This window comes from Kitasatospora sp. NPDC089509 (genome assembly GCF_044749365.1).
GTDB lineage: Bacteria > Actinomycetota > Actinomycetes > Streptomycetales > Streptomycetaceae > Kitasatospora.
The window spans coordinates 288,358-346,028 of sequence record NZ_JBIVHS010000009.1 but is presented as its reverse complement, the minus strand read 5'-3'; the positions used below and the strand labels follow the sequence as shown (position 1 = coordinate 346,028).

Sequence of the window (57,671 nt, the reverse complement as noted above, 5' to 3'; positions counted from 1 at the left end):
GGCACGGCCTGGCGATCCCGGCCGGCGGGCCGTACCGGGTCGCCTTCGTGCTCAGCGGGCTGCTGGTGCTGGCCGGCTGGGTCTCGCTCGCCCACCGGCCGGACCTGCTCACCCTGCTCGGTGGCGCCGCCCTGGTCGCGGTGGTCGCCGCGCTGGCGGCCACCCGTAGCCCGGTGCCCGCCTCCACCTGGGTGCTGCTGGGCGTCGGCGGCGCCGTGCTGGCGGCCGCGCTCCGGGTGCTGGACCGGCGGCACACCGACCGCCGGGCGACCGCCCTGGCCACCTGGGTGGTCGGCGGCGCGGTGCTCGGCAACGCGGTCTGGTCCGGGTACGCGGCGTTCGGCGCGGCCCCCGACGACAGCGTCCCGCCCTCGGCGGTGCGGGCCGGGCACGCCGCCGTCCGGGACGGCACCGACTGGCCGGAGGGGCGCAGCGACCCCGGCCCGCACGCCTACACCCCCAACGACCCGCTGCTGCTGAACGGCCAGGGCGGCGGCTACTTCAGCGGCTACCTGCCGACCGTCACCGCCCTGCTGCTGCACGACCTCGGCGCGGGCTGGACGGCCGGCGGGCGGCAGATCGGGAGCGTCACCGACCCGGTCGGCCAGGCCCTGTTCGGGATCGGCGCCCACCTGGACGACGGGCCGCCGCCGGAGGGCTTCACCCCGGTCCGGGCGCCCGCGCCGCCGCTGGTCACCGTGCTGCCGCCGGGCGCCCGGCCGGGCACCTCCTCGGTCTGGGCCCGCCAGGAGTCGCTGCTCGGCAGCCAGGTGTACGACGTCCCGCTGCCCGTCCCGGCCGGCGGCCCGGCACCCACCCTGCACGGCACCAGCGGCTGGTCGGTGCCGGGCGGCGGGGACGGCACGGTGTTCACCGCCGCCTGCACCCCGGGCTCGACGGCGTACTTCCACGGGGTCTGGTACTCCGGCACGGTCTCCGGGCTGGGCACCAGCTACCGCAGTGCCGGCGAGCAGCCCACCACGGCGGTGGCCGTCCACCGGCTGGGGACCGTCCCGGCCGACGGGGTGGTCCGGGTGACGCTGCGCTCGGACGTGGTCAGCCAGGTCCCGGCCCGTCCGATCGGCTGTCTGCGGGCCGACGCCCTGACCGCCGCCGTCGCCCGGCTGAAGGCCACCGGCGCCACCCGGGTCGAGGCCGGCGGGCACACCGTCACCGCCACCCTCCCGCCGGGCTCCACCGGCACCGCGCTGGTCTCCGTCCCCGCCGCCGAGGGCTGGACCTGCGCGGTCGACGGCGGCGGCGACACCGCCCCCACCCCGGTCCTCGGCATGATCGGCGTCCCGCTCGGCGGCGGCGCCGACCGGGTGTCCTGCGCCTTCCGCCCGCCCGGCCTCACCGAGGGCCTCACCGTCACCTCCGGCACCGCCGCCGTGCTCCTCCTGGTCGGGCTCTTCGCCCGCCTGTCCCGCCGCCGCCCCGCCCACACGCCCCGCCGTGACCGCCGGGTGGCCGCCGCGACCGGGCGGTGAGGCGCACCCGGGCCGGTCAACGTGGACGGCCCGGCGCACGCTAACGGCCCGGTGAACGCGAACGGGCGGCCCGCCGGAGCTCCGGCGGGCCGCCCGTACCCGGTGGTTACGGCAGGTCGAGCACCTCGGCCCGGCGGTCGGCCGGGTTGAGGTGGTGGAGCAGCAGCAGCCGGGAGGTGTCGCCCGGGGTCCGGTGGATGTCCAGGACGCTGCCGGGACCGGCCGGGGCGACCACCGCGACCGGGCCGGTGAGGCCGGTCCGGACGGCGAGGGCCGGCTGCAGGACGTCGATCGGGACGGTCGGCCGGGCGCCGCGCAGGCCGATGGTGGCGTAGGAGTCGGCCGGGTCGGGCTTGCCGGAGCCGGTGACGCCGGTCCAGACGCCGTAGTGGACGGTGCTGTGGCCGGGGGTGATGCCGGGCAGGGCGCTCAGCCGGACCGGGAGCACCAGCACGTCGCTGTCCAGCAGCCCGGTGTCGGTGTCGCCCCAGTGGGCGTTCAGCGGCTGGACGTCCAGTTCGGCGCCGGTGCGGGCGTCGACGGCCCGGGAGACCAGGACGTCGCTGCCGCGCAGCCGGTCGGCCTTGAGGATCACGTCGGCGACGCCGTCCCCGTCGGTGTCCAGCGCGACCCGCACCCCGTACAGCCCGACCGGGGTGGCCGCCGGGGCCCACAGCCGGGCGCCCACGTACAGCTTGTCGGCGTCGACGGCCGCGCCCACGGCCCGCAGGTTGGCGACCCGGTCCGCGGCGTGCTCGACGCAGAGGTCCTGGGGCGGGTCGGCCGGCTCCTGGGCGTCCTCGGGGCGGACGCCGGCACCGGGGCCGACGGCCTTGCCGCCGCCGGGCGGGCAGTCGGGCCAGCGGGCCGCCTCGCCGCCCAGCGCGAGGGCGGTGACCAGGCCGGGCACCTCGCCGGGCGCGGCGCCGCCGCCGAGGGTGACCAGGGTGCCGTCCCGGGCGGTCCGGGCGGAGGCGGTGGCGCGGAGGTCGCCGGTGGGACGCGGTGCGGCGAACACCGGGACGCGCAGCTGCGGCGGACCGGCGTCGCCGACCGGGGTGAACAGCAACCGCCCGGAGAGTTCGCCGCGGTAGCTGCGGGCCCGGCCGCCCTGCACGGTGTCGATGGTCGGGTCCGGTGCCCGCCCCAGCGCCCCGGGGACGGACAGTGTCACCCGCACCTGCGCGGTGCCGCCCGCCGGGACCTCCACCTGGGCCGGTGCCACCTCGAAGGCGGCGCCCGGAAGTTCGGTGGCCGCCGCGTAGCCGGTCCGGTAACTCAGCGGCGTGGAGCCGTAGTTGCGCAGTTCGACGGTGCGGTCGAGGGCGGTCGGCCCGCTGACCTCGACCGGCCCGAAGGAGACCCCGACGCTGCCCGGCCGGGCGCCCTCCCCCGCCGCGTAGGCGACCACCGGGGTGCGGACGGCCTGGTCGACCCGGGCCCGGCCGGCGCCGGTGCGCTCGGGCCCGTAGACCGGCCCGCCGTGGTCGTCGCCGAGGTAGGTGTCGGTGCTGGTGTTCATCAGCGCGGCCTTGACCTGCTCGACCGGCCAGTCCGGGTGGGCGGCGCGGACCAGCGCCGCCAGCCCGGCGACGTGCGGGGTGGCCATCGAGGTGCCGTTCTCGCGCTGGCCGCCGGTGCCGCTGCCGACCAGGGCGGACCAGATGCCCTCCCCGGGGGCGGCCAGGTCGGGCTTGACCACTCCGGGCAGCCCGACGCCCCGGGAGGTGAAGTCGGTGAGGGTGTCGACCCGGGCGGGCTGGTTCTGCGCGACCGAGCCGTGCAGCGGGTTGCCGGGGGCGGCCAGCCGGACCCGGACGTCACCGTCGACGGCGGCCTCCAGCAGCCGTTCACCGTCGGCGTGGCCGAGCAGCACGGCCGGGATCCGCTCGTTGCCGGAGATCTCGGCCAGGTGGTCGGTGTCGGCGGCGTAGAGCGCGCCGATCGCCCCGGCGTCGGCGGCGTGGTCGGCGCGCGGACCGGAGTTGCACGGCCGGTCGGCGTCCCGGGTGCGCCAGGTTAGCACCGCGATCCGCCCCTTGAGCCGCTGCTTGTCGGCCTCGCTGAAGTCGACGCAGCCGTCCGCCTGGTCGCGGGGCACCGCGAGCGAGCCGCTCACCTCGGTGCCGGCCCAGCCCCGGTAGAGCTCGCTCCAGTGGCCCGGGACGACCCCGGCCATGGCGTCGGGGGCGAGCACGGTGATGCCGTCCACGTCGGCGTGGCCGTGCACGGAGGCGGCGACGGTGATCGCCCGGACGGCGGTGCCGGGGCTGCCTCCGACGCCGTACACGTCGCCCTCGTTCCCGGCGGCCGCGATCACCACGGTGCCCAGTTCGGCGAGCCGGTCGACGGCCAGCGAGTCGGCGTCGTCGGGACTGCCGAAGCGGCTGCCGAGCGACAGGTTGACCACGTCGAGCCGGTCGCCGAGGTCGCCGTCGCCGTTCGGGTCGGCGGCCAGGTCGAGGGCCTGGGCGAGCCGGTCGGTGGAGCCGTCGCAGCCGAACACCCGGATCGCGTACAGCTGGGCGTCGGGGGCGGCGCCGGGGCCGACCCGGAACGCGGCCGGGTCGAGTCCGGGCCGGTACGGGCCGGTGTACGGGCGGCCGTCGGCGGTGACGCCGTACCCGGCGGCGGTGCCGGCGACGTGGGTGCCGTGCCCGTTGCGCACGCAGTCGAGCGGGTTGTCGCTGGGGTGCGGCACCGGCTGGTGGTTCGGGGCGCTCGGGTCGGGGTTGTAGTCGTCGCCGACCAGGTCCTTGCCGCCGACCACCTTGGCGTTGGGGAACAGCCCGGCCGGGGCGGGCTTGCCGCGCTCGACCGAGCGGAAGGCCTCCTCGGTGCCGGGGCCGCCGAAGTCGGCGTGGGTGTAGTCGATGCCGCTGTCGATGATGCCGATCCGCACCCCCCGGCCGGTGTTCCCCTCGCTTCCCTCCCAGACCCGCGGGGCGCCGGTCAGCGGGACGGAGTAGGCGTTGTCACGCTGCTTGTTCACGATCGGGTGGACGGCCCGGACGCCGGGCAGCGCCCGCAGCGCGGGCAGCTGTTCGGCGGGGCCGCTGACCGCCAGCGCGGTGAGCAGGGTGCGGGTGCGGTAGAGCTCGCGGGCGGCGGGCACCGACCGGTGGACGGCCCCGGCCAGCCGGTCGAGCACCTCGTCGGCCCGGGAGCGCTGGTGGGCTCCGGCCTCGGCGGCCTCCCGGTGGACGGCCTCCGGCGAGCGCTGCGCCCGGCGGGCGCTCTCACCGGCCCGGCGCCAGGCGGGGCCGGCCGCCTCGGTGTCGAGTTCGAGCAGGACGGACGTCCGGCGACCGGACGGCGGCCCGGCGCTCGGCGGACCGCCGGACGCCGGGGTCGCGGCGAGCACCGCGGTCCCGACGAGCAGGGTCAGGGTGAGGCCGATCCGGACGAGCGGTCGGCGGACGGGTGGCAGGCGCACGAGGGACCCTCTCCCCGGCAAGGGGGAATGATCCGCATACCGAGGAGGTCGCTGACGCCCGCCCGCGCGGACGTCGATCACCCTTCCGGGGGCCCCAAATTAGGATGATCGCGCCGAGCTGGGCGAGCAACTTCCCTCGGATGGCCGTCAGTTGCACTCTACGGGGTGATACGTGGTCGACCTGATCGGCCCAGTAGGCCGATGAACGCCGCCGGTGGCGCCGCTCAGCTGTGGCCGGTGGCACCGCCGTTGTCGCGGCGGTCCAGCGAGCGCTGCAGCGCGGCGGCGGCGAAGGTGTTCCGCTCGGTGGCCCGGCGGCGGCGCGGGGCGCGGGGCGGGGTGGCGACGGGGGCGGCGACGTGGCGGTCGGCGGTGGTGGGCATACCGGGCTCCTTGGAAGCGGCGCTGCGGCGAGCGCGGAGGGGGGAGAGGTACGCGCGGGAGCAGGGATCGCCTGCCCGTGAAGGCGCACGCACACACGGGCCGCACACCCTGGCTACAGGGGCGGCACACCGTATGGCCCTTCCACGGTACGACCCCGCACCGGCCGTGTCTGCACGAATACTTGGATTTCCTAGTATCTGAGACGGCTGTCACCCGGGGGGACGCAGCAGGGCCCGGACCACCGCGGGAGCGGCGGTCCGGGCCCTGCTCGGGGCGGTGGGGCTCAGCCCAGGTCGACCGAGCGCGCGAAGCGGGCGCCGATCTCGGCGGCGATCGCGGTCAGCACGTCCTGCGGGATCTCGCTGTCCACGGTGATGGAGGCGAGGGCGCTGCCGCCGTCCCGGGCGACCTGCATGCCCGCGATGTTGATGCCCGCGTCGCCGAGGTGGCGGCCGAGCACGCCGACCACGCCGGGGCGGTCCTCGTACTTGAAGAAGGCCATGTGGTCGGTGAGCGCGACGTCCACGTCGAAGGCGTCCACGCCGACGATCTTCTGGGTCTGCTTCGGGCCGGCCAGCGTGCCGGAGATGGCGATCTCCTCGCCGTCCGCGAGGGTGCCGCGCACGGTGATCACGTTGCGGTGCTCGGCGCTCTCGCTGGAGGTGGTCAGCCGGACCTCGACGCCGCGCTCCTGGGCGAACAGCGGGGCGTTGACGTAGGACACCGTCTCCGCCACCACGTCCTCGAACACGCCCTTCAGCGCGGACAGTTCGAGCACCTTCACGTCGTGCTGGGTGATCTCGCCGCGGACCTCGACGTCCAGTCGGACGGCCACCTCGCCGGCCAGCGCGGTGAAGATCCGGCCGAGCTTCTCGGCCAGCGGCAGCCCCGGGCGGACGTCCTCGGCGATCACACCGCCCTGGACGTTGACGGCGTCCGGGACCAGCTCGCCGGCCAGCGCCAGGCGTACCGACCGGGCGACCGCGATGCCTGCCTTCTCCTGCGCCTCGTCGGTGGAGGCGCCCAGGTGCGGGGTGGCGACCACGTTGTCGAAGGCGAACAGCGGGGAGTCGGTGCACGGCTCCTTGGCGTACACGTCCAGGCCGGCGCCGGCCACCCGGCCCTCGCTCAGGGCGGCGGCGAGCGCCTCCTCGTCCACGATCCCGCCGCGGGCGGCGTTGACGATCCGCACGCTCGGCTTGACCTTGTGCAGCGCCTCGTCGCCGATCAGGCCGATGGTCTCCGGGGTCTTGGGGAGGTGGACGGTGATGAAGTCCGAGACCTCCAGCAGCTCCTCCAGCGAGACCAGCTTGACGCCCATCTGCGCGGCGCGGGCGGCCTGGATGTAGGGGTCGTACGCGACGATCTTCATCCCGAACGCGGACATCCGCTGGGCGACCAGGACGCCGATCCGGCCGAGGCCGACCACGCCGAGGACCTTCTCGCTCAGCTCGACGCCGGTGTACTTGTTGCGCTTCCACTCGCCCTGCTTGAGCGCCGAGTTGGCCGGGGCGATGTTGCGGGCGACGGAGATCAGCAGGCCGCAGGCGAGCTCGGCGGCCGTGACGATGTTGGAGGTCGGCGCGTTGACCACCATGACGCCGGCCTTGGTGGCGGCGGCGACGTCCACGTTGTCCAGGCCGACGCCGGCCCGGGCGACCACCTTGAGCCGACGGGCGGCGGCCAGCGCCTCGGCGTCGACCTTGGTGGCGGAGCGGATCAGGATCGCGTCCACGTCGGCGATCGCGGCGAGCAGCTCGGTGCGGTCGGCGCCGTTGCAGTGGCGGATCTCGAAGTCGGGTCCGAGGGCGTCGACGGTGGCGGGCGAAAGCTCTTCGGCGATCAGGACGACGCCAGATTTCACAGTGGTCGCAGTGCTCACGACAGTGGGTCCTTAACTGTCCGGTTCCCCGACGCACGTAGGTGGCGTGTTCGGGCGGGGAAGGTGGCATGCCGCGTAGGTAGACGCACGACGCTGTGGGCCTGACGCGCACTCGGAGTGTATCGACGGGCTGGAAGGCGGGCTGCTCCCGTCCGGCGAAATCACCCGGACGAGAGCAGCCTACTTGTACAAGGCCGGGACAAAAGAGCCTTGCGGAAAGCGGGGTCAGGCCTTCTCGTTGACCCAGCTCATCAGCGAGCGCAGCTTCTTGCCGGTGGTCTCCAGCAGGTGGTCCTCGTCGGCCTTCTTGTACTCGTTGTACTTGGGCAGACCCGCCTTGTACTCGGCGATCCAGGTGTTGGCGAAGGTGCCGTCCTGGATCTCGGTGAGGACCTTCTTCATCTCGGCCTTGGTGTCGGCGGTGATGATCCGCGGGCCGGTGACGTAGTCGCCCCACTCGGCGGTCTCGGAGACCGACCAGCGCATCTTCTCCAGGCCGCCCTCGTACATCAGGTCGACGATCAGCTTCAGCTCGTGCAGGCACTCGAAGTAGGCGATCTCCGGCTGGTAGCCGGCCTCGACCAGGGTCTCGAACCCGGCCTTCACCAGGGCGGCGGTGCCACCGCAGAGGACGGCCTGCTCACCGAACAGGTCGGTCTCGGTCTCCTCGGTGAAGGTGGTCTTGATGACGCCGGCCTTGGTGGCGCCCAGGCCCTTGGCGTACGACAGCGCCAGCGCGAAGCCGTTGCCGGTGGCGTCCTGCTCGACCGCGACGATCGCCGGGACGCCGCGACCCTCCTCGTACTGGCGGCGGACCAGGTGGCCCGGGCCCTTCGGGGCGACCATGCAGACGTCGACGTCCGCCGGGGGCTTGATGAAGCCGAAGCGGATGTTCAGGCCGTGGCCGAAGAACAGGGCGTCGCCGGCCTTCAGGTGCGGGGCGATGTCCGCCTCGTAGACGTCGGCCTGGATCGGGTCCGGCACCAGGATCATGATGACGTCGGCCTCGGCGGCGGCCTCGGCCGGGGTGACCACGCGCAGGCCGGCCTCCTCGGCCTTGGCGCGGGACTTGGACTCGGGCTTCAGACCGACCCGGACGTCGGCGCCGGAGTCGCGCAGGGACAGCGCGTGGGCGTGGCCCTGGCTGCCGTAGCCGATCACCGCGACCTTGCGGCCCTGGATGATGGACAGGTCGGCGTCGTCTTCGTAGAACAGCTCGGCCACGGGGGCACATCTCCTTGCGTATGGGTGCCGGGTGCGCGGTTTCCTACCGTATGCGCACGGCGGCGTGGGTGCGGTCTCTGCTACTTGAGAAGCGCTGGTCAGGCGCTGCGGTCGAGGGCGCGCAGCGAGCGGTCCGTGATGGAGCGCGCGCCGCGGCCGATGGCGACCAGGCCGGACTGGACCAACTCCTTGATGCCGTAAGGCTCCAGCATCCGGAGCATGGCCTCCAGCTTGTCCGAGCTGCCGGTGGCCTCGATGGTCACCGCCTCCGGCGACACGTCGACGGTCTTGGCACGGAACAGCTGGACGATCTCGACGATCTGCGACCGGGTCTCGTTGTCGGCGCGGACCTTCACCAGGACCAGTTCCCGCTGGATCGCAGCGGACTGGTCGAGTTCGACGATCTTTATCACGTTCACGAGCTTGTTGAGCTGCTTGGTGACCTGTTCCAGCGGGAGGTCCTCGACGTTGACCACGATCGTCATCCGGGACACGTCCGGATGCTCGGTCGGGCCGACGGCGAGGGAGTCGATGTTGAAGCCCCGACGGGAGAACAGCGCGGCGATGCGGGCGAGCACGCCGGGCTTGTTCTCGACCAGGACGGAGAGGGTGTGCTTTGACATGTGGTTCCTCAGTCGTTCTGGATAACTGGCAGGGCCGTCAGTCGAGATCGTCGCCGAAGTCGGGCCGGACGCCCTTGGCGAACTGGATCTCGTCGTTGCTGGTGCCGGCCGCGACCATCGGCCACACCATCGCGTCCTGGTGGACGATGAAGTCGATGACCACCGGACGGTCGTCGATCGCCATCGCCTGCTCGATGACCGCGTCCAGGTCCTCGGGGCGCTCGCAGCGCAGACCGACGCAGCCCATCGCCTCGGACAGCTTGACGAAGTCGGGGATCCGGGTGCCCTGGGCCGGCGGCGCGATGCCGTCGTGCTCGGGGCCGGCGTGCAGCACGGTGTTGGAGTAGCGCTGGTTGTAGAACAGCGTCTGCCACTGCCGGACCATGCCCAGCGAGCCGTTGTTGATGACCGCGACCTTGATCGGGATGTCGTTCAGGGCGCAGGTGACCAGCTCCTGGTTGGTCATCTGGAAGCAGCCGTCGCCGTCGATGGCCCAGACCGCGGCCTCCGGGCGGCCCGCCTTGGCCCCCATCGCCGCCGGGACGGCGTAGCCCATGGTGCCGGCGCCGCCGGAGTTGAGCCAGGTGCCGGGCTTCTCGAAGCGGATGAACTGCGAGCTCCACATCTGGTGCTGGCCGACGCCCGCGGCGTAGATCGCCTCCGGGCCGACCAGCCGACCGATCCGCTCGATGACCTGCTGCGGGGACAGCCGACCGTCCGGGGCCGGCTCGAAGCCCAGCGGGTAGGTCCGCTTCCACTCGTCGAGCTTCTCCCACCACTCGGTGTAGTCGCCCTTGTGGCCGGCGTCGAACTCGGCCTGGACGGCGACGATCAGATCGGCCAGCACCTCGCGGGCGTCGCCGACGATCGGCACGTCGGCCGGGCGGTTCTTGCCGATCTCGGCCGGGTCGATGTCCGCGTGCACGATCTTGGCGTACGGGGCGAAGCTGTCCAGCTTGCCGGTGACCCGGTCGTCGAAGCGGGCGCCGAGGGTGAACAGCAGGTCCGACTTCTGCAGGGCGGTGACGGCGGGGACGGAACCGTGCATGCCGGGCATGCCCAGGTGCTGGGGGTGGCTGTCCGGGAAGGCGCCGAGCGCCATCAGGGTGGTGACGACCGGGGCGCCGGTCAGCTCGGCGAGGATCCGCAGCTCGGCGGTGGCCTGCGCCTTGAGCACGCCGCCGCCGACGTACAGCACCGGGCGCTTGCTGCCGACCAGCATCTTCGCGGCTTCGCGGATCTGCTTGGCGTGCGGCTTGGTGACCGGGCGGTAGCCCGGCAGCGCGGTCTCGACCGGCCAGCGGAAGGTGGTGGTGGCCTGCAGGGCGTCCTTGGCGATGTCGACCAGAACCGGGCCGGGGCGGCCGGTGGCGGCGATGTGGAAGGCCTCGGCGATCACCCGGGGGATCTCGGCCGGGTCGGTGACCAGGTAGTTGTGCTTGGTGATCGGCATCGTGATGCCGCAGATGTCCGCCTCCTGGAAGGCGTCGGTGCCGATCGCGTGGGAGGAGACCTGGCCGGTGATCGCGACGACCGGCACCGAGTCCATGTACGCGTCGGCGATCGGGGTGACCAGGTTGGTGGCACCGGGACCGGAGGTGGCCATGCAGACCCCGACCCGGCCGGTCGCCTGGGCGTAGCCGGTGGCGGCGTGGCCGGCGCCCTGCTCGTGCCGGACCAGGATGTGGCGCACCTTGACGGAGTCCATCAGCGGGTCGTACGCGGGAAGGATGGCCCCGCCCGGGATGCCGAAGACGGTGTCCGCGCCGACGGCCTCCAGCGAGCGGATGAGCGACTGGGCGCCGGTCATGGTCTCGACGACGTGCTGGGGAGCGGGAGCGTGGGCGGCCGGGTTGTCCCCGCGGCGGGGGGAAGCGGCGTGCTCGGTCATCTGCCTGTCTCTTCTCGGTTCTTGCCGACCCGGTGCTGCGGGCCCCGGTGCTGCGAGGGTGGGGTCCCGGTCCGGGTCGATCGCCGGCTCTGCCTCAATCGTCCCGCTCGATCCGACAAGTCGGACTCTTCGGGCCGGTCGGGGCCAGGGGTCTTGCGGTGGGAACAGCGTCAGTGCAACAAAAAACCCCTCGTGCCCAAGGGCATGCGAGGGGTGGCGCGTCGGTCTGTCACGAGCGGGGCGTGCGAGCCCACTCAGCCGACGCGCCCGCCAAGTACGAGAATTCGGGTGCGCATGGCAACGACCTTCCTCCCGTCCGGGGTGGCGTGTCAAGCAGGTGGGATGACCGTCTCGCCATGCGGACCGGTCACCGGACCGCTGACGGCCCGGTGTTCGGGCAGGTCGGAGGCCCCGTGGTGAGCTGCGCCACGTCCGCCCGGACCGTCCGGACGGCCACTCGTCCGGGTGTCCGCGGCCAGTTGGGCACGACGGGCGGAGAGCGCGCCGAGCGGCTTGGGCAGCGGGTAGCCGCGGCGGGCCAGCGCCCGGCGCAGCCGGGCCTCGTCCAGCGGCGGGGCGAAGGCCGAGCCCTGGGCCAGCCGGCAGCCCAGCTCCTGGAGCACGGCGACCTGCCGGGGCAGGTCCACCCCCTCGGCGGCGGTGGCCATCCCGAGGTCCCGGCCGAGCCGCACCGCGTGCCCGGCCAGGGTGCGGCTGAGCGTGGACTCGCCCAGGCCCTGGACCAGCGTGCGGTCCAGCTTGAGCCCGTCCAGCGGCAGCCGGGCGAACGCCGCCAGCGAGCCGCCGCCGGCGCCGTAGCCGGCCAGCCAGGTGGAGACCCCGAGTCCGCGCAACGCGGCCAGTCGGCGGCCGAGTTCGTCGGCGAGCGGGTCCGGGCCCATCCGGGCCACCTCGATCACCAGCTCGCCGGCCGGCAGCCCGCTGTCGCGCAGCGCGGCGGCCACCGTCTCGTACAGGCCGGGCGAGCAGAGCCGCTCGACGGAGAGCCGGACGGCCACCGGGACGGGTACCGGCGCGCCGCGGCCCCGCCCGCACAGGTCGCGGCGGTCGGCGGCGGCGGTGACCGCCTCGTGGACCAGCCAGCGGGAGAACCGGGTTGCCGCGTCACCGTGCTCGGCCGAGCGCAGGAACTCGGCCGGGGTGAGCAGCAGGCCGCCCGCCGAGCGCCAGCGGGCCTGGGCCTCGATCCCGGTCACCGCGCCACTGGCGAGGTCCACCACGGGCTGGTGGAGCAGGGTGAAGCCGCCCTCCCGGACGGCCACCCGCAGCCGCTCCTCCAGTTCGGTGCGGCGCTCCAGGTCGGCCCGCATCGCGGGGGCGTAGAGCACCACCCGGCCCTTGCCCTCGGACTTGGCCCGGTACATCGCCAGGTCGGCGTTGCGCATCAGCTCGTCGGCGGCGGCTCTGGGGTCGGCGGCCGGGCCGCGTTCGGGGGTGCCGAAGGCGATGCCGATGCTGGCGGCGACGCCCAGTTCGACCCCGCCGATCCAGTACGGCTCGGAGAGCGCGAGCCGCAGCCGGTCGGCCAGCTCCTGGACCTGCAGCTTGCCGAGCGGGCCGCAGACCAGCGCGGCGAACTCGTCGCCGCCGAACCGGGCGACGGTGTCCCCGCAGCGGACGGCGCCCTGCAGCCGGCGGGCGGCCTGCACCAGCAGTTCGTCGCCGACCTGGTGGCCGGCGCTGTCGTTGACCGCCTTGAAGCCGTCCAGATCGAGGAAGAGCACCGCGATGCCGGCGCCCGTCCCGCCCTGCTGGCCGCGGGTGCCGAGGGCGCCGCGCAGCCGCTGGGTGAACAGCGCCCGGTTGGGCAGGTCGGTGAGCGGGTCGTGGAACGCGTTGTGCTGCAACTGGGCCTGGAGCATGACGCGTTCGGTGACGTCCCGGCTGTTCAGCAGCAGCCCGTCGCGGTGCCGGCTGACGGTCGACTCGACGTGCAGCCACTCGCCGACGCCGGAGCCGATCCGGCACTCGACCCGGGCCGAGGGTTCGACGGTGCCCGGGGTGCGGTGGGCGGCCAGCCGCACCCGCGCGAGGTAGCGGCGGACCTCGGCGAGCACCCGGTCCACGTCCTCGGGGTGGACCAGGTCCAGCAGGTTGCCGCCGACCAGCTCCTCCGGGTCCCGCCCGTAGACGCCGAGCGCCGCCGGGGAGACGTACGAGAGCACCCCGTTCGCCCCGGCGATCATGATCACGTCGCTGGAGCCCTGCACCAGGGAGCGGAAGTGCGCCTCCTTGTGGGCGAGTTCCTGGGCCAGCGACAGGTTGTCGAGCAGCATCACGCCCTGACGGAGGATCAGGGCCAGTCCGACGGTGCACGCCGCCGCGGCCACCACGCGGTCCAACTCGCGCCCGCCGACGGCGTTGTAGAGGATCCCGGCGGTGCACACCGCAGCGGCCGCGTACGGGGTGAGCGCGCTGAAGGTGGTGGCCACCCGGCGGCGCGGCAGGCCGCCGGCCGAGGGGTGCTCGCGCAGCGGGCGGCGCCAGCGCGCGGACCACGGCGCCCAGGCGAGCAGCAGACTGCCGGCGAACCAGCCGGCGTCCAACAGCTCGCCGGAGTGGTAGTTGCTGTGCAGCTCCGGGGAGGTGAACAGGGCGTCGCAGGTGACCGTGACGGCGAGCGCGAGCATCGCGGTGTGCACCGCCGCCCGGTTGCCGTCCCGGCCGCCGAAGCGCAGCCCCACCACCAGGCTGACCAGCAGGATGTCCAGCACCGGGTAGGCCAGGTTGAGGGCCAGCCGCAGCGGGGAGCCGTGCTCGCCGGCCGCGATCCGGCCGAGCGCCAGGCTCCAGCTGAGGGTGAACAGCGAGCCGGCGATCAGCCAGCCGTCCAGCAGCAGGCACAGCCAGCCGGCCGCCGAGCGCGGGTGCTGGGCGAGCACCAGCACGCCGGTGATGGAGAGCGGGGCGAACAGCAGGAAGGCGTACTGGGCGAGCGAGCCCTGCGGCAGCGGGATCCGCGCCACCAGCTCGTACCAGCCCCAGGTGCCGTTGCCGAGGGCCACCGTGAGCGAGGAGAGGCCGAACAGCAGCCAGGCCGGGCGGGCGTGGCCGCCGACCGTGCAGCCGTACACCAGACAGGACAGCGCGGACGCGAGGGCGGCCGCGGCCAGCCCGAAGTCGCCCATGAAGACGGCGAGTTGGTGCGAGCCCCAGCCGGCCGCGGCGCCCGTCGCATAGGCCAGGCAGAGCACCCCGAGGACGAGGCCGGGCAGCGTGCCGCTGCCCCGCAGCCCGGCCAGCGGGCCGTGCCCGACCGGCCCGGGCAGCCCGGGCGGCCCGGGTGGTTCGACGGCGGACGCGTCGGCGGGCGGTACGCCCTGCCGTCCTGATCCGGGCAGCACCGTATCGGTGGAGCTCACTCGGCCTCTCCCCCTCCGGCCCGGGGCCCGGCGCCCCGGCCACGGACCACCGACCACGCGCCTCCCGGCCGTACGCGGCGACCTGGCGCCCCGCCAGGACGGCGGCCCAGGGGGTGGGCTGCCGTCCGGCCGCCGCACCGCACCGATGCTCCCGCCCGGGACCCTACACCAATTCCGTCACTCAATGACACGCACACTCAACTTAGAGTAATGGCGGCAGGGCGGGGAAATGCACCCGGTTCCGACCGATCGGCCCGGTTGGCGGCGGCGCGCGAGCAGGGGCTCACGCGGCGCGCACGGGAGCACGCGACGGCGCCCGGCCACCCTGGCCGGGCTGCCCACCGATCGTCCGGGTACGGCCGACGACCTGCGGCTTCACCGCCCCGAGGGGGCCGCGTCGTCGGGGAACAAGCGCAGCCGGTGGGCCAGCGCGGCGGCCTCGCCGCGGCCGCCGACCTCCAACTTGCCGAGGATGTTGGACACGTGCACGCTTGCGGTCTTCGGAGAGATGTACAGTTCCTCGGCGATCTGCCGGTTGGTCCAGCCCCGCGCGAGCAGCCGGAGCACGTCCCGCTCACGGGGGGTGAGCCCGAAGGAGTCCCCGACCGCCGGAGCGGGCGCGGCCGCGACGGCCCGGCGCTCGGCCGGGGCCAGCCCCAGCCCGGCCCGCTCGGCCAGGGCGGTGATCTGCGCCCCCAGCAGCCGGTCGCTCCGGGCGCCCGCCAGTTCGGCCGCCTCGCGCAGCAGTTCGGTGGCCTCCTCCCGCCGGCCGGCCCGCACCTGGGCCTCGGCCCCGCGCAGCAGGCCCAGCGCCAACGGGTACGGCAGACCGGCCGGCCGCAGCTCGGCGACCGCCCGCTCCCACTGGGCCGGGGTGTCCGAGGCCGCCGCCCGGGCCAGTTCGGCCTCCAGCAGCCGCTCCCAGCCGTGGTGCAGCGGCGACCGGGGCCGCAGGTCGGCGGCCGCCGCGGCGATCGCGGCCAGCGCCTCGGCCCGGCCCGCCGCGGCCTCCGGCAGCCCCAGGTTGTCCGCCTCCACCCCGGCGGCCTCCACCAGCAGCGGGTAGACGTCGGACTCGTAGCCGAGCCGCCCCTCCTCCGCCAGCGCGGCGAGCAGTTCGGCCCGGGCGTCCAGCGGCCGTCCGCCGTGCGCGGCGATCCGCAGCGCCAGCCGGCTGATCGGCACGCCGTGCTGCGCCTGGCCGACCCGGTTGGCCGCCCGGGCCTGCGCCAGCATGGTCGCCGCGGTGGACAGGTCCCCGCGCAGCAGCGCCAGGTCGCCGCGCAGCCGGTCCAGGAACTCGGCGTGCGAGCCGGGCAGGCTGGTCAGCTCGCTGGCGGCGAGCAGTTCCTCGGCCTCCCGCAGCTGCCCGAGGTCGATCAGCGCCTCGACCAGGTTGCCCGCCAGGATGTAGCCGATGTTGCGCTGCAGCCCGTTGCCGTCCGCGAACTCCAGTCCCTCCCGGGCCAGTCGGACGGCCTCCTCGGTGCGGCCCAGTCCGTGCTGCATGCTGGCCAGGTTGTTGATGCCTCGCAGCAGGAGGTCCGGGATGCCCAGCTGCCGGGCCCGCTCGATCGCCGCGGTCAGCTCGGCCAGCCCGCCCTCGGCGTCGCCGAGCAGGTCGTAGCGCAGGCTGCCGAGGGTCATCCGGGCGTGCACCTCGACCGAGTGCGCGCCGACCTGCCGGGCGATCCCGATCGCCCGCTCGGCCAGCTCCATGTGCTCGGTGCGCGGCTTGCGCACCACCGCCACCCCGGCGGCCAGCGCGAACACCTCGGCCTGCACCGCGGACGGCGGCAGGTGCTCCACCAGCCGGTGCGCGCGGGCGATCTCCTCGTCGTCCCCGGAGCGGCGCAGATTGCCCAGCATCCGGGCCCGGTTGATCCGGAACCAGGCCGAGCGCACCGGGTGCTCCGCCTCGTCGACCAGCCGGAGCCCGCGCTTGGCCAGGCTCAGGCCGCGCTCGCGGTCGCCGCAGCGCCGGGCCGCGACCACCGCCTCGGCCAGCACGTCGACCAGCTGGATCCGGTCGCAGTCGGCGCTCGCGGGGCTGTGGTCGCAGGAGCCGGGCGGGTAGGTCTCGGCCCAGTCGTACGGGCGCAGGGTGTGCGCCAGCACCTCCTCGGAGACCAGGTCCCACAGCTCCAGGGCCCGTTCCAGCATCCCGAGTTGCTCGGCGAAGGCGTTGCGGCGGCGGGCCGCCCGGGCGGCGTCCAGGGCGGTCGGCAGGGCGCGGGCCGGATCGTGCGCGTGGTACCAGTAGTTGGCCAGCCGGGCGGGCAGCGCGTCGGCCGGGACGAGCTGCGGCTGCGCCTCCACGGCGAGCGCGAACTTGCGGTTGATCCGGTGCCGTTCGCCGGGCAGCAGGTCGTCCGAGACCGCCTCGCGGACCAGCGCGTGCCGGAACCGGTAGCCCTCGCCCTCGCTGTCCGGACGCAGGATGTTGGCGCCGACGGCCACCCGCAGCGCCTCGATCAGCGCCTCCTCGTCACCGGCCAGGACGGCGGCCAGCAGGGCGTGCTCGACGTGCGAGCCGCCCTCGGCGGCGATCCGCACCACCTTCTGGGCCTCCTCGTCCAGCCCCTCGACCCGGACCAGCAGGATGTCCCGCAGCGAGTCGGTGAGCCCGGCGCCGCAGCCGTCCTCGAAGGCGGTGGCCAGCTCCTCGACGAAGAACGGGTTGCCCTCCGAGCGGCGCAGGATGCGGTCCACCAGCTGGCGGTCGGGGGCGGCGGTGCCGAGGATGCCGGCCAGCTGGGCCGCGACCTCGCGGCGGCCGAACCGCTCCAGCTCCAACCGCTGGACGGTGCGCAGCCGTTCGTGCTCGGCCAGGAAGGGACGCAGCGGGTGGCGCCGGTGCAGGTCGTCGGTGCGGTAGGTGGCGACCAGCAGCACCCGGGAGCGGTGCAGGGTGCGCACCAGGAAGGAGAGCAGTTCACGGGTGGAGCGGTCGGACCAGTGCAGGTCCTCGATGGCGAGCACGAGGGTACGTTCCGCGCCGAACCGTTCGAACAGTCTCGCTGTGTGCTCGAACAGTCGGGCCCGGCCGTACTCGTCGTTGGGCTCGCCGTCCGCCTCGCCGAACTCGGAGAGCAGGCGGGCGAGGTGGCCCTCGCTGCCGGCCGCCGCGGCCTCGAACTCGGCGCCCAGCGAGCGGTGCAGCCGGCGCAGCGCGGCCGCCAGCGGAGCGTACGGCAGGCCCTCGGCGCCGACCTCCAGACAGCTGCCGAGCGTGGTGACCGCTCCCCCGTCGCAGGCCCGCTGGAGGAACTCCTCCAGCAGCCGGGTCTTGCCGATGCCGGCCTCACCGCCGATCAGCACGGCCTGCGGGCTGCCGCTGCCCGCCCGGCGCAGCGCATCGGTCAGTTCGGTGATCTCGCTGCCGCGGCCGACGAAGACGGGACTGACCGATATCTGCTGCATGGAGGCGAGCATGCCATAGCCGGAGCCACGGGTGAGAGGGGTTATCTCCCCAGGCGAACGGGGCGAACGCCCGGAGGGGGAGGCGCTCCCCCGCGGCGCCTCCCCCTCCGGAACTCCCTCGACACCGTCGTGGTGCCGCACCGTCAGCACTCCGGCCGACGCACGGGGCGCCGCTGGAAGCGGGCGGCCACCGGACGGCGACGGAGGCGGCCGGCCTGCCGGGCCTCGCGGACCAGGCGCTCGTGCTCGGCGCGGGCTTCGAGCTCGTGGGCCTGCTGCTGGATGAGCTGGTACTCGATCATTTGGGGCTCCCCCTCGGGTCCTGCCTTCGTTTCCCTGACATGTAAGAGCTTCCTCCCCCAGTGGGGGGTGCCACATCGGGAGCGTGCCCCATCTTCCGAAGGCCGGATGCCTTAGATTCGGCACCAGAAAAGGTTTAAGGCCCTGTCTCACCTAGATACATAGGTGAGACAGGGCCTTAGGCCTTACTTAGAGGGCCTTAGATGCCTTAGACGCCTTAGGTAGGCGGGCTTGACGGCCTAGGCCGCCTCAGCATGTCAGGCAGACACGCCCAGCTTCTCCAGGCTGTGCCTACTGTCCTTCCACGCCCAGCTTCTCCAGGATCAGATCCTTCACCCGGGCCGCGTCCGCCTGGCCACGGGTGGCCTTCATGACCGCGCCGACCAGCGCGCCCACGGCCGCCACCTTGCCGTCGCGGATCTTGGCGGCGACCGCCTCGTTCTCGGCGATGGCCTGGTCGACGGCGGCACCCAGCGCGGAGTCGTCCGAGACCACGGCCAGGCCGCGCTTCTCGACGACCTCGTCCGGCTCGCCCTCGCCGGCCAGCACGGCCTCGATGACCTGACGGGCCAGCTTGTCGTTCAGCTTGCCCTCGGCGACCAGCGCGGTGACCCGGGCGACCTGCGCCGGGGTGATCGGCTGCTCGCTCAGCTCGGTGCCGGTCTCGTTGGCGCGACGGGCCAGCTCGCCCATCCACCACTTGCGGGCCTGGTCGGCGGGGGCGCCGGCCGCGATGGTGTCCTGGATCGGCTCGACCGCACCGGCGTTGAGCACCGACTGCATGTCCTTGTCGGACAGGCCCCACTCGGCCTGCAGCCGGGCGCGACGCACCCGCGGCAGCTCCGGCAGCGCGGCGCGCAGCTCCTCCACCCACTCCCGGGCGGGGGCCACCGGCACCAGGTCCGGCTCGGGGAAGTAGCGGTAGTCCTCGGCGTTGTCCTTGATCCGGCCCGAGGTGGTGCTGCCGTCCTCCTCGTGGAAGTGACGGGTCTCCTGGACGATGGTGCCGCCGTCGGTCAGCACGGTCGCGTGCCGCTGGATCTCGAACCGGGCGGCCCGCTCCACGCTGCGCAGCGAGTTGACGTTCTTGGTCTCCGAGCGGGTGCCGAAGGTCTCGGTGCCGTTCGGGCGCAGCGACAGGTTGACGTCGCAGCGCATCTGGCCCTTGTCCATCCGGGCCTCGGAGACGCCCAGCGCCTTGATCAGCTCGCGCAGCTCGGCGACGTACGCCTTGGCGACCTCGGGGGCCCGCTCGCCGGCGCCCTCGATCGGCTTGGTGACGATCTCGATCAGCGGGATGCCGGCCCGGTTGTAGTCGAGCAGCGAGTGGGTGGCCCCGTGGATGCGACCGGTGGCGCCGCCGACGTGGCTGGACTTGCCGGTGTCCTCCTCCATGTGGGCGCGCTCGATCTCCACCCGGAAGGTCGAGCCGTCCTCCAGCTGCACGTCGAGGTAGCCGTTGAAGGCGATCGGCTCGTCGTACTGCGAGGTCTGGAAGTTCTTGGGCATGTCCGGGTAGAAGTAGTTCTTCCGCGCGAACCGGCACCACTCGGCGATCTCGCAGTTCAGCGCCAGGCCGATCTTGACGGCCGACTCCACGCCCACCGCGTTGACGACCGGCAGCGAGCCCGGCAGGCCCAGGCAGGTCGGGCAGGTCTGGCTGTTCGGCTCGGCGCCCAGCTCGGTCGAGCAACCGCAGAACATCTTGGTCTTGGTGCCCAGCTCGACGTGGACCTCAAGGCCCATCACCGGGTCGTACGACGCGAGAGCGTCCTCGTAGGAGACCAGGTTCATGACGCTCACAGCGTCCCTTCTCACTTGAAGCTTGGGAGGTACGGGCCCGGTCCCACCCGGCGGGCGGGACCGGGCCGGGGCGTCAGCCCAGCAGGACGTCGTCGGAGGCGAGCTGACGGAGCTCGCGCACCAGCAGGGCGGTCCCGGTGATCAGTGCGGCGGCCCCGACCAGGGCGTTGACCAGCTTGAGGGTGTCGCTGTCCGCACGGGCGCTGCGGACGTCCTTGGCGATGGAGATCGCACCGAACGCGCTGGTGCCGATGGACAGCCACAGCCCGGGCTTGCTGTGCTTGAAGCCCTTCAGGGAGCTCGGGGCCTTGGCCTTCTCGATCTTGCTCACAGTGCCGGTACCTCCTCCAGCAGGGTGTGCCCCCACTTGTCGTTGAGTGCGGCCTCGACGGCGCCGCCCACGCGGTACAGGCGGTCGTCCGCCATCGCGGGAGCGATGATCTGCAGGCCGACCGGGAGATTGTCCTCCGGGGCCAGGCCGACCGGCAGCGACATGGCCGCGTTGCCCGCCAGGTTGGACGGGATCGTGCACAGGTCGGCCAGGTACATCGCCATCGGGTCGTCGGCGCGCTCGCCGATCGGGAAGGCGGTGGTCGGCGTGGTCGGCGAGACCAGCACGTCCACGCCGGCGAAGGCCGCGTCGAAGTCCCGCGAGATCAGCGTGCGGACCTTCTGGGCCGAGCCGTAGTAGGCGTCGTAGTAGCCCGAGGAGAGCGCGTAGGTGCCCAGGATGATGCGGCGCTTGACCTCGTCGCCGAAGCCGGCCTCACGGGTCAGCGCGGTGACCTCCTCGGCCGAGCGCGAGCCGTCGTCGCCGACCCGCAGGCCGTAGCGCATGGCGTCGAAGCGGGCCAGGTTGGAGGAGCACTCGGACGGCGCGATCAGGTAGTACGCCGGGAGCGCCAGGGTGAAGGACGGGCAGGACACCTCGACGACCTCGGCGCCCAGCTCGCGCAGCAGCTCCACCGACTCGTCGAAGCGCTGCATCACGCCGGCCTGGTAGCCCTCGCCGGCGAACTCCTTGACAACGCCGATCCGCATGCCGCGGACGTCGCGCATCCGCGCGGCCTCGACCACGGCCGGGACCGGCGCGTCGATCGAGGTGGAGTCCAGCGGGTCGTGGCCGGCGATGGCCTCGTGCAGCAGCGCCGCGTCCAGCACCGTACGGGCGCACGGGCCGCCCTGGTCCAGGCTGCTGGAGAAGGCGACCAGGCCGTAGCGGGACACCGAGCCGTAGGTCGGCTTGACGCCGACGGTGCCGGTGACGGCGCCGGGCTGGCGGATCGAGCCGCCGGTGTCGGTGCCGATCGCCAGCGGGGCCTCGAAGGCGGCCAGCGCGGCGGCCGAGCCGCCGCCGGAGCCGCCGGGGATGCGGGTGAGGTCCCACGGGTTGCCGGTCGGGCCGTAGGCGGAGTTCTCGGTGGAGGAGCCCATCGCGAACTCGTCCATGTTGGTCTTGCCGAGGATGACGACGCCGGCGTCCTTGAGACGGGTGGTCAGGGTGGCGTCGTAGGGCGGGATCCAGCCCTCCAGCATCTTCGACCCGCAGGTGGTCGGGATGCCCTTGGTGGTGAAGACGTCCTTCAGCGCGAGCGGGACGCCGGCCAGCGGGCCCAGCTCCTCGCCCTTGGCGCGCTTCTCGTCGACGGCCTTGGCGGCGGCCAGCGCGCCCTCGGTGTCGACGTGCAGGAAGGCGTTGACCTTCTTGTCGACGGCCTCGATGCGGTCCAGGTGCGCCTGGGCGACCTCGACGGCGGAGACCTCGCCCTTGGCGATGGCGCCCGCGGTCTCGGCGGCGGTGTAGCGGATCAGCTCGGTCATCTCGGTCAGTCCTCCCCGAGGATCTGCGGTACGCGGAAACGCTGCTCCTCGGCGGCGGGGGCGCCGGACAGCGCCTGCTCCGGGGTGAGCGAGGGCCGCACCTCGTCCGCGCGCATGACGTTGGTCAGCGGCAGCGGGTGGGAGGTCGGCGGGACGTCCTGTCCGGCGACCTCGGAAACGCGGGCGACCGCGCCGATGATCACGTCGAGCTGCTCGGCGAAGTGGTCCAGCTCTTCGGGCTTCAGCTCAAGACGCGACAGCCGGGCGAGGTGGGCGACCTCCTCGCGCGTGATGCCAGGCATGCAGCGATCCTCAGGGTGAGTTCTGGTGAGACCCGGCGACGCCTGCGGCGGTGCCGGGCCCGGGCAGGAGCAGCCGGGTTCGGCGCTCCGTCCTCGTGGTCTTTGCACCCCATCCTATGGGGCCCGGCCCGGCCACCGGCCAACGAGTGGAGCCGGGCCCGCGTCACCGGCCTCCACCGTGCGGTCCGCCGCGCTCTCCGGGCGCTCCCCGCGCGGTCGCTACTGCGGCCCGGTACGGGCCCAGCCCGACGCGCCCGGCGCCTGGAAGCCGATCTGGCCGGCCGGCAGCGCCGGGCCGCGCTGGACGGTCTGGACGGCCGGCGGCAGCACCGGCGGGAGGGTCGGCGGGAGCACCGGGGGCAGCGCGCCGGGCCGCTCGGCGGGCTTGATCGCGGTGGGCCGGTCGACCGGCTTGATGATCGACGGGAGCTGCGAGGCGGGGCCGAAGCGCTCCACCGTCGGGGCGCCGGTGGTGCGGTGCACCCGCAGCCAGGCGGTGGCCTGCTCGGCGGGCAGCGCGGCCGAGACCAGCCAGCCCTGGACGGCGTCCACCCCCATGCAGTGCAGCCGCTCCCAGGTCTCGTCGTCCTCGACGCCCTCGGCCACCACGGTCAGGCCGAGCGAGTGGGCCAGCTCCACCGAGCAGCGCACCACCGCCGCGTCGTGGTCGTCGGCGACCATCCGGGAGACGAAGGAGCGGTCGATCTTCAACTCGCCGACCGGCAGGCTGCGCAGCCGCACCAGCGAGGAGTGGCCGGTGCCGAAGTCGTCCAGGGACATCCCGACGCCGTAGCCGCGCAGTTCGGCCAGGGTGTCGGCGGCGCGCCGGGAGTCGTCCAGCAGCAGCCGCTCGGTGATCTCCAGCTGCAGCGCGTGGGCCGGCACCTGGTGGCGGACCAGGTGGCCGGCGACGCGCTGGGCGAAGCCGGGGTTGAGCACGTCGCGCGGCGAGACGTTGACCGCGACCTGCACCTGGAGGCCCTGGTCGCGCCAGTAGGCGAGCTGGCCGACGGCCGCCTCCAGCACGTAGTCGGTGAGCCGGGGCATCAGGCCGCTGGACTCGGCGAGGCCGACGAACTCGTCCGGGGAGACCCTCCCCTGCCCGGGCCGCTCCCAGCGCAGCAGCGCCTCCAGGCCGACCACCCGGCCGTCGAAGGCCACCTTCGGCTGGTAGTGCAGCTGCACCTCGCCGGTCTCCAGGGCCCGGCGGAGGTCCCCGAGCAGGCCGATCCGGTACGGGGTGTCGGCGTCCTGGGCCTCGTCGTACTGGGCCACCCCGCTGCACTCGCGCTGGGCGTGGCCCATCGCCACGTCGGCGCGGCGCAGCAGCGCCTCGGCGTCCTGGGCGTGCTGCGGGTAGACGCAGACCCCGGCGCTGGCCTCCAGCACCAGCAGCAGCCCGTCCAGCCGGATCGGGGCGGCGAGTTCGGCGATCAGCGCCTTGGCGACCCGTTCCAGGCTGTCCGGGCAGTTGATGCCGGGGAGCAGGACGGCGAACTCGTCGCCGCCCATCCGGGCCACCATCGGGCGGCCGCGGCGGTAGTGCCGGGGCAGGCCGGCGAAGACGTCGTCGATGGACTCCCGGGTGGCGCTGCCGGCCGGTCCGCCGGAGCGCAGCGCGCGATGGAGTCGGCGGGCGATGTGAACCAGCAGGCGGTCACCGGCCGTATGACCAAGTGTGTCGTTGAGTGATCGGAATCGGTCGAGGTCAAGCAGGATGAGACCGACGCTGCACCCTTGCTCGCGCTCGGCGATCGCCTCCTGGGCGGCCAGCAGCAGGGCCTGACGGTTGGGCAGATCCGTCAGGGGGTCGGTCAGCTGGTCGCGGGCGCGATCCCGGGCGATCCGCCAGGCCGCCACCAGGACGGCCAGCGGCACCGCGAAGAGCGGCAGCAGTTCGGGTTCGTACCGGTAGACCAGGACGGCCAGCGGGATGAGCGGCGCGGCTCCGGCCAGCAGCACGCCGAGCAGCAGGACCGCACCTGCCACCCCCTGCGGCGGGCGTGTGGGCGCGCCGCCGGTCGTACGATCCATAAGCCCTGTCCTCCGTCGGGCCCGCCCCGTCAGGCCGCCTTACGGTGAGGCACCGGTCCGGTACCGACAGCTGCCGGGCATGGAGCGACCCCGAGGAGCACCGGTTGAGCCGGTGCCCCCACCCCTGCTGACACTCTGTTGCGCTCCAGGGTATGTCGGGGTCCACCCGGTGGGCAGACTTTCGGACAACCGGAAACGCGCCACCGCGCCCGGGTGTCGCACAGTGACACAATGCCCGCTTTCACTGAACGACACCCGGTGACGTTGCATCAGGACGATAACAACAAGGATCCGGTCCGCGGCCGGTCGGGTCGGCCCCGGATCAGCTCTCCGCGGCGGCCGGGCCGGGCTCCGCGGCCTGCTCGGGCTCCGGAAGCCCCAGGTGGGCACGGGCGGCGGACGGTCCGTCGGCGAGCAGCACGGCGAAGCCCGCGTCGTCCAGCACCGGCACTCCGAGCTGAACGGCCTTGTCGTACTTGGATCCTGGATTCTCACCGACGACCACAAAATCGGTCTTCTTCGAAACCGAACCGGTCACCTTCGCTCCGCGCGAGGTCAGCGCCTCCTTGGCACCGTCCCGGGTGTGCCCGGCCAGCGTCCCGGTCACCACCATCGTCAGGCCCTCCAGCGGACGCTCCGCCTCCTCCTCGTCCGCGAACTCCTCGACGAAGCGCACGCCCGCGGCCCGCCACTTCTCCAGGATCTCGCGGTGCCACTCCTCCTCGAACCACTCCTTGATCGAGCGCGCGATGGTCGGGCCGACGCCCTCGACCGCCGCCAGCTCCTCCTCGGTGGCCGAGAAGACCCGGTCCAGGTCACGGAACTCCCTGGCCAGCTCCTGCGCCGCGACCGGGCCCACGTGCCGGATCGACAGGCCGTTCAGGAAGCGCCAGAGCGGGCGGTCCTTCGCGCCCTCCAGGTTGTCCAGCAGGGTCTGCAGCGACTTCTTCGGATCGCCCTTGGTGGTCGCGAAGAAGAAGACCTCCTTCTCCCGGCCGGTCGCGTCGTCCAGCTTGGGCATGCCGGTCTTCTGGTCGCGCACCAGCACCTTGATCGGCAGCAGCTGCTGCTCCGTCAGCCCGAAGACGTCGCCCTCGTTGCGCACCGGCGCCTCGGCCGGCTCCAGCGGCTGGGTCAGCGCGGTAGCCGCGACGTAGCCGAGCCCCTCGACGTCCAGACAGGAACGCCCGCCGAGGAAGGCGATCCGCTCCCGGATCTGGGCCGGGCAGTACTGGGCGTTCGGGCAGCGCAGATCGATGTCCCCCTCGGACATCGGGCGCAGCTCGCTGCCGCACTCCGGGCAGTGCGAGGGCATCACGAAGGCCTGCTCGGTGCCGTCCCGCAGGTCGTAGACCGGGCCGAGGATCTCCGGGATCACGTCACCGGCCTTGCGCAGCACGATGGTGTCGCCCAGCAGGACGTCCTTGGCCTTGACGATCTCCTGGTTGTGCAGCGTCGCGTACTGCACCATCGAGCCGGCCACCTTCACCGGCTCGGCCAGCACCGCGTACGGGGTGGCCCGGCCGGTGCGGCCGATGCCGACCTTGATCTCGGCGAGCTTGCCGGTGACCTCCTCCGGCGGGTACTTCCAGGCGATCGCCCAGCGCGGGGACTTGGAGGTGGCGCCGAGCCGGCCCTGCAGGGCGATCTCGTCCACCTTGACCACGACGCCGTCGATCTCGTGCTCGACCGAGTGCCGCTGCTCGCCGAAGTGCTTGATGAAGGACCGCACTTCGGCCAGGGTGCCGACCACCCGGTTGTGCCGGGCGGTGGGCAGGCCCCAGTCGTGCAGCAGCTGGTAGGCGTGCGACTGGTTGTCGATGTCGAAGCCGACCCGGGCACCGATGCCGTGCACCACCATGTGCAGCGGGCGGGAGGCGGTGACGTGCGGGTCCTTCTGGCGCAGCGAACCGGCGGCGGCGTTGCGGGGGTTCATGAACAGCCGGATCATCGCCCGGGGCCGCTTGCCCTCCTCGGCGCGCACCTCGTTCTCCTGCCGGCGGAGCTCGTTCTCCGCCGCGAAGGAGGCGTTGAGCGCGTCGAACTCCTCGGTCGGGAAGTAGACCTCGCCGCGGATCTCCACCAGCGCCGGGACGTCGTCGCCCTTGAGCCGGTGCGGGATCTCCTTGATGGTGCGGACGTTGGCGGTGATGTCCTCGCCGACCCGGCCGTCGCCGCGGGTCGCCGCCTGCACCAACTGGCCGTTCTCGTAGGTGAGGTTGACGGCCAGACCGTCCACCTTGAGCTCGCACAGGTAGTGGTACTCGATGCCGTCCAGTTCGGCGGCGACCCGGTCCGCCCAGGCGCCGAGCTCCTCGTCGTCCATCGCGTTGTCCAGGGAGAGCAGCCGCTCGCGGTGCTCGACCGCGGCGAACAACTCGGTGGCGGCGCCGCCGACCCGCTGGCTGGGCGAGTCCGGCGTCACCAGCGCCGGGTGCTCGGCCTCCAGCGCCTCCAGCTCGCGCATCAGGGCGTCGAACTCGGCGTCGCTGACGACGGGCGCGTCCTGCTCGTAGTAGCGGGCGCGGTGGTCGGTGATCTCCTTCGCCAGCTCGGCGTGCCGCCGACGCACCTCCGCCGGGACGTCCTCCCAGCCCTCGACAGCCGTCACCGCAAGCCCTCCTACGTTCTCATTCCGGGTTGTCCACCAGGCTCTGCGCCGCCCGCGCCGCGAGCGACAGCGCCTTGCGGGCGTACGCCGGGGAGGCCCCGGCCAGACCGCAGGTCGGCGTCACCAGCACGCGGCGGCCCAGCAGCTCCGGAGCGAACCCGAGCCTGCGCCACAAGGTCCTGATCCCCTGGACACTACCGGCCGGGTCGGACACCGCCTGGTCAGTGGAGGGGACGACACCGGCGAGGATCGTCGTGCCGCCCTCCACGGCCTCGCCCAGGTCGTCGTCCTGGCGCTCGGTGAGGAGCGAGAAGTCCAGCGAGATTCCGGCCACACCGGCCCGGCGCAGCAGCGGGACCGGGACGTCCGGGGCGCAGGAGTGCACCACCACGGGCGCGTCCAGGCCGCGGATCAGCTCCCGCAGCACCTCCTCGGCGACCTGCCGGTCCACGGCGCGCAGCCGCTGGAAGCCGCTGGCGGTCTTCACCCGGCCGGCCAGCACCGCGGGCAGCGCGGGCTCGTCCAACTGGAGGACCACCTCGGCGCCGGGCACCCGCTTGCGGACCTCGGCGAGGTGGCGGCGCAGGCCCTCGGTGAGCGAGCCGGCCACGTCCCGGCAGGCGCCGTGGTCGGCGAGCGCCTTCTCGCCGTGCCGGAGCTCGATGTTCGCCGCCAGCGTCCACGGGCCGACGGCCTGGACCTTGAGCGCGCCCCGGTACCCCTGGGTGAACTCCTCCAGGGCGTCCAGGTCCTCGCCGAGCCAGGAGTGGGCCCGACGGGTGTCCCGGCCGGGGTGGTCGGCGAACCGCCAGCCGCTGGGCTCGGTCTGCGCGAACAGCTCGACCAGCAGGCCGGCGCCGCGGCCGATCATGTCGGCGCCCGGGCCGCGCGCGGGCAGCTCGGGCAGGAACGGCAGCTGCTCCAGCGCGCCGGTGGCGGTCTTCGCCGCCTCCCGGGCGTCGGTGCCGGGCAGCGAGCCGACGCCGGTGGCGGCGCCGCGCAGGTCAGGGAACGGGAAGGGGTGTCCGGTGCTCACCCGTCCGAGCCTAGTGCGCGACGCCGCGGTGGTTTCAGCGGCCCGGGCGGACCGTGAGGTCGGTGATCTCGGCGTCCCGGGAGGCGTCCAGGGCGGCCAGCACGGCCTTGGCGACGGACTCCGGCTCGATCCAGCGGTCGGCGTCGTACGCCTTGCCCTCCTGCTGGTGCACCTTGACCTGCATCGCGGTGGCGGTGCGACCCGGGTAGACCGAGGTGACCCGGACGCCGGACGCGTGCTCCTCCTGGCGCAGCGCGTCGGCGAGCGCCTTCAGGCCGTGCTTGCTGGCCGCGTAGGACGACCACTCGGCGTGGGCGGTCAGCCCGGCGCCGGAGTTGACGAACACCACGTGGCCCTTGGTGAGCCGGAGCGAGGGCAGGAGCAGCCGGGTCAGCTCGGCGGGGGCGACCAGGTTGACGTTCAGCGTCTCCTGCCAGGCCTTCACCGGCAGCTCGCCGACCGGACCGAGCTCGACCGTGCCCGCCACGTGCAGCAGCGAGTCGAGGGTGACGGGCAGCGTCTGGTGCCCGAAGGCCCAGGACAGCTTGGCCGGCTCCTTGAGGTCGCCGACCAGGGTGCGGGCGCCCGGGAAGCGGTCGCGCAGTTCGGCGGCCCGGCGGGCGTCCCGGGCGAGCAGCCAGAGGTCGTCGCCGCGCTCGGCGAGCTTCCCGGCCAGGACGGCGCCGATGCCGGAGCCGGCGCCGGTGATCAGATGTGCAGCCATGGTCCCGATCCTCTCAGGCCTTGAGCTGGGCGAACACCTCGGCCGGGCTGTCGGCGAAGCTGATCAGCTCGGCCAGCGGCCGGGGCAGGAAGCCCTCGGCGTCCATCCGCTCCAGCTGGGTGCGCAGGCCCGCGTAGAAGCCCTCGGTGTCCAGGACGACGACCGGCTTGTCGAAGATGCCGTGCTTCTTGAGCTCCAGCACCTCGGTGACCTCGTCCATCGTGCCCAGGCCGCCGACCAGCACCACGACGGCGTCCGCGCGGGCGGCCAACTCCCGCTTCCGCTCGGCCAGATCGGCGGTCATCACGAGCTCGTCGGCACCGTTGTAGGCCTTGTGCTTCAGCATTTCGACCAGCACCCCGACCAGCCGGCCGCCGGCGCCCTTGACCTCGTCGGCGAGCAGCCCCATCAGTCCGGCGTCGGAGCCGCCCCAGACCAGGGTGTGCCCGCCCTCCCCGAGGAGGCGGGCGAACTCGGCGGCGGGGGCGGAGTAGCGGTCGTCGAGGGAGTACGCGGAGCAGAAGACGCAGATATTCATAATGTCGTCTGGTCTATCACGCCTGCCCGCCGCCGTTCACCGGCATTACGCCCGGAGCCCCGCGACCAGGATCGCCACCAGGCGGCGCGCGTCGTAGCGGGGGTCGCTGTCCGCGCCGATGCAGAGGTTCCCGACGCCGCGCAGCAGCGGGTAGGCGTCGACGCCGGGGCGGATCTCCCCGGCGGCGGCCGCGGCCTCCAGCAGTTCGGCGCAGACCGGCAGCAGCCGGTCCAGGAACTGGGCGTGCAGTCCGTCGAAGGTCGCGTTGTCCCCCTGCAGCGCGGCGGCCAGGCCGTGCTTGGTGACCAGGAAGTCGACGAACAGGTCGATCCACCGGGCCAGCGCGGCGTGCGGGGTGGGGGCCTCGGCCAGCAGGGCCGGGCCGGCCTCGGCACAGGCGTCGATCTGGTGCCGGTAGACGGCGATGACCAGGTCCGCCCGGGTCGGGAAGTGCCGGTAGATGGTGCCCAGGCCGACCCCGGCCCGGGCCGCGATGTCCCGCACCGGCGCCTCCACGCCCGCGGCGACGAAGGCCGCGGCGGCCGCGTCCAGCAGGGCCTCCTTGTTGCGCCGGGCGTCCTTGCGCTGGGTCGGGGCCGCGCCCCGGGCACCGTCGTTCATCGCGGGGTTCCTTCCGCTGCCGTCGTCACCCTGCCATCTTCCCGCTCCTGGACGACTGAGCCCGATCCGCTGATCAGTCCGCGTACGGCACCAACTGCGACAAGTTCAGGCTGAAGCCGAAGGGCGTCGGAATGGTGATCGTGTCACCGAACTTCCGGTCGCTGCGGGTGTGGTACCGGTCCCGGTCCGGCTCGGAGAAGAGTGTCACCGTCTGCTGACGCGGATCGACGATGAGGTACAGCGGGATGCGCATCACCGCGTAGTCGCGCAGCTTGTCCATCCAGTCGTTGCCGGCGTTGGACGGCGAGACGATCTCCACGGCGATCAAGGCTTCCTCGGCGGGGGCCTTGTTACCCGGCCGGGAGAGAACCTCCAGCGGGAGGTACGTCAGATCCGGCTCGCGCCCCTTGGAGACGTCCGGGCTGACGATCTCGCTCCGCTCGCTGGGGAGGTAGCCGTCCGGCGCGTGCTGCTCGAACTGCCGGCGCACCTGGGCCACGTTGAGCTGGTGGATGTTGGACGGCGACGCCTGCATGATCAGCGTGTCACCGGACCATTCGATCCGGATGCCGTCCGGGGCGATCCGCTCCAACTCCTCGATGAAGTCGCGGTGCTGCTCGTAGAAGGTCATGCCGTCCCCTCCAGGTGGCGTCCAGGGTTGTCGTCGGCCGTGAGGCAGGGCCAGCCCCACGCGATTCCACCACTATGACCGACCGCATCCGAGCTCCCCGTCCGTGCCCGTCCGGCCGAGCGGATTTCGGCCGTCGTGGTTGCGGACGCGCTCAGCGCCCGGCCGGCGCCGCGAAGCACTGAACGGGCCCGGGCGCCCGCGGCGGGACGGCCGGGCCCGGGGGCGGGTCACGGGTGCTGGAAGAGCACCTCCGGGTCGGCGGCCGTGGGACCGTCCAGCAGCGGCTGGTGGACGCCCTTCAGGGTCTGGTCGAAGAAGGCGCCGACGTACTCCCGGGTCAGCTGCATCCCGCGCTCCGCCGAGGTGGTCGTCCCCGGCGGCAGCGGCAGACCGAGCTCGGTGGCCAGCACCTCGACGTCCGTGAAGCTGCCGTGGTTGGTGCCCGCGACCGCCAGCCAGGGCTTGTAGCCCTGCCAGCCGGCCCAGGCCTCGCCCCAGGAGGTCTCCCCGCCGCCGACCGTGTGGTCGCTCTCCTTCCCGAGCAGCAGGAAGGAGCGCCCGGCCAGCGGGTCGGTCGGGAACCCCTTCCAGAACCCGCCGTCCATGTTCACCCCGGCCAGGATCCGCCGGTCGTCGGCCATCGCGTTCAGCGTGGAGGCGCCGCCGACCGAGTGCCCGGCCATGCCGATCCGGTCCCGGTCGATCAGGTGCGAGAGGTGCCAGGCCGGGTGCTGCCCGGTCAGCCGGTCCAGCAGGAAGGACACGTCCTTCGCCCGGCTCTCCGGCAGCGCGTCCGGTGCGCCGGTGGCGCACAGCGGGCAGTCGGAGGTGCTGCCGTCGGCGAGGGTCTCGCCGGAGTCCTCGTAGGGGTGGCCGACCAGGGCGACCACGTAGCCGTGGCTCGCCAGGTCGGTCGCCAGGCCGGTCAGGGTGGCGCGGGGGTTCTCGAAGCCGGGCGACAGGACCACCAGCGGGAACTTCCCGCCGACGGCCTTCGCCCCGGTGGCGGCGTGGGTCGTGATGCCCACGACGTCCTCCGGCCGCACCCCGGTGCCCGCCGGGATCCGGGTCGCCGCGAAGTTCCGGGCCTCGCCGGGGGTCATGTACGGGGCGGGCTCACCGGTGCCCGGCCGGGCCGGGTAGAACATCGTCACCGCCAGCTGCCGCGGTCCGGCCGAGGGCACCCACGGATCGGTCCGGCTCGGGTCGGTCAGGTGCAGCACCTCCTCCCCGGCGGCGTACCGGCCGGTCGGCCGGGGCAGCTCCCCATGGAAGGCCACGGCGGCCGGGGCGGCGGTCGGCGCCGTGGCGGACGGCGTCGGCGAGGCCGACGCGGCCCCGGCGAGCGGCAGCGGAAGGGCGAGCAGGAGCGCGGCGACGGCCGCGATGCGGCGGGTTCGGGTCATGCCGTCGACGGTAGGTTCGCGGCCCGACCCCCCGGATCAGCCCGTCGGATGCCTTCTCCGGGCCCGGTCATCCGGCCGGATCAGCGGCGTCATCCCTCCGGATGACCCCGCCGTGGCCCGTCCGGGCCCGGCCCGTTCAGGCGTGGATCGCCGGGCGTTCGGTGGCGGCGATGGTGGCGGAGCCGATCACCCGGGTGCCGTCGTAGAGGACGACGGCCTGGCCGGGGGCGATGCCGCGGGCCGGGGTGTCCAGGCGGACGTGCAGGGTGTCGTCGACCATCGCGGCGGAGACCGGGACCTCCTCGCCGTGGGCGCGGAGCTGGGCGGTGTAGCGGCCCTCGGTCAGCGGCTCGGTGCCGCACCAGCGGGGGCGGATGGCGGTCAGGGCGGTGACGTCCAGGCCCTCGATCGGGCCGACCGTGACGGTGTTGTTCACCGGGGAGATGTCCAGGACGTAGCGGGGCTTGCCGTCGGCGGCCGGGCGGCCGATCCGCAGGCCCTTGCGCTGGCCGATGGTGAAGCCGTAGGCGCCGTCGTGCTCGCCCAGCTTGGTGCCGTCGGCGTCGAGGATGTCGCCGGTGGCGGTGCCGAGGTGCCGGGCCAGGAAGCCCTGGGTGTCGCCGTCGGCGATGAAGCAGATGTCGTGGCTGTCCGGCTTCTTGGCGACGGCCAGGCCGCGGCGCTCGGCCTCGGCCCGGATCTCCTCCTTGGTGGTGTCGCCGAGCGGGAAGAGCGAGTGGGCGAGCTGGTCCGCGTCCAGCACACCGAGGACGTAGGACTGGTCCTTGGCGCCGTCCACCGCGCGGTGCAGCTCGCGGGCGCCGTCCGGCAGGTCGACGATCCGGGCGTAGTGGCCGGTGCAGACGGCGTCGAAGCCCAGCGCGATCGCCTTGTCCAGCAGCGCGGCGAACTTGATCTTCTCGTTGCAGCGCAGGCACGGGTTGGGGGTCCGCCCGGCGGCGTACTCGGCGACGAAGTCGTCGATCACGTCCTCGCGGAAGCGCTCGGCGAGGTCCCAGACGTAGAACGGGATGCCGATCACGTCGGCGGCCCGCCAGGCGTCCCGGGAGTCCTCGATGGTGCAGCAGCCGCGCGCGCCGGTGCGGAAGGACTGGGGGTTGGCGGACAGCGCCAGGTGGACGCCGGTCACCTCGTGGCCGGCTTCGACGGCGCGGGCGGCGGCGACGGCGGAGTCGACTCCGCCGGACATCGCCGCGAGTACGCGCAGACGGCCGGTGGACGGTGTGGTCGGGGCACCCGGGAACTCAGTCATGATGCCAACAAGGTTACGGGGTGGCCCGGGTGTTCCCGGCCGCCGTCGGCGGCCGGGGTCGGTGGCCGGGGCCAGCGGTCGGGGTCAGCGGTCGGGGTCAGCGCCGCACGGACGCCAGGCCCGCGTTGCGCGCCCGCTGGACGGCCGGGGCGATCGCCCCGGTCAGCGCCGCGACGTCCGCCCGCTCCGAGGTGTGCCCGAGCGAGAACCGCAGCGAGGCCCGGGCCAGCAGCGGGTCGACGCCCATCGCCAGCAGCACGTGGCTGGGCTGCGGCACCCCGGCCGAGCAGGCCGAGCCGGTGGAGCACTCGATGCCCTGGGCGTCCAGCAGCATCAGCAGCGCGTCGCCCTCGCACCCCGGGAAGGAGAAGTGGGCGTTGGCGGGCAGCCGGCCCTCGGGGGCGGGGTCGCCGTTGAGCACCGCGTCCGGGACGGCCGCCAGCACCCCGGCCACCAGTTCGTCGCGCAGCGCGCCCAGCAGCCCGGCCTGCTCGGCCCGGTGCTCGACGGCCCAGGCCGCGGCAGCCGCGAAGCCGGCGGCGGCGGGGGCGTCCAGGGTGCCGGAGCGCACGTCGCGCTCCTGCCCGCCGCCGTGCAGCAGCGGTACGGGTGTGGCGCCGCGGGAGAGCAGCAGCGCGCCGATGCCGAACGGGCCGCCGATCTTGTGCCCGGTGACGGTGAGCGCGGTGAGCCCCGAGTCGGCGAAGGAGACCGGGACCTGGCCCAGCGCCTGCACCGCGTCGGCGTGCATCGGGATGCCGAACTCGGCGGCCACGGCGGCGAGTTCGCGCACCGGCTGGACGGTGCCGACCTCGTTGTTGGCCCACATCACGGTGACCAGGGCGACGGAGTCCGGGTCCCGCTCGATCGCGGCGCGCAGGGCCTCCGGGTGCACCCGGCCGAAGTCGTCCACCGGCAGGTAGTCGACCGTCGCGCCCTCGTGCTCGGAGAGCCAGTGCACCGCGTCCAGCACCGCGTGGTGCTCGACCGGGCTGCACAGCACCCGGGTGCGGGCCGGGTCGGCGTCCCGGCGGGACCAGTACAGGCCCTTGACCGCCAGGTTGTCGGATTCGGTGCCACCGCCGGTGAGCACGATCTCGCTCGGGCGGGCGCCCAGCGACTCGGCCAGCGACTCGCGGGACTCCTCGACCACCCGGCGGGCCCGGCGGCCGGCCGCGTGCAGGGCCGAGGCGTTGCCGACCACCCCCAGGTGCGCCGTCATCGCGGCGATCGCCTCGGGCAGCATCGGCGTGGTCGCCGCATGGTCCAGGTATGGCATAACCCCCCGATTGTAGAGGGCGCCCCGGCCGGACGATCAGGAGCCCGCACCGATCCGGCCACCCGCCGGACACCGGGCCCCGGCACCGGTTCGTACCGGCGGTTCGTGGCACCGGCTCGTGCCGGCGGTTCGTGCCGCCACTGGTTTGTACCACCGCGCCGCCCAGCGGTTAGCCTGACGACCACTTCTCAAGCGGGTCCGGCGAGTTCCAGGGAGGCGCCATGTCGCAGTCGGTCGACCGCGCGCTGACCCTGCTCGGCTCGCTCGGCGACGGACCGCTCTCGCTGGAGCAGGCCGCGGGCCGCCTCGGGGTGCACAAGTCCACCGCGCTGCGGCTGCTGCGCACCCTGGAGGAACACGGTTTCGTCCGCCGCCAGCCCGACCTGCGCTACCAGGTCGGCGGCCGGGTGCTGTCGCTGGCCCACCGGGCGCTGGAGGACTTCGACGTCCGGCAGGTGGCCGCGCCGTACCTGGCCGCGCTCAACGCCCGCTGCGGCTACACCGTCCAGCTGGCCGTGCTGCAGGACGGCGAGGTGCTCTACCTGGACGAGGTGGCCGGGCCGGCCGGTGACGGGCCGTCCCGGATCGGGCGCCGCGCCCCGGCGACCGGGACGGCGGTCGGCCGGGTGCTGCTCGCCGGACTGCCCGCGGCCGAGCCGGGCGAGGAACCCGAGCTGGCGGCGGTGCGCCGCCGGGGCTGGGCGGCCGAGTCGGCCGAGCACCGGGAGCCGGTGACCTGCGTGGCCGCGCCGGTCGCGGGCAGCGGCGGGCGGACGGTCGCGGCCTGCGCGCTGAGCGCCCCGGCCGGCCGGGTGCCGCCGGCCGAACTGGCCCGGATGCTGCCGGAGCTGCTCTGCACGGCCGAGGCGATCTCGCTGGCGTACGGCGGCTCGCCTACTCCTCGCTGGTGCGAGAACCGTTGCGGTGCCAGGCCCGCGGGGCGCGCCAGCCGTACTTCAGGGCGAGCATCCGGAGCCCGAAGGCGGTGAGCGCGGCGGCGGTGCCGGTGGCGCCGGTGAGCCGGTCCGCGCCGATCAGCACGGCCACCAGGGCGGCGCCGACGAGGGCCGGGACGGCGTAGATCTCGCGGTCCCAGCGCAGCAGCGAGGGGATCTCCCCGGCCAGCACGTCGCGGATCACCCCGCCGCCGGCCGCGGTCACCATGCCGAGCGCGACGGCGGCCACCGCGCCGAGCCCGTAGTCGTGCGCCTTGGCGGTGCCGGTGACGCAGAACAGTCCGAGGCCGAGGGCGTCCAGGGTCTGCACCGCGCGGTTGATCCGCTCCACCTCGGGGTGGAGGAAGAAGACCACCAGGCCGGCCGCCAGCGGGGTCAGGAAGTAGCCGAGGTTGGTGAAGGCGGCGACCGGCGTCGCACCGATCACCAGGTCGCGCATCACCCCGCCGCCGAGGGCCGTGGCCTCGGCCAGCACACAGATCCCGAAGATGTCCATGTTCTTGCGGACGGCGAGGAGCGCTCCGGAGAGCGCGAAGACGAAGATGCCGACGAGGTCCAGCGACTGCTGCACGTCGGAGGGGAAGATCTGCGAACTCACCGTCCATGTGTACCCGATCCCCGGCACCTTCCCGGACAACGGTCACAGTTCGGATGAAACCGTCTCGCGGTACGCCCCCCACCACCGCGCGGCCACACTCCCCGGCTCACTCCGCTAACCTCCCGCGTGTGAAGCTCATCGGACGATCCCAACGCCGGAACACCCGTACCGCCGCGGGCGGCGCAGCCTCCGCTGCCTCGTCGAGGCTCGGCTGGCTCGACGCCCTGCGCGGCATAGCCGCGCTCTCCGTCGCGATCTACCACCTGGCGCTGCCGTTCTACTGGCTCCACATCGACCACCTGCCGCGGACCATCGGGGACCCGGGCATCTTCGGCGTGATGCTGTTCTTCCTGGTGAGCGGGTACATCATCCCGGCCTCGCTGGAGCGGCGCGGCGACGTGCGCTCGTTCTGGGCGGGCCGGTACTTCCGGATCTACCCGGTGGTGATCGTCACCATCGTGGTGAGCCTGCTGGTCCTGCCGCGCAACCACCAGGTCGTCCAGGGCTGGGCCTTCGACCACCCGCTGCTGACGCTGGCGGGCAACGGCCTGATGATCCAGGACATGATGGGCATCACCAACGTCATCGGGGTGATGTGGACGCTCACCTACGAGATGATCTTCTACTTCTTCGTGACGGCCCTGTTCGTCAACGGCAAGCACCGGCAGAGCGCCCCGATCGCGATGACCTTCGCCGGCGCCGCGCTGCTGATCGGCGCCTGGCTGCCGCTCGGCACGCTCACCAACGGCGGCCTGGAGTCCAACCGGCACCTGCTGCTGGCCGCCGGGGCCATCGTGGTCACCGCGATGATCGGCATCTTCAGCGGCCGGGTCGACGCGACCCGCTGGGGCGGGACGATGCTCGGCGCCCTGGGTCTGGTGCTGATCCTGCTGAACAGCCGGTCCACGGCCTTCGAGACCCTGATGATCTTCGCCACGATGTTCGCCGGGACGGTCCTCTACCGGCTGGAGCACGGCCAGATCGACCGCCTGCCGGCGCTGCTGTGCTGCGGCTTCGTCATGGTCTCCGGCGTCCTGGTCGGCTTCATGTACAACCGCGACAACGCGCTGTGGCGGACCTGGACCGAGTCCTGGCAGTCCTTCTCCGGCGCCTACCTGGGCGCCTGGGTGGTCTTCGGGATCGGCATGATGCTGCGGCACCGCCGCTTCCCGCGCTGGCTGACCTGGCTGGGCACGATCAGCTACTCGGTCTACCTGCTGCACAACCCGCTCATCCACTTCATGAACTGGAAGCTGGAGGGCCGCCCGCCCTTCACCTCCTGGCAGGACCGCAGCCTGCAGTTCTTCGGCCTGATGGCCGCGCTGCTGGTGATCAGCTACCTCAGCTACCGGCTGATCGAGATCCCGTTCCAGAACCTGGGCCGCAAGGTGATCAAGGCCGTGAACCGCCGCTTCCCGTCCGACCTGCCGGCCGCCCGCCCGGCCGCCCCGGTCGCGCGCGAGCCGCAGCCCACCGAGCCGCAGCCGACCCAGACCCGGCCGGCCGAGGCGGTCCAGGAGGCGGAGCCCGTCGCCGGCCGCGGCTGACGGCCGCCGGCGCGTACGACACGAGGCCGCCCGCCCCCGGAAGGGGGCGGGCGGCCTCGTGCTTCCTGCGGTGCTAGCTGTTCTCCGGGAAGTGACACGCCACCTGGTGCCCGGTCGCGAGGGCGGTGAGCGGCGGCTCCTGCGCGGCGCAGACGTCCTGCGCCTTCCAGCAGCGGGTGCGGAACCGGCAGCCGCTGGGCGGGTTGATCGGCGAGGGCACGTCGCCCTTGAGCAGGATGCGCTCGCGGCCGCCGGAGTGGCGGCGGCGCGGGTCCGGGACCGGGACGGCCGACATCAGGGCGTTGGTGTACGGGTGCATCGGGCTGCGGTAGAGCGAGTCCCGGTCGGCGATCTCGACGACCTTGCCGAGGTACATCACCGCCACCCGGTCCGAGACGTGCCGGACCACCGAGAGGTCGTGGGCGATGATCAGGTAGGTCAGGCCGAGCTCCTGCTGGAGGTCGTCCAGCAGGTTGACCACCTGGGCCTGGATGGACACGTCCAGCGCCGAGACCGGCTCGTCCGCGACGATCATCTTCGGCTTGAGGGCGAGCGCCCGGGCGATGCCGATGCGCTGGCGCTGGCCGCCGGAGAACTCGTGCGGGTAGCGGTTGTAGTGCTCGGGGCTGAGTCCGCAGAGCTCCAGCAGGTCCTGGACGGCCTTCTTGACCCCGCCCTCGGGCTGGACGCCCTGGAGCTTGAACGGCGCGCTGACGATGGTGCCGACGGTGTGCCGGGGGTTCAGCGAGGAGTACGGGTCCTGGAAGATCATCTGGATGTCGCGGCGCAGCGGCCGCATCCCGCCGACGCCCAGGTGGGTGATGTCGGTGCCCTCGAACTCGATCTTCCCGCCGGTGGGTTCGTCGAGCCGGGTGATCAGCCGCCCCATGGTGGACTTGCCGCAGCCGGACTCGCCGACGACGCCCAGCGTCTCGCCCGCGTTGACGGTGAAGTCGATGCCGTCGACGGCCCGCACCGCGCCGGTCTGGCGCCGCAGCAGTCCGCCCCGGATCGGGAAGTGCCGGGTCAGGCCGGTCACCTTCAGCAGCGGCTCGCGCTCGGCGGTGGGCGCCGACGAAGCCCCACTGCCCGATGAGAGGGGCGTGGCCCCTCGGGTGTCCGTCATCGGTTCTCTCCAGGAAGGTGGTACGAGGCCGGGCTCACAGCCGGGGCGCGATCTCTTCGGCGAAGATGCGGTGCCGCTCGCCGGCCGGCAGGTGGCAGGCCGCGAGGTGCCCGGGGGCGGCCTCGGTCAGCGTCGGGACCTCGCTCGCGGAGCGTCCGCCGGTGAGGGCGGCGTACGGGCAGCGCGGGTGGAAGGCGCAGCCGGACGGCACGTTGATCAGGCTGGGCGGGGTGCCCCGCACCGGGACGAGCCGTTCCTGCAGCTCCCGGTCGAGTCGCGGCATCGAGCCCAACAGGCCCCAGGTGTAGGGGTGTTCGGGTGCGTCGAAGAGGCTCTCGGCGGGGCCGCGCTCGATGCACTTGCCGCCGTACATGACCAGGATGTCGTCGGCGAGCTCGGCGACCACCCCGAGGTCGTGGGTGATGATGATGACGGCGGAGCCGAACTCCTGCTGGAGGTCGCGGATGAGGTCCAGGATCTGCGCCTGGACGGTGACGTCCAGGGCGGTGGTGGGCTCGTCGGCGATCAGCAGGGAGGGGTCGTTGACCAGGGCCATGGCGATCATCGCGCGCTGGCGCATGCCGCCGGAGAACTGGTGCGGGTAGTCGTCCACCCGGCGGTCGGGCTGGGGGATGCCGACCCGGTCGAGCATCTCGATCGCGCGGGTCCTGGCCTGCTTCTTGCTCGCCTGGGGGTGGTGCACCCGGTACGCCTCGACGATCTGCGCGCCGACGGTGTAGTAGGGGTGCATCGCGGTCAGCGGGTCCTGGAAGATCATCGCCAGTTCGCGGCCGCGCAGTTGGCGCACCCGGTCCGGTCCGGCGGCGATCAGGTCCTCGCCGGCCAGCAGGATCTCGCCGCTGATCCGGGCCCGCTTGGAGCGGTGCAGGCCCATGATGCCGAGCGAGGTGACGGACTTGCCGGAGCCGGACTCGCCGACGATGCCCAGGGTGCGGCCCTTGTGCAGGTCGAAGCTGACCCCGTCCACCGAGCGGACCAGGCCGTCGTCGGTGTCGAAGTGGATCCGCAGGTCGCGGACGGACAGGAAGGGGTCGCCCAGCGGGGGCCGCGCGGCCGGGCCGGCCGGGTCGGCGGCGGGGTCGGCCGGGGCGACGTCCGCCGGGGTCTTCTGGAGCTCGGTCACGAGAGCCTCACGCGGGGGTCGACGAGGGCGTACAGGAGGTCGACCACGAGGTTGCAGACGACGATGAAGAAGGCGGCGAGCAGGGTGACGCCGAGGATCTTGGGCAGGTCGTTGTCGGTGATCGCCTGGACGGCGAACTGGCCGACGCCGTTGAGCGAGAAGACCTGCTCGGTGATCAGGGCGCCGCCGAGCAGCAGCCCGAGGTCCATGCCGAAGATGGTGACGATCGGGGTGAGCGCGGAGCGCAGCCCGTGCTTGACGACGACCTTGCGCTCGACCAGGCCCTTGGAGCGGGCGGTGCGGATGTAGTCCTCGCTCATCGTCTCCAGCATCCCGGCGCGGGTGAGCCGGGCGTAGAGCGCGGAGTAGAGGAAGGCCAGCGAGATCCACGGCAGGATCAGGTTGCGGGCCCACATCAGCGGGTCGTCGGTGAAGTCGACGTAGTGCAGGTTGTCCAGGATCGGCCACTCGTAGCTGAACACGGTCAGCAGCAGGGCGCCGGTGAAGAAGACCGGCAGCGAGACGCCGGCCAGGGCGATGCCCATGGAGAGCCGGTCGAAGATCGACCGCGGCTTGAGGGCGGAGATCACGCCGGTGGTGATGCCGGAGATCAGCCAGAGCACCGCCGCGCCGATGGCGAGCGAGATGGTGACCGGGATCCGGCTGGTGATCAGCGGCCAGACCTCCAGGTGGCTCTTGAAGGAGTAGCCGAAGCAGGGCACGTGGCAGGTGGCCGGTTCCGGCCCGAACTTGTACTCGGCGCCGGCGAACAGGCCCTTCAGGAAGTGCCAGTACTGGGTGTACAGCGGCTGGTCGAGTCCGAGGTTCTGCTTGACCGCCTCGATCGCGGCGGGCCCCGGGTCCTTCCCGATGTACTGCGCGGCCAGCTGGTCGGTGGTCTCGCCGGCGAGGCGCGGGAGCAGGAAGAAGATCGCGAAGGTGACGGCGCTGACGACCAGCAGCAGCAGCACGGCCGCGAAGATCCTGCGGATGATGTAGGCAAACACAGTTGGGCGGCTCCGGCGGCCCGCCGCCGTCCGGGGTCTTCCGGACGACGGCGGGCGCCGCTGCCTTCACCTGCCTTCAGGGATGCGGAGCCAGGCTCTTTACTTGGTGCTGCCGATGTTCAGGTAGTCGTACTCACCCGAGAAGGCCGCGGTGGAGGTCACGTTGGTCGCGCTGTCCGGGCGGAACAGGAAGACCTTGAAGTCGGTCAGCGGGACGTAGACCGCGGCGTCCATGACCTTCTTGTCGATGTCGCCGTAGATCTTCTCGCGGGCGGTCTTGTCCGGGTTGATCGCGGCGTCGTCGAGCATCTTGTTGACGGCCGGGTCGTTCAGCTGGGCGAGGTTGCTGTTGCCGGAGGCCTTGATCGCGCGGCCGTCGACGATCTGCTGCAGGAAGCCGTAGCCGGTCGGCCAGTCGGCGCCCCACTGCATCATCATCAGACCGATGTTGTGGTCCTGGGTGAACTGCGGCGCGCCGGCCGAGTCGGTCAGGTACTTGCCCTGCGGGAACTGCTGGATCTCGACGTTGATGCCGATCTTCTTCAGCTGCGCCTGGATCTGGGTGGCCGCGGCGACCTCGGTGGCGCGCTCGGTGCGGGCGGTGAGGACGGTGCTGAAGCCGCCGTCCTTGCCGCAGGCCTTCAGGGAGTCCTTGGCCTTGGCCTCGTCGCCCTTGTTGTCCTTGGTCTCGTACAGGTTGAAGTCCTGGTGGCCCGGGATGTCCGGCGGGAGCACGGTGTTGGCCACCTGGCCGCGGATCGGGCCGCCGAGCGCGGTCTGCACCGCGACCTTGTCGATCGCGAACTGGACGGCCTTGCGGCAGTCGACGTTGTCGAACGGCGCGACCTTGGTGTTGATCGCCATGTAGACCAGGCGGCCGCCGTAGGCGTTGTCGGTCTTGGCCTTGAGCTTGGAGTCGCGCAGGATCTGCGCCTGGGTCTGCGGGTCGACGCCACCGCCGACCAGGTCGACCTGGGCGTTGCCGGCGATCAGGTCCTTGTCGATGGTGGCCTGGTCGATGTTCATCTTGAGCACGATCTTGTCCGGCAGCTGCTTCCGGAGCGGGTCGGTGCTCTTGTCCCAGTTGGTGTTCGGCACCAGGACGGCCTGCTTGCCGTCCTCGTAGGACTGGAACTTGAAGCTGCCCGAGGACACGATGTGCTTCACGTAGTCGGCACCGGTGTCCTTGGCCTGCGGGACCGGCGCGGTCTGCGGGGCGCTGACCAGGTAGTCGAAGTCGGCGAAGGGGTGCTGGAGGTGGAAGACGATCGTGGTGTCGTCCGGCGTCTCGATCGACTTCAGGTCGCCGGTCTTGTCCTTGTACGGACCCTGGTACGGCGTCGGGTTGTCGACCAGCAGGTCGTGGAAGTACGTCGGGCCGTTGGAGTTCACCTCGGGCGCGAAGTTCGAGCGCTCCACGGCGTACTTGACGTCCTTGGAGCTGATCGGGGTGCCGTCGTCGTACTTCAGGCCCGCGCGCAGCTTGTACGTCCAGGTCAGGCCGTCGGGGCTGACCTGGCCCATCGACTCGGCGAGGTCCGGGACCAGCTTGTTGCCGTCCGCGCCGGGCCCCGGGCTGAAGGTGGTCAGCGGACGGGCGTACAGGCGCGAGAAGTTGTAGATGTACGCGTAGTAGGTGTTGCCCGGGTCGAGGGAGTCCGGGGTGCCCTTCATCTCGTAGGTGACCGTCCCGCCCTTCTTGTCCGAGACGTTGACGATCTGCTTGGTGCCCGCGTCGGCACCGCTGCCACTCGCGTCGTTGGAGGAGGAGGACGAGCTTCCGCCCTTGGAGCTGGACGTGCAGCCGGTGACGACCAGGACCGCGGCGGCGGCCACGGCGGTCAGTGCGACGGTACGGGACCTACGCATGGGTGGGATCAACCCCTTGAGGATGTGGAGGAGGGAGTGCCTGACGTCGGATCAGTTGTCCGCGGGTCAGTTGCTCTTGGGATCGAGGGCGTCACGCAGCCCGTCGCCGAGCAGGTTGAACGCGAGCACGGTGATGAAGATCGCCACACCGGGGACCACCATGTACTGGGGGTCCACCTGGTAGTAGTTCTTCGCGTCGGCCAGCATGCCGCCCCAGGAGGACTGCGGGGGCTGGATGCCGACGCCGAGGAAGCTCAGCCCGGCCTCGAAGAGGATGTTGGTCGGGATCAGCAGGGTCGAGTAGACCAGGATCGGGCCGACCAGGTTGGGCAGCAGCTCCTTGAACAGGATGAACGGGCCGCGGGCGCCGAGGCTGCGGGCCGCGTGGACGAACTCCCGCTCGCGCAGCGAGAGGGTCTGCCCGCGCACGATCCGGCCCATGTAGGGCCAGTTGAAGAAGCCGATCACGAAGATCAGCACCATGATGTGCAGCGGGAGGCCGTGCAGGCCGAACGCGCCGCCCTGGAGCGAGGCGGAGATCGCGATGGCGAACAGCAGCAGCGGGAACGCCAGGAAGACGTCCATCAGCCGGCTGATCAGGGTGTCCACCCAGCCGCCGTAGTAACCGGCCATCACGCCGAGCACGGTGCCGATGGTGTTGGACAGCACGGTCGCGCCGAAGGCGACCAGCAGGGAGACCCAGGAGCCGTCGATCACGCGGGCGAGCAGGTCACGACCCTGCAGCGGGTCGACGCCGAGCGGGTGGTCCGCACTCATCCCGCCCCAGTCCCCGAGCGGGAGTCCACCGAGGTTGGCGTCCAGCAGGTCGGTGTTCGATGCGTCGGGGTCGAGCCCGAACAGGGACTCCAACGGCCCGGACAGGACGGCCAGGAGGATCAGCAGGATCACCACGATGCCGCCGGCGACGGCGGCCTTGTCCCGCTTGAAGCGGATCCAGGCGATCCGACCGAGGGAACGGCCCTCGATCGTCTTGGCCGGGCTCGGGGAGGGCGGTGCCTCCGGTTCGTTCCCGGCGGTGGAGATGGTTGTGGTCATGGTCAGTTGGTCCCCTCGCCGACGGTGGCCGGCCCACGGGCGCCGGGCGCCGGGATCGGCGGTACGGCTGGCTGCGGACGTGCGGAGGTGCTAGGAGCGGGTGTTCGCGGCAGTACAACGTGCACGGGTACTGCCACCACGCGGGATGGGCGTCGCGTGGATCGAGCGGTCGGCGTGCGCGTTCACCTTCGTGGGGTTTCCAGTACGCGCGATGCGTTGCGCAGAACTCTCTGCCATCCGAACTGGCTTGCGCCAGCCCTGCCAACCGACAGATGCCCAACTGTGATCTGCCCGCATGCACCTCCCCGATCTTCGGCATATACCTCTTCACACGGCTGTAAGCACCATGTCAAGATGTGCCCGCATCAGGGTTGGAAAATTCGTCCGGAAAGCATCGAAGCCGACCTGATGGCGAATCAAGTCGGCTCCATGCCAAAGGTTTTATCGAGTCCCGGGGTTTCGCCGATCAGCGGCCCGGGTATCCGGGCCACGGCCGCTGGGGCTGCTGCCCCCAACCCGGCGCGGGCGGCTGGGTGCCGTACGGGGCGTACCCCGACATCGGCTGACCGGGCCCCGGCTGACCGGGCAGCGACTGCCCCGGGTACGACGGCGAGACCTGCGGGTACGGACCGGACGCCGGCCGCCCCGCCTCCCGGTCGAAGAACGGCCGCGCGTTGGCGCGCATCCACAGCGCCACCGGGTCGTACTCGTCCGCCATCGCCACCGTGGACACCGCGAGCCCCTCCGGGGCCACCGCGATCGCCCGCTGCATCAGCGCCCGCACCGCCTCCACGGCCGGCGGCGAACTCTCGTACAGGTCCAGGCCGATCGCCAGGTACGGCTCCCCCACCGCCGGCCGCACCCAGGCCCGGCGCAGCGCCCGCACCGCGCGCACCTCACCGGCCTGCCGCTCCAGCAGCGCGAAGAACTGCTGGGCGTTCACCTGCGGCTCGCTCAGCTGCAACGGACCGGCCGGCAGCCGGTCCAGGCCCGCCGCGATCCGCCGCAGGTCCGCCCACGGCACCCCGACCCCGCCGCCCGGGGCGTGCGGGTTCAGCCACAGGCCCCAGCGGGTGCGGTACAGCGAAGCGGCGATCTCCGGCCCGGAGATGACCTCGTGGGCCCGCGCCCAGCCCGAGGCCGCCAGCTGCTCGGGCGAGGTCACGGCCGGCGCGTAGCCGTGGCCGCTGATCTCCATGTTCCCGTACTGCGCGTCCGGACTGCCCGGGGTGCCGTGCCAGAGCAGCATCCAGACCCGGCCCTCGGCCAGCGCGTGCAGCAGCCGCTCGTACGCGTCGAAGCGCTCCGGCGCGACCTCGCGCAGCACCTGCTCCAACGCGCCCGGATCCGCTCCCGGGCGCCCGGTCGGAGCCTGGCCCCAGGGCCCCGGCACCCCGCCCGCTCCCGTTCCCGCACTCATGCGCCCACCTCGCCGCGCCTCTTTCCTGAACCCGCCGGCCCGTCAGCCGCCTGCACGCACCCTATGGCGCGGCACCGGCCACCGCCACGGCGACGTGCCTGTGATGGAACCCCGCTCACACCCGCGAGTAGAAGGGCATGACCTGGGTGAGCAGCCACTCGACCACCGGGTCGTCGACGAGGTCGAGCAGTACGAGGTGGACGCCGCCCGGCAGCGGCGCGGTTCCCAACGCCCGCCCGAGCGCCTCGTTCACCGCACCCGGGTCGGCCGGGGCCGCCGGGTCCAGCTGGACGCCCACGAACATCACCGTCGGCTCGCCCTCGACGCTGGCCAGCGCCCGACGTGCGGTCAACACCCCGGGGAGGGCCGACAGTTCCGCCCGGCAGGCGGCCAGGAAGTGCTCTGGATCCTCGCCCGGCACCGGCTCGCGCAGCGCCACCCGGCCGCCGGCCGGCGCCCCGGGCGCGTTCTCGGTGTGCTCCCAGCGGTCGTCCCGCGGGCCGCGGCGCAGCTCGGCCACGCCCTGCGGCGGCACCGGGATGCCCACCGCCGCCTCGGGGTTGACCGCGATCCCCACCCCCAGCGGCAGCCCGCGGGCGAACTCCCAGGCCGGGGCGACCGCGAAGGCCATCCCGGGCGCCTGCTGGAGGAACACCTCCTGCGAGGAGAACACCGGCACGTACGGGGCCCCGGCCAGCTCGACGGTCGGCAGGTCCAGTCCCTGCCCGCCCGGGTCGCCCCCGGCCGGCAGCGGGATCCACACCTGGCTGCGGGCCAGCACCTCGATCACCCGCGGCGTCGCCCCCGGGTCCCCCAGCGCGGCGGTCAGCACCTGCTCCAGCTCGTTCGCCGGCCACGCACCGCCCGTCGGCGCCGCCTCCGGCCCGCCCCACCCCTGCTGCTGCTCCACCGGGTACCCCATGCGCCGCGATCCGCCCTCGTGCAAGGTCGGCCGCCCACTGCTGCGCCGACGCGGAGAAGTTTAGGGCTCGTGTTCGCCTGCCTGTCCGGTCCCGGTGCCCTCCTCCCCTGTATGTGACCGGGTCCCCTCTCCCCTAGTGCGCGCGGACGTGCCATGATGTGCGCGTCCGACGGCATGCGCCGCGGGCCCCCACAACTCCACACCGGCCGCTCGAACCCGCGCGGGAGAGCCCGGAGTGCCCCTCAGGAGGCACAGCCGGCGCCGAAGGAGCAAGTCCTCCCCGGAATCTCTCAGGCCCCCCTACCGCGCGGGTTAGGCACATCTGGAAAGCGGCGCACGGCCCGGTCGTGCGCCCACCCACGGTGCAAGCCGCCGTCCCGTCCCCGATGCTGGAACCAGCTGGTGCTGGTCACAGCCGAGGGCGGACGGCGGTGAAGCTCTCAGGTCCGACGACAGATGGGGAGACCCACGCCGCCGCATGCCCGCGCGCAGGGTCGGCCCCGAACGGGCCCGGTCCGGCGCGTGCACCCCTGAGTGCCCCGACCGAGGAGTTCCTGGCCATGTCGTCCCTCCGCCTGACCGCGCTCGACGCGCTGCACCGCGCCCTCGGCGCGACCATGACCGACTTCGCCGGCTGGGACATGCCGCTGCGTTACGGCAGCGAGCGCGAGGAGCACCTCGCCGTCCGCACCAGGGCCGGTCTGTTCGACCTCTCGCACATGGGCGAGATCACCGTCACCGGCCCGCAGGCCGGCGAGATGCTGGACCACGCGCTGGTCGGCTTCGTCTCCGCGCTCGGCGAGCTGCGCGCCCGCTACACCATGATCTGCGCCGAGGACGGCGGCATCCTGGACGACCTGATCGTCTACCGCCTGCGCGAGGACGCCTTCCTGGTCGTCGCCAACGCCTCCAACGCCCAGCTGGTCCTGGACGAGCTGATCGCCCGCGCCAAGGGCTTCGACGCCGTCGTCACGGACGACCGCGACACCTACGCGCTGATCGCCGTGCAGGGCCCGGAGGCCACCGCGATCCTGACCGAGACCACCGACGCCGACCTGCCCGGTCTGAAGTACTACGCGATCCTCCCGGCCACGGTGGCCGGCCAGGACGTGCTGCTGGCCCGGACGGGCTACACCGGCGAGGACGGCTTCGAGATCTTCTGCGCCCCGGCCGACGCCGAGTCGGTCTGGCAGGCGCTGACGGCGGCCGGCGAGGGCCGCGGCCTGGTCCCGTGCGGCCTGTCCTGCCGCGACACGCTGCGCCTGGAGGCGGGCATGCCGCTGTACGGGCACGAGCTGTCGACCGACCTGACCCCGTTCGACGCCGGCCTGGGCCGGGTCGTCCGTTTCGACAAGACCACCAACGAGGGCGCCTTCGTCGGCCGCAAGGCGCTGGAGCAGGCCGCCGCCGCGGCCGAGACCAACCCGCCGAAGGTGCTGGTCGGCCTGGTCTCCGAGGGCAAGCGGGTGCCGCGCGCCGAGTACACCGTGGTCTCCACCGAGGGTGCCCCGATCGGCCGGATCACCTCCGGCGCGCCGTCCCCGACGCTGGGCAAGCCGATCGCGATGGCCTACGTGGACGCGGCCCACGCCACCCCGGGCGGCACCGTCGCGGTGGACGTGCGCGGCAAGCACGAGCCGGTCCAGGTCGTGGCGCTGCCGTTCTACAAGCGCGCCCGCTGACCCACCGCCGAGGCCGTCCCGGCCCCGCCGTTTTCCCATCGACGCACGTCGGAGCCGTCCGTGCGGCGGCCCGCTGCGTCGTACCCGCTTCCCATCCTGGAGAATGACGCCATGAGCAACCCCCAGCACCTGCAGTACACCAAGGAGCACGAGTGGCTGACGGCCGCCGAGGACGGTGTCTCGACGATCGGCATCACCAAGCACGCCGCCGACGCGCTCGGTGACATCGTCTACGTGCAGCTGCCCGAGGTCGGCGACGCGGTGACCGCCGGTGAGACCTGCGGCGAGCTGGAGTCCACCAAGTCGGTCAGCGACCTGTACTCCCCGGTGACCGGCGAGGTCGTCGAGGTCAACCAGGACGTCCTGGACGACAACGCCCTGGTCAACAGCGCCCCGTTCGAGGGCGGCTGGCTGTTCAAGGTGCGGGTCGAGTCGACCGACGAGCTGCTCAGCGCCGACCAGTACAACGCGCTCACCCACGCCGAGGGCTGAGTCGCCCCAGGGGGCGGTCCGCCGCAGGCCGGGCCGCCCCGCTCCACCGTCCCTCCGCTCTCCTCCCGGGAAGACCACACCATGACGGTTCTGAACCAGTCCCTGCACGCCCTCGACCCGGAGATCGCCGCCGCGGTCGACGCCGAGCTGCACCGCCAGCAGACCACCCTGGAGATGATCGCCTCCGAGAACTTCGCCCCGGTGGCCGTCATGGAGGCCCAGGGCTCGGTGCTCACCAACAAGTACGCCGAGGGCTACCCCGGCCGTCGCTACTACGGCGGTTGCGAGCACGTCGACGTGGTCGAGCAGATCGCGATCGACCGGATCAAGGCCCTGTTCGGCGCCGAGCACGCCAACGTCCAGCCGCACTCGGGCGCGCAGGCCAACGCCGCCGCGATGTTCGCGCTGATCCAGCCGGGCGACACCATCCTGGGCCTGAGCCTGGCCCACGGCGGTCACCTGACCCACGGCATGAAGATCAACTTCTCCGGCAAGCTCTACAACGTGGCCGCGTACCACGTCGACGAGAAGACCGGCCAGGTCGACATGGCCGAGGTCGAGCGCCTCGCCAAGGAGCACCAGCCCAAGCTGATCATCGCCGGCTGGTCCGCCTACCCGCGCCAACTGGACTTCGCCGCGTTCCGCCGGGTCGCCGACGAGGTCGGCGCGCTGCTCATGGTCGACATGGCGCACTTCGCCGGCCTGGTCGCCGCGGGTCTGCACCCGAACCCGGTGCCGTACGCGGACGTGGTCACCACCACCACCCACAAGACCCTGGGCGGCCCGCGCGGCGGCGTCATCCTGTCCAAGGCCGAGTACGCCAAGAAGATCAACTCCGCGGTCTTCCCCGGCCAGCAGGGCGGTCCGCTGGAGCACGTGATCGCGGGCAAGGCCGTCGCCTTCAAGGTCGCCGCCTCGGAGGAGTTCAAGGAGCGCCAGCAGCGCACCCTGGACGGCGCCCGGATCCTGGCCGAGCGCCTGCTGCAGGCCGACGTCGCCGAGGCCGGCGCCACCGTGCTGTCCGGCGGCACCGACGTCCACCTGGTCCTGGTCGACCTGCGCAACAGCCAGCTCGACGGCCAGCAGGCCGAGGACCGGCTGCACGAGGTCGGCATCACCGTCAACCGCAACGCCGTCCCGAACGACCCGCGCCCGCCGATGGTCACCTCCGGCCTGCGGATCGGCACCCCGGCGCTGGCCACCCGCGGCTTCGCGGCCGAGGACTTCCGCGAGGTCGCCGACGTCATCGCCGAGGCGCTCAAGCCCGGCTTCGACGAGACCGTCGCCGCCGCGCTGAAGGCCCGGGTCACCGCCCTGGCCGAGAAGTACCCGCTCTACCCGAACCTCTGATCGCCTCGGTGATCGTTCGGGCTCAGGTCCTGTCCGGCAAGATCGGCCGGACAGGGCCTAGGTGACCGGCCTCACTCCGCCGGTGTACCTGGGACCCCGGGGCACCGCGCACACTGGACAGTGCGCGCGGTGCCCCGTCCCGTGTCAGCCCCTGCCCGCAAGTCCTTCCACGAGACCCGACAAGGACGTCCCCCCGTGGCCATCAGTGTCTTCGACCTCTTCTCCATCGGCATCGGCCCGTCGAGCTCCCACACCGTCGGCCCGATGCGTGCCGCCCGGATGTTCGCCCGCCGCCTGCGCTCCGAGGGCCTGCTGGACCGGGTCACCGGCGTACGCGCCGAGCTGTACGGCTCGCTGGGCGCCACCGGCCACGGCCACGGCACCCCGAAGGCCGTCCTGCTGGGCCTGGAGGGCCACTCGCCCCGCACCGTCGACGTCGACCAGGCGGACAAGGACGTCGAGCGGATCATCGCCGAGAAGCGGCTCAGCCTGCTCGGCGAGCACCCGATCGACTTCGACCCCGACACCCAGCTGATCCTGCACCGGCGCCGCTCGCTGCCGTACCACGCCAACGGGATGACCCTGTGGGCGTTCGCGGCGGACGGCTCGACCCTGCTGGAGAAGACCTACTACTCGGTCGGCGGCGGCTTCGTCGTCGACGAGGACGCGATCGGCGCGGACCGGGTCAAGCCCGACGACACCGCGCTGAAGTACCCCTTCCGCACCGGCGACGAACTGCTGCGGCTCAGCCGGGAGACCGGGCTGTCGATCTCCGGCCTGATGCTGGAGAACGAGAAGGCCTGGCGCAGCGAGGAGGAGATCCGCACCGGGCTGCTGGAGATCTGGTCCGTGATGCAGGAGTGCGTGCGGGCCGGCATGAGCCGCGAGGGGATCCTGCCGGGCGGGCTGAAGGTCCGCCGCCGGGCCGCCGCCGCGGCGCGGGCGCTGCGCGCCGAGGGGATCGGGCCGGCCAACGCCATGGAGTGGGTGACCCTCTACGCGATGGCGGTCAACGAGGAGAACGCCTCCGGACGCCGGGTGGTCACCGCGCCGACCAACGGTGCGGCGGGCATCATCCCCGCCACCCTGCACTACTACCTGAACTTCATCCCGGGCGCCGACGACGACGGCATCGTCCGCTTCCTGCTCGCGGCCGGCGCCATCGGCATGCTCTTCAAGGAGAACGCCTCCATCTCCGGCGCCGAGGTCGGCTGCCAGGGCGAGGTCGGCTCCGCCTGCTCGATGGCCGCGGGCGGCCTGGCCGAGGTCCTCGGCGGCACCCCCGAGCAGGTCGAGAACGCCGCCGAGATCGGCATCGAGCACAACCTCGGCCTCACCTGCGACCCGGTCGGCGGCCTGGTCCAGATCCCCTGCATCGAGCGCAACGGCATGGCGTCGGTCAAGGCCGTCACCGCGGCCCGGATGGCGCTGCGCGGCGACGGGCGCCACCACGTCTCGCTGGACAAGGCGATCAAGACGATGAAGGAGACCGGCGCCGACATGAAGATCAAGTACAAGGAGACCTCGCGCGGCGGCCTCGCCGTGAACGTCATCGAGTGCTGATCATCGAGTGCTAGGAAAGACGTGTTGTGCAGCCCCTGGCCGGCGGAACCCGGCCAGGGGCTGCAGGCCTTCCCCGAAGCGACGACACCGCGACCTCCGGACGCTCGGCCACCGCTGCGATCACATGGGGCAGTGAGGCGTCAGAAGCCCTCGGGATGGTCGTCCCAGTCGCTCACCTCGGCCCGAGCTCCCTGAGGACGGCCGACAGGGCCCGGCCAGGGGCCGTCCCCTGCTGGACGGCGGCGTGCACACGGGCCGTGGCGGGATCGACGTAGATCTCCAACCGGAGTCGCCAGCGACGCAGCACGCCCGCGATCTCGTCCTCGTCGGCGGAACCCATGTCGCGGTAGAAAGCCATCCGCTGGGAAGGCGGCAGTGCGGCCCCGATCTCGTCCTGCGTCCGGGGACGCGCGCGGTGGGGCTCGGCGGGCTGTGCGGTCATCGACTCCTCCTCCGCTGCACCGTGTGACAGACAGCTTCCACGGGAGCTGCCGGCGAGCGCCTTCCACTCTAGCGAGCAGCACCCACCGCCGGGCCGGCTCGCTTGCGGCCGGTCGCGGCGGTGGCACGCCCCCGCTTCCGAGTCGGTGACGACCGGCCCCCGGACGGAACCCCGTGCCGTCCGGGGGCATTTTCTCCCTGCTGGCTCCCTGGAGGTCCGGGTCGCCATGGGCAGGCGGTCCTAGGGCCGGGTCGATGAGGCTTTCGCCGGTGTCGCGGACGCCTCGGGCTGGGTCTGCGGCGCCGGGGCCGGGGTCGGGCGGGCCAGGCAGGCGACCGCGGTCGCCACCGTCGCCAGGGCGACGCCGCCGGCCACCGTGCCGTGCAGCCCGCTGGTGACCGCCGTGCCCACGGCGTCCCGGACGGCCGCCGGGAGGCCCGTCAGCGAGGCCGGGGTGAGTCCGCCGCCGGCGGTCAGGTGGGCCGCCTCGGCCGGGCCAAGCCGCGCCTCCAGGCCCGCGGTCAGCCGGGTCGTGTAGACCGCGCCGAGGGCGGCCACCCCGAGCGAGCCGCCGATGCCGCGCAGCAGGGTCACCACGCCCATGGCCGCCCCCATGTCCTCGCGCGGGACCGCGCCGATCGAGGTCAGCAGGGTGCTCTGCATCAGCAGTCCGATGCCGATCCCGGCCACCGCCGTCAGCCCGGAGGCCAGCACGACCGGCGTGTCCGTCCCCAGCAGCAGCAGGAGCGCGGCCCCGACCGCCGCCAGCGCCCCGCCCAGCAGCGGGTAGCGCCGTTCGCCGCCGGGCCGGCCCATCAGCCGGGCGGTGACCAGCTGGGTGCCCATCATGCCGAGCATCAGCGGCAGCAGGAGCAGCCCGCCGGTGGTGGGCGAGGCGCCCTGGACGAACTGGAGGTACTGCGGCAGGTAGCCGATCAGGGCGAGCATCACCGCGCCGGTGAGGAAGCCCAGCACCTGGGCCACCGTGAAGTTGCGGCTGCGGAACAGCGCGGGCGGGATCAGCGGTCCGGGGGCGCGCAGTTCGGCGCGGACGAAGCCGGCCAGCGCGAGGGTGGCCACCACGGCCGTCCCGAGGATCAGCGGCGAGGTCCACGGGTACGCCGTCCCGCCCCAGCTGCTGACCAGGGTGAGCCCGAGGATGCCGGTGGTCAGCAGGGCCACCCCGGCCCAGTCGAAGGGGGCGCGGACCCGTTCGGTCTTCTCCAGCCGCACCGCGACGCCGACCGCGACCAGGGCGAACACCCCGACCGGCAGGTTGACGTAGAAGGCCCACCGCCAGCTGAGCCGGTCGGTGAGGAGGCCGCCGAGCAGCGGCCCGCCGACGAAGGCGATCGGCATCAGCACGCCGACCACCGACTGCACCCGGCCCCGCTCGGAGGCCGGCACCAGCACCCCCAGCACCGAGAGCGCGCCGACCATCAGCCCGCCCGCGCCGACCCCCTGGAGCGCCCGGAAGGCGATCAACTCGCCCATGTCCTGCGAGAGTCCGGAGAGAACCGAGCCGAGCAGGAAGACCGCCACCGCCCACTGGTAGGCGCCCTTGCGCCCGTACAGGTCTCCGAGCCGGCCCCAGAGCGGGGTGGTGGCGGAGGAGGTGAGCAGGTAGGCGGTGACCACCCAGGCGAGGTGTTCCAGCCCGCCGAGGTCGCCGACGACGGTCGGCAGGGCGGTGCCGATGATCTGGCCGTCCAGGGCGGCGAGGAAGATGCCGAGCATCAGTCCGAGCACGCCGAGCAGGGGCGGGCGGCCCCGCGCCTCGGCCCGTTCCTCGTGATTTTCGGTGGTCCGTTCCTCTGCCCGTTCGGTGGCCCGTTCCGTGGTCATGGCCGTTCCCCCTTCACCGTCCGGCTCAGACGGTGAACGGGCGGGCCCGCCGGGCGTCCCGCAGCGGCCGGGCCCACCAGTCCAGCTGGTCGAGCATGGTCTTGGCGGCGGCGTCGGCGGCCGGGTCCTTCGGCTTGCCGTCGGTGTCGAAGGCCTGGGCGGCGCCGTGGAAGCTGACCGTGTTGCGGATCGTCACCGCGTTCAACTCGGCCATCACCACCCGCAGTTGCTCGACGGCCCGGAGGCCGCCGGAGAGCCCGCCGTACGAGACGAAGGCGATCGGCTTGCCGTGCCACTGCTGGTTGTGCCAGTCGATCGCGTTCTTCAGCGGGGCCGGGAAGCTGTGGTTGTACTCGGGCGTGACGAAGACGAAGGCGTCCGCGGCGGCCAGCCGGGGCGACACGGCGGCGAGCAACTCACGCTCCTGCTCGGGCAGTTCGACGCCCCAGGACGGCATCACGGTGGGCAGCGGGGTGGCCGCCAGGTCGACCAGGTCGGCGGTCATGTCGCCGCGGGCCTCCAGGTGGCCGATCAGCCAGTCGGCGACGACCGGGCCGAAGCGGCCGTTCCGGGTGCTGCCGAGGACGACGGCGACGTCGAGGTTCTGCTCCGTGGACATGGGGATCCCCCTCCGGGATGTCGTGTACGCCGTATCGGCGCGAGATACAACGTACACACTGGCGCGTACGCCGTCCACTCGACAAATACGTTGTACACGCGGAGTGGTACGGTGGAACTCCCCAGCCGGAAGGAGCCCGCCCCCATGCCCGCCCAGCAGGCCCCCACCGGGGACGACCACGACCAGCCGCAGCCCTCGCTCTGGGAGCGGCTCGACCGCCCGGCCCCCGCGCCGCGCAGCACCCTCACCCCGCAGCGGATCGCCGAGGCCGCGGTGGCCATCGCCGACACCGAGGGCCTGGACGCCGTCACCATGCGCCGCCTGGCCACCGCCCTCGGCGTGGCCCCGATGGCCGCCTACCGGTACGTCTCCGGCAAGGACGAACTCATCGAGCTGATGGTCGACTCCGTCTACGGCGGACTCCCCCTGGACGCCCCCGCCGCCGACTGGCGCACCACCATGCACGCCCTGGCCGTCCACCTGCGGGCGATGAGCCTCGCCCACCCCTGGATCGCCCGGGCGGCCACCCCGTTCTCCCTCAGCCCCCACCAACTCGCCGTCCCCGAGCGCGCGTTCGCCGCCCTCGCCGGTCACGGCCTGGACGCCGACACCACCATGGCGATCTTCCGCACGGTCGCCATCTACGTCCACGGCTCGTCCGCCACCGACATCGCCCTCCAGGACCTGCGCCGCTCCCGCGGCTGGTCCGACGGCGACGAGACCCGGGTCGGCCTCGCCCCCCGGATGTCCTACCTGATGGGCACCGGCCGCTACCCCGCCTACCAGCAGTACCTGCACCAGGCCACCCGCAAGGACGACCCCGACTGGCACTTCGAAACCGGCCTGGACTGCGTCCTCGACGGCATCGCCGCCCACTTCGGCATCTGACCGGCGTCGGACCCGTACGATCGGATGCCGTGATCACGACCAGGGCAGACGGCCTCACCCTCGACACCGATCCCGCGCGCATCGATCTCGACCGCGTACACCACTGGCTTTCCACCGACGCCTTCTGGGCCCTGGGCCGGAGCCGGGAGACCGTGGCGCAGTCGATCGCGCACTCACTCGTCTTCGGCGTCTACACCCCGGACACCGCCGAGCAAGTCGCGTTCGCCCGAGTCGTGACGGACTACGCCACCTTCGGCTGGCTCTGCGACGTCTACGTCGCCCGCGAGTCACGAGGCCGGGGCATCGGCACCTGGCTGGCGGACTCGGTCGTCGCGGCGCTGGCGCCCTACCGACTGAAGCGGTTGATGCTCTCCACGGTGGACGCGCACGAGGTCTACGCACGTGCCGGCTTCTCGGCCGTATCCGAACCCGAGAAGCTGATGTTGATCACCGCGCCGGCCACTTCGACGGTTCCGACCGACTCGGCGACCGGAGGGTGAGGCCGATGGCCGCAGACCTGGAACGATGACCGCGTCGAAGTACGGGACCAGCGGCGGCCAGACAGGGTCGGTACGGCCCGGGCGCAGCAGGAAAAGGGTGGTGGCGCAGGAAGTCGGCGGGTCCGACTTCCTGCGCGGCCCGTGGCGATCCGGCTAGCGGCGGGTGGGGAGGGTCAGGGCGGCCAGGCCGCCCGCCAGGATGGCGAGGCCGGACCAGGAGAGTGCGGGGAGCCGTTCGCCCAGGGCGGCGACGCCGAGGACGGCGGCGACGGCGGGCTCGGCGAGGGTGAGGGTGGTGGCGGCCTGGGGCGAGGTGTGGCGCAGGCCGTGGCCGAAGAGGCGGTAGGCGAGGAAGGTGGTGATCACCCCGAGGTGCAGCACGACGCCCGCGCCGCGCACCGTGGCCAGCCAGCCGTGCGGCTCCAGTGCGAGCACCGGCAGCACCAGTACGGCCGCCGCGCCGAACATCGCGCCCATCACTCCGGCGGACGGGCGCCCGGCCGCGATCAGTCGCCCGGCGACCAGCGAGTACAGCGCGTAGGAGAGCCCGGAGAGCGCCGCGAGCAGCACGCCCAGCGGGTCCACCGGCGCTCCCCCGCCGGTGAGTTGGGGACCGAGCACCAGCACCGCGCAGCCGAGCACGGCCAGCGCCGTGGCCCCGGTCCAGCGCCCGCCGGGGCGGCCCTGCCGGGCGAGCCAGCCGAGCAGCCCGGTGAACACCGGCGCGCTGCCGAGGGCGATCACGGTGGCGACGGCGACCCCGGTGCGGGTCACCGCCGGGTAGAAGGTGAGCGGGTAGCCCACCACGGCCACGGCTCCGAGGGCCAACAGCCACCGCTCCCCCGCGCGGCAGGCGCGGGGGAGCGACCAGGCGGTGCGGTCGGTGAGGAACAGCAGCGCCCCGCCGAGGACGAGCGCGGCGGCCCCGATCCCCGCCGCCGGGGCACCGGCGGGCGCCAGCGAACTGGCCGTCCCGGTGGTGCCCCACAGTAGGGCGGCGGCCAGGATCGGCACCGGCCCGTCGAACGGGCGGGTGCGGCGGGGAGAACGGGGAGCGGGAGAGGTCAGGCGGGCGCGCGCGGGCGCGGACAGGCGATTCGGCACAGTCGTGAACTTCCGTCGTCGAAGACCGTCAAGGGGACTGGTTCCGAGAACGGGCGCGCACCACGAATCCCCGGCGCCGCACAGGGCCGGGAACGGGGATCAGACCACCGGAGCGCGCCCGATCAGGCGGCGAGCGGTGGCAGCGCGACGCGCCAGTACGAGTTCACGAGCCCGATGGTACTGGGCGCACATCCGTGCGTCACCACGACGATCAGGGGGCGGAAGCCCCTGGGGAGCACGGGCGGCGATGACCGCGCGGCGATGAGCGCGCGAGGGGTGGGGTTCACTTTCCCCTCGCGCGCCGTTTAACGGCGTTCCCAGGCCATTTTCATAATCCCCGGGAAGAACCGCCACGGCTCCGAAAATGGACATTCCGGGGCAGTGCGCCATTGCCTCAGGGGAACGTTCGGAAATGGGTGGTGCAAAGCGGATGGATGTGCAAATATTTCCCCATCTGGCACACCGGACACAGTTTCGATCAAGCACGTACCCACGCCTGTAAAGAAGGTGCGCATGTCGATCAGTACGGGTTCCGAGGTCATCAACGAGGTCAACGGACTCCGCGAGAAGATCAAGGGATCGCGCGATTCCTTCCGTGACCAGAAATTCCTGGACCAGCTGGCCGAGCTCATCGCCGAATCGCCGAACCTGGGCCGGCAGCCGATAGCCCGGGCCCTGGTCGAGGACCTCCGGAACTTCTCCGCCGAGTCCCGTCTCCCCGCCGTCAAGGCGCATGTCAACGAGGAGCGGGACCACCACCTGTTCTCCCTGTTCGACGCCTCGTACTTCCCCTCCCTCTCGCTCGAGTACCTGACGTACGAGACCCTGCCGACCAACCCGCACCTGGCCACCCGGTACGCCAGCAACACCATGCCGGTGAACATCACGGCCAGCTCGACCGGGTTCGAGTCGCGTGTCGTCGTGGCGTTGTTCCCGGAGAACCACATCGACGGGTACCAGCACGGCGACGACCTGATCTTCTACTTCATCAACAAGTTCGTCGAGCGGCACAACCGGATCACCCGGAAGATGATCGACGCGGTGATGGCCGAGGGCAGCCTCCCGCTGCTGCGCGGCGTCGACGACCTCACGGTCGAGCAGGCCTCCTCCTGGTGGGTGCGGCTGCACGAGTACCACCACCGGCAGGGTGACATGCCCATTCCGGATTTCCTCCCGATCAAGAAGCTGAAGCCGTTGGCCGGCCTGGAGGAACTGCGGGTCGACGTTTCCGCGATGCTGGTCTGCCTGAACGACAAGGAACTCCCGCAGCGCGAGGCGCAGCTCGCGTACGAGTACATCCTGTCCGAGCGCCTGCTGCGTTACGCGGTGGAGGGAATTCCCCGCCCGAACTACGACGCGGTCGCCTCGCAGCTCCTTTTCAACTTCCTCTCCGAGCACGGCGGAATCGAGCTGCGCGACGGTCAGA

Annotated in this window: 45 protein-coding genes and 1 riboswitch (2 of these 46 only partly in view); of the genes, 10 read left to right on the top strand and 35 right to left on the bottom strand. The window is 72.8% G+C overall.

Annotation, left to right across the window (positions count from 1 at the left end):
- A protein-coding gene (locus tag ACIP4P_RS21510; RefSeq protein ID WP_400920670.1) for a YfhO family protein crosses the window boundary here: on the top strand, positions 1-1,490 show its 3' portion. Its footprint begins 994 nt before the window's first position; 1,490 of the gene's 2,484 nt are visible here — the last part of the coding sequence; its start codon lies beyond the left edge, outside the window; its stop codon occupies positions 1,488-1,490.
- 106 nt (positions 1,491-1,596) lie between these two features.
- Here ACIP4P_RS21510 and ACIP4P_RS21505 read toward each other — a convergent pair whose 3' ends face one another.
- From ACIP4P_RS21505 to ACIP4P_RS21395, 23 genes are all read right to left on the bottom strand, one after another.
- Entirely contained in the window at positions 1,597-4,926 is a 3,330-nt protein-coding gene (locus tag ACIP4P_RS21505) for a S8 family serine peptidase (RefSeq protein WP_400920668.1), read from the bottom strand.
- Between the two features lie 224 nt (positions 4,927-5,150).
- On the bottom strand, positions 5,151-5,309 hold the full coding sequence (locus ACIP4P_RS21500) for a hypothetical protein (RefSeq protein ID WP_400920666.1): 159 nt from the start codon (positions 5,307-5,309) through the stop codon (positions 5,151-5,153).
- A gap of 284 nt (positions 5,310-5,593) precedes the next feature.
- On the bottom strand, positions 5,594-7,192 hold the full coding sequence (serA, locus tag ACIP4P_RS21495; RefSeq protein ID WP_350516722.1) for a phosphoglycerate dehydrogenase: 1,599 nt from the start codon (positions 7,190-7,192) through the stop codon (positions 5,594-5,596).
- Between the two features lie 225 nt (positions 7,193-7,417).
- Positions 7,418-8,416 (bottom strand): ketol-acid reductoisomerase, encoded by a 999-nt coding sequence (gene ilvC / locus ACIP4P_RS21490; protein ID WP_350516721.1) that lies wholly within the window; start codon positions 8,414-8,416, stop codon positions 7,418-7,420.
- Between the two features lie 98 nt (positions 8,417-8,514).
- Positions 8,515-9,039: an acetolactate synthase small subunit gene (ilvN, locus tag ACIP4P_RS21485; RefSeq protein WP_030286969.1), complete on the bottom strand. Its 525-nt coding sequence runs from the start codon at positions 9,037-9,039 to the stop codon at positions 8,515-8,517.
- Positions 9,040-9,076: 37 nt separating this feature from the next.
- Positions 9,077-10,930, bottom strand: coding sequence for an acetolactate synthase large subunit (locus ACIP4P_RS21480; protein ID WP_400920661.1), 1,854 nt, complete (start codon positions 10,928-10,930; stop codon positions 9,077-9,079).
- Between the two features lie 329 nt (positions 10,931-11,259).
- A complete protein-coding gene (locus tag ACIP4P_RS21475) occupies positions 11,260-14,220 on the bottom strand; it encodes a putative bifunctional diguanylate cyclase/phosphodiesterase (protein WP_400920706.1) in 2,961 nt (986 codons plus the stop codon).
- 468 nt (positions 14,221-14,688) lie between these two features.
- Positions 14,689-17,736: a helix-turn-helix transcriptional regulator gene (locus tag ACIP4P_RS21470; protein WP_400920659.1), complete on the bottom strand. Its 3,048-nt coding sequence runs from the start codon at positions 17,734-17,736 to the stop codon at positions 14,689-14,691.
- Between the two features lie 143 nt (positions 17,737-17,879).
- A complete protein-coding gene (locus ACIP4P_RS21465; protein ID WP_350516718.1) occupies positions 17,880-18,038 on the bottom strand; it encodes a hypothetical protein in 159 nt (52 codons plus the stop codon).
- A 289-nt stretch (positions 18,039-18,327) separates the two neighbouring features.
- Positions 18,328-19,839 (bottom strand): Asp-tRNA(Asn)/Glu-tRNA(Gln) amidotransferase subunit GatB, encoded by a 1,512-nt coding sequence (gatB, locus tag ACIP4P_RS21460; protein ID WP_400920657.1) that lies wholly within the window; start codon positions 19,837-19,839, stop codon positions 18,328-18,330.
- A 73-nt stretch (positions 19,840-19,912) separates the two neighbouring features.
- Entirely contained in the window at positions 19,913-20,170 is a 258-nt protein-coding gene (locus ACIP4P_RS21455) for a hypothetical protein (protein ID WP_350516716.1), read from the bottom strand.
- Positions 20,167-21,660 carry an Asp-tRNA(Asn)/Glu-tRNA(Gln) amidotransferase subunit GatA gene (gene gatA, locus ACIP4P_RS21450; RefSeq protein ID WP_400920654.1) on the bottom strand — a complete coding sequence of 498 codons (1,494 nt, stop codon included), beginning with the start codon at positions 21,658-21,660 and terminating at the stop codon, positions 20,167-20,169. The genes ACIP4P_RS21455 and gatA overlap by 4 nt, the downstream gene beginning before the upstream one ends.
- 5 nt (positions 21,661-21,665) lie before the next feature.
- Positions 21,666-21,962 carry an Asp-tRNA(Asn)/Glu-tRNA(Gln) amidotransferase subunit GatC gene (gene gatC / locus ACIP4P_RS21445; protein ID WP_030057414.1) on the bottom strand — a complete coding sequence of 99 codons (297 nt, stop codon included), beginning with the start codon at positions 21,960-21,962 and terminating at the stop codon, positions 21,666-21,668.
- Positions 21,963-22,181: 219 nt separating this feature from the next.
- The gene (locus ACIP4P_RS21440) at positions 22,182-23,996 is read right to left on the bottom strand and encodes a putative bifunctional diguanylate cyclase/phosphodiesterase (protein WP_400920652.1); all 1,815 of its coding nucleotides are present in this window, start codon (positions 23,994-23,996) and stop codon (positions 22,182-22,184) included.
- Positions 23,997-24,318: 322 nt separating this feature from the next.
- On the bottom strand, positions 24,319-26,607 hold the full coding sequence (gene ligA, locus ACIP4P_RS21435) for an NAD-dependent DNA ligase LigA (protein ID WP_400920650.1): 2,289 nt from the start codon (positions 26,605-26,607) through the stop codon (positions 24,319-24,321).
- A gap of 19 nt (positions 26,608-26,626) precedes the next feature.
- Positions 26,627-27,643, bottom strand: a complete 1,017-nt coding sequence (locus ACIP4P_RS21430; protein WP_350516712.1) for a methionine synthase — start codon at positions 27,641-27,643, stop codon at positions 26,627-26,629.
- A gap of 34 nt (positions 27,644-27,677) precedes the next feature.
- Positions 27,678-28,367 carry an SDR family oxidoreductase gene (locus ACIP4P_RS21425; protein WP_400920647.1) on the bottom strand — a complete coding sequence of 230 codons (690 nt, stop codon included), beginning with the start codon at positions 28,365-28,367 and terminating at the stop codon, positions 27,678-27,680.
- Positions 28,368-28,380: 13 nt separating this feature from the next.
- Positions 28,381-28,905 (bottom strand): TIGR00730 family Rossman fold protein, encoded by a 525-nt coding sequence (locus ACIP4P_RS21420; RefSeq protein WP_400920645.1) that lies wholly within the window; start codon positions 28,903-28,905, stop codon positions 28,381-28,383.
- A gap of 45 nt (positions 28,906-28,950) precedes the next feature.
- Positions 28,951-29,526, bottom strand: coding sequence for a TetR/AcrR family transcriptional regulator (locus ACIP4P_RS21415; RefSeq protein ID WP_400920643.1), 576 nt, complete (start codon positions 29,524-29,526; stop codon positions 28,951-28,953).
- Positions 29,527-29,599: 73 nt separating this feature from the next.
- Entirely contained in the window at positions 29,600-30,157 is a 558-nt protein-coding gene (locus tag ACIP4P_RS21410) for a Uma2 family endonuclease (RefSeq protein WP_400920641.1), read from the bottom strand.
- Positions 30,158-30,384: 227 nt separating this feature from the next.
- Positions 30,385-31,563: an alpha/beta hydrolase family protein gene (locus tag ACIP4P_RS21405; protein ID WP_400920638.1), complete on the bottom strand. Its 1,179-nt coding sequence runs from the start codon at positions 31,561-31,563 to the stop codon at positions 30,385-30,387.
- Positions 31,564-31,699: 136 nt separating this feature from the next.
- Complete coding sequence (mnmA, locus tag ACIP4P_RS21400) at positions 31,700-32,836, bottom strand: tRNA 2-thiouridine(34) synthase MnmA (RefSeq protein ID WP_400920636.1); 1,137 nt, start codon at positions 32,834-32,836, stop codon at positions 31,700-31,702.
- A 97-nt stretch (positions 32,837-32,933) separates the two neighbouring features.
- Positions 32,934-34,115 (bottom strand): cysteine desulfurase family protein, encoded by a 1,182-nt coding sequence (locus tag ACIP4P_RS21395; protein WP_400920634.1) that lies wholly within the window; start codon positions 34,113-34,115, stop codon positions 32,934-32,936.
- Positions 34,116-34,336: 221 nt separating this feature from the next.
- On the opposite strand from ACIP4P_RS21395, the gene ACIP4P_RS21390 reads away from it, so the two are divergent.
- On the top strand, positions 34,337-35,104 hold the full coding sequence (locus ACIP4P_RS21390) for an IclR family transcriptional regulator (RefSeq protein WP_400920632.1): 768 nt from the start codon (positions 34,337-34,339) through the stop codon (positions 35,102-35,104).
- On the opposite strand, the gene ACIP4P_RS21385 is transcribed toward ACIP4P_RS21390, so the two are convergent.
- Positions 35,010-35,669, bottom strand: coding sequence for a trimeric intracellular cation channel family protein (locus ACIP4P_RS21385; RefSeq protein ID WP_350516704.1), 660 nt, complete (start codon positions 35,667-35,669; stop codon positions 35,010-35,012). The genes ACIP4P_RS21390 and ACIP4P_RS21385 overlap by 95 nt on opposite strands.
- Positions 35,670-35,797: 128 nt before the next feature.
- On the opposite strand from ACIP4P_RS21385, the gene ACIP4P_RS21380 reads away from it, so the two are divergent.
- Positions 35,798-37,216 (top strand): acyltransferase family protein, encoded by a 1,419-nt coding sequence (locus ACIP4P_RS21380; protein ID WP_400920629.1) that lies wholly within the window; start codon positions 35,798-35,800, stop codon positions 37,214-37,216.
- A gap of 73 nt (positions 37,217-37,289) precedes the next feature.
- Here ACIP4P_RS21380 and ACIP4P_RS21375 read toward each other — a convergent pair whose 3' ends face one another.
- From ACIP4P_RS21375 to ACIP4P_RS21345, 7 genes are all read right to left on the bottom strand, one after another.
- Entirely contained in the window at positions 37,290-38,342 is a 1,053-nt protein-coding gene (locus ACIP4P_RS21375) for an ABC transporter ATP-binding protein (RefSeq protein ID WP_400920627.1), read from the bottom strand.
- 34 nt (positions 38,343-38,376) lie between these two features.
- The gene (locus tag ACIP4P_RS21370; protein ID WP_400920625.1) at positions 38,377-39,486 is read right to left on the bottom strand and encodes an ABC transporter ATP-binding protein; all 1,110 of its coding nucleotides are present in this window, start codon (positions 39,484-39,486) and stop codon (positions 38,377-38,379) included.
- Positions 39,483-40,493, bottom strand: coding sequence for an ABC transporter permease (locus tag ACIP4P_RS21365; RefSeq protein WP_400920622.1), 1,011 nt, complete (start codon positions 40,491-40,493; stop codon positions 39,483-39,485). Before ACIP4P_RS21365 ends, ACIP4P_RS21370 begins: the two co-directional genes overlap by 4 nt.
- Positions 40,494-40,592: 99 nt before the next feature.
- Entirely contained in the window at positions 40,593-42,362 is a 1,770-nt protein-coding gene (locus tag ACIP4P_RS21360; RefSeq protein ID WP_400920620.1) for an ABC transporter substrate-binding protein, read from the bottom strand.
- A gap of 66 nt (positions 42,363-42,428) precedes the next feature.
- Positions 42,429-43,418, bottom strand: coding sequence for an ABC transporter permease (locus ACIP4P_RS21355; RefSeq protein ID WP_350516699.1), 990 nt, complete (start codon positions 43,416-43,418; stop codon positions 42,429-42,431).
- Between the two features lie 466 nt (positions 43,419-43,884).
- Positions 43,885-44,745, bottom strand: coding sequence for an enhanced serine sensitivity protein SseB C-terminal domain-containing protein (locus tag ACIP4P_RS21350; protein WP_400920704.1), 861 nt, complete (start codon positions 44,743-44,745; stop codon positions 43,885-43,887).
- A 208-nt stretch (positions 44,746-44,953) separates the two neighbouring features.
- Positions 44,954-45,760, bottom strand: a complete 807-nt coding sequence (locus tag ACIP4P_RS21345) for an enhanced serine sensitivity protein SseB C-terminal domain-containing protein (RefSeq protein ID WP_400920618.1) — start codon at positions 45,758-45,760, stop codon at positions 44,954-44,956.
- Positions 45,761-45,971: 211 nt separating this feature from the next.
- Positions 45,972-46,076, top strand: a riboswitch (glycine riboswitch).
- Between the two features lie 244 nt (positions 46,077-46,320).
- Here ACIP4P_RS21345 and gcvT point away from each other — a divergent pair.
- From gcvT to ACIP4P_RS21325, 4 genes are all read left to right on the top strand, one after another.
- Positions 46,321-47,442, top strand: coding sequence for a glycine cleavage system aminomethyltransferase GcvT (gene gcvT, locus ACIP4P_RS21340; protein ID WP_400920616.1), 1,122 nt, complete (start codon positions 46,321-46,323; stop codon positions 47,440-47,442).
- Positions 47,443-47,553: 111 nt separating this feature from the next.
- Positions 47,554-47,934, top strand: coding sequence for a glycine cleavage system protein GcvH (gene gcvH, locus ACIP4P_RS21335; protein ID WP_400920614.1), 381 nt, complete (start codon positions 47,554-47,556; stop codon positions 47,932-47,934).
- An 81-nt stretch (positions 47,935-48,015) separates the two neighbouring features.
- The gene (gene glyA, locus ACIP4P_RS21330; protein ID WP_400920612.1) at positions 48,016-49,284 is read left to right on the top strand and encodes a serine hydroxymethyltransferase; all 1,269 of its coding nucleotides are present in this window, start codon (positions 48,016-48,018) and stop codon (positions 49,282-49,284) included.
- Positions 49,285-49,479: 195 nt separating this feature from the next.
- Positions 49,480-50,847: an L-serine ammonia-lyase gene (locus tag ACIP4P_RS21325; protein ID WP_350516693.1), complete on the top strand. Its 1,368-nt coding sequence runs from the start codon at positions 49,480-49,482 to the stop codon at positions 50,845-50,847.
- Between the two features lie 172 nt (positions 50,848-51,019).
- On the opposite strand, the gene ACIP4P_RS21320 is transcribed toward ACIP4P_RS21325, so the two are convergent.
- The 3 genes from ACIP4P_RS21320 to ACIP4P_RS21310 form a co-directional block, all read right to left on the bottom strand.
- Positions 51,020-51,289, bottom strand: a complete 270-nt coding sequence (locus tag ACIP4P_RS21320) for a hypothetical protein (protein ID WP_400920609.1) — start codon at positions 51,287-51,289, stop codon at positions 51,020-51,022.
- A 240-nt stretch (positions 51,290-51,529) separates the two neighbouring features.
- The gene (locus tag ACIP4P_RS21315) at positions 51,530-53,134 is read right to left on the bottom strand and encodes a DHA2 family efflux MFS transporter permease subunit (RefSeq protein ID WP_400920607.1); all 1,605 of its coding nucleotides are present in this window, start codon (positions 53,132-53,134) and stop codon (positions 51,530-51,532) included.
- A gap of 25 nt (positions 53,135-53,159) precedes the next feature.
- Complete coding sequence (locus tag ACIP4P_RS21310; protein WP_400920605.1) at positions 53,160-53,753, bottom strand: NADPH-dependent FMN reductase; 594 nt, start codon at positions 53,751-53,753, stop codon at positions 53,160-53,162.
- A gap of 144 nt (positions 53,754-53,897) precedes the next feature.
- Between ACIP4P_RS21310 and ACIP4P_RS21305 the strand changes: the two genes are divergently transcribed.
- Positions 53,898-54,641, top strand: a complete 744-nt coding sequence (locus tag ACIP4P_RS21305; RefSeq protein ID WP_400920603.1) for a TetR/AcrR family transcriptional regulator — start codon at positions 53,898-53,900, stop codon at positions 54,639-54,641.
- 29 nt (positions 54,642-54,670) lie between these two features.
- Positions 54,671-55,141: a GNAT family N-acetyltransferase gene (locus ACIP4P_RS21300; RefSeq protein WP_400920601.1), complete on the top strand. Its 471-nt coding sequence runs from the start codon at positions 54,671-54,673 to the stop codon at positions 55,139-55,141.
- Between the two features lie 153 nt (positions 55,142-55,294).
- Here ACIP4P_RS21300 and ACIP4P_RS21295 read toward each other — a convergent pair whose 3' ends face one another.
- Positions 55,295-56,245 carry a DMT family transporter gene (locus ACIP4P_RS21295; RefSeq protein WP_400920599.1) on the bottom strand — a complete coding sequence of 317 codons (951 nt, stop codon included), beginning with the start codon at positions 56,243-56,245 and terminating at the stop codon, positions 55,295-55,297.
- A gap of 513 nt (positions 56,246-56,758) precedes the next feature.
- Here ACIP4P_RS21295 and ACIP4P_RS21290 point away from each other — a divergent pair.
- Positions 56,759-57,671 carry the 5' portion of a DUF6421 family protein gene (locus ACIP4P_RS21290; protein WP_400920597.1) on the top strand. The gene runs 209 nt beyond the window's last position, so 913 of the gene's 1,122 nt are visible here — the first part of the coding sequence; the start codon lies at positions 56,759-56,761; its stop codon lies off the right edge, out of view.

Bases quoted from the DNA above. Each gene is read 5' to 3' on its own strand.
- ACIP4P_RS21500 (WP_400920666.1), bottom strand. From the start codon at position 5,309: ATGCCCACCACCGCCGACCGCCACGTCGCCGCCCCCGTCGCCACCCCG.
- ilvN (WP_030286969.1), bottom strand. From the start codon at position 9,039: ATGTCAAAGCACACCCTCTCCGTCCTGGTCGAGAACAAGCCCGGCGTG.
- ACIP4P_RS21480 (WP_400920661.1), bottom strand. From the start codon at position 10,930: ATGACCGAGCACGCCGCTTCCCCCCGCCGCGGGGACAACCCGGCCGCC.
- ACIP4P_RS21470 (WP_400920659.1), bottom strand. From the start codon at position 17,736: ATGCAGCAGATATCGGTCAGTCCCGTCTTCGTCGGCCGCGGCAGCGAG.
- ACIP4P_RS21465 (WP_350516718.1), bottom strand. From the start codon at position 18,038: ATGATCGAGTACCAGCTCATCCAGCAGCAGGCCCACGAGCTCGAAGCC.
- gatA (WP_400920654.1), bottom strand. From the start codon at position 21,660: ATGACCGAGCTGATCCGCTACACCGCCGCCGAGACCGCGGGCGCCATC.
- gatC (WP_030057414.1), bottom strand. From the start codon at position 21,962: ATGCCTGGCATCACGCGCGAGGAGGTCGCCCACCTCGCCCGGCTGTCG.
- ACIP4P_RS21440 (WP_400920652.1), bottom strand. From the start codon at position 23,996: ATGGATCGTACGACCGGCGGCGCGCCCACACGCCCGCCGCAGGGGGTG.
- ACIP4P_RS21425 (WP_400920647.1), bottom strand. From the start codon at position 28,367: ATGGCTGCACATCTGATCACCGGCGCCGGCTCCGGCATCGGCGCCGTC.
- ACIP4P_RS21420 (WP_400920645.1), bottom strand. From the start codon at position 28,905: ATGAATATCTGCGTCTTCTGCTCCGCGTACTCCCTCGACGACCGCTAC.
- ACIP4P_RS21415 (WP_400920643.1), bottom strand. From the start codon at position 29,526: ATGAACGACGGTGCCCGGGGCGCGGCCCCGACCCAGCGCAAGGACGCC.
- ACIP4P_RS21410 (WP_400920641.1), bottom strand. From the start codon at position 30,157: ATGACCTTCTACGAGCAGCACCGCGACTTCATCGAGGAGTTGGAGCGG.
- ACIP4P_RS21405 (WP_400920638.1), bottom strand. From the start codon at position 31,563: ATGACCCGAACCCGCCGCATCGCGGCCGTCGCCGCGCTCCTGCTCGCC.
- mnmA (WP_400920636.1), bottom strand. From the start codon at position 32,836: ATGACTGAGTTCCCGGGTGCCCCGACCACACCGTCCACCGGCCGTCTG.
- ACIP4P_RS21395 (WP_400920634.1), bottom strand. From the start codon at position 34,115: ATGCCATACCTGGACCATGCGGCGACCACGCCGATGCTGCCCGAGGCG.
- ACIP4P_RS21390 (WP_400920632.1), top strand. From the start codon at position 34,337: ATGTCGCAGTCGGTCGACCGCGCGCTGACCCTGCTCGGCTCGCTCGGC.
- ACIP4P_RS21375 (WP_400920627.1), bottom strand. From the start codon at position 38,342: ATGACGGACACCCGAGGGGCCACGCCCCTCTCATCGGGCAGTGGGGCT.
- ACIP4P_RS21360 (WP_400920620.1), bottom strand. From the start codon at position 42,362: ATGCGTAGGTCCCGTACCGTCGCACTGACCGCCGTGGCCGCCGCCGCG.
- ACIP4P_RS21355 (WP_350516699.1), bottom strand. From the start codon at position 43,418: ATGACCACAACCATCTCCACCGCCGGGAACGAACCGGAGGCACCGCCC.
- ACIP4P_RS21345 (WP_400920618.1), bottom strand. From the start codon at position 45,760: ATGGGGTACCCGGTGGAGCAGCAGCAGGGGTGGGGCGGGCCGGAGGCG.
- gcvT (WP_400920616.1), top strand. From the start codon at position 46,321: ATGTCGTCCCTCCGCCTGACCGCGCTCGACGCGCTGCACCGCGCCCTC.
- gcvH (WP_400920614.1), top strand. From the start codon at position 47,554: ATGAGCAACCCCCAGCACCTGCAGTACACCAAGGAGCACGAGTGGCTG.
- glyA (WP_400920612.1), top strand. From the start codon at position 48,016: ATGACGGTTCTGAACCAGTCCCTGCACGCCCTCGACCCGGAGATCGCC.
- ACIP4P_RS21320 (WP_400920609.1), bottom strand. From the start codon at position 51,289: ATGACCGCACAGCCCGCCGAGCCCCACCGCGCGCGTCCCCGGACGCAG.
- ACIP4P_RS21315 (WP_400920607.1), bottom strand. From the start codon at position 53,134: ATGACCACGGAACGGGCCACCGAACGGGCAGAGGAACGGACCACCGAA.
- ACIP4P_RS21310 (WP_400920605.1), bottom strand. From the start codon at position 53,753: ATGTCCACGGAGCAGAACCTCGACGTCGCCGTCGTCCTCGGCAGCACC.
- ACIP4P_RS21305 (WP_400920603.1), top strand. From the start codon at position 53,898: ATGCCCGCCCAGCAGGCCCCCACCGGGGACGACCACGACCAGCCGCAG.